The 56453-nt window shown below is 54.5% G+C and carries 58 protein-coding genes, 5 tRNA genes, 1 rRNA gene and 1 other annotated feature (1 of these 65 cut by a window edge); of the genes, 49 read left to right on the top strand and 15 right to left on the bottom strand.

All coding sequences use genetic code 11. From position 1 onward, the window contains the following. From flhA to fliE, 7 genes are all read right to left on the bottom strand, one after another. Window positions 1–353, bottom strand: partial view of a flagellar biosynthesis protein FlhA gene (gene flhA, locus E0E17_RS02905; protein WP_130835448.1) — the beginning only. The gene continues 1762 nt to the left of window position 1, outside the view; 353 of the gene's 2115 nt are visible here — the first part of the coding sequence; it begins with the start codon at window positions 351–353; its stop codon lies beyond the left edge, outside the window. Beyond that, complete coding sequence (gene flhB / locus E0E17_RS02900) at window positions 346–1497, bottom strand: flagellar biosynthesis protein FlhB (protein WP_130835447.1); 1152 nt, start codon at window positions 1495–1497, stop codon at window positions 346–348. Before flhB ends, flhA begins: the two co-directional genes overlap by 8 nt. Before the next feature lie 118 nt (window positions 1498–1615). After that, window positions 1616–2257 (bottom strand): protein phosphatase CheZ, encoded by a 642-nt coding sequence (gene cheZ, locus E0E17_RS02895; RefSeq protein ID WP_130831345.1) that lies wholly within the window; start codon window positions 2255–2257, stop codon window positions 1616–1618. Window positions 2258–2261: 4 nt separating this feature from the next. After that, window positions 2262–2651 carry a chemotaxis response regulator CheY gene (gene cheY, locus E0E17_RS02890; RefSeq protein ID WP_130831343.1) on the bottom strand — a complete coding sequence of 130 codons (390 nt, stop codon included), beginning with the start codon at window positions 2649–2651 and terminating at the stop codon, window positions 2262–2264. 72 nt (window positions 2652–2723) lie between these two features. Beyond that, entirely contained in the window at window positions 2724–3770 is a 1047-nt protein-coding gene (locus E0E17_RS02885) for a protein-glutamate methylesterase/protein-glutamine glutaminase (protein ID WP_130831341.1), read from the bottom strand. Next, a complete protein-coding gene (locus E0E17_RS02880; RefSeq protein WP_130831339.1) occupies window positions 3767–4630 on the bottom strand; it encodes a CheR family methyltransferase in 864 nt (287 codons plus the stop codon). The genes E0E17_RS02885 and E0E17_RS02880 overlap by 4 nt, the downstream gene beginning before the upstream one ends. A gap of 44 nt (window positions 4631–4674) precedes the next feature. Then, window positions 4675–5010: a flagellar hook-basal body complex protein FliE gene (fliE, locus tag E0E17_RS02875; RefSeq protein ID WP_130831337.1), complete on the bottom strand. Its 336-nt coding sequence runs from the start codon at window positions 5008–5010 to the stop codon at window positions 4675–4677. A gap of 291 nt (window positions 5011–5301) precedes the next feature. Between fliE and fliF the strand changes: the two genes are divergently transcribed. The 22 genes from fliF to rpoS all read left to right on the top strand — a co-directional run bounded on the left by fliF (window position 5302) and on the right by rpoS (window position 22958). Further along, window positions 5302–6978: a flagellar basal-body MS-ring/collar protein FliF gene (gene fliF / locus E0E17_RS02870; RefSeq protein WP_130831335.1), complete on the top strand. Its 1677-nt coding sequence runs from the start codon at window positions 5302–5304 to the stop codon at window positions 6976–6978. Window positions 6979–6986: 8 nt separating this feature from the next. Beyond that, window positions 6987–7973, top strand: a complete 987-nt coding sequence (gene fliG / locus E0E17_RS02865) for a flagellar motor switch protein FliG (RefSeq protein ID WP_130831333.1) — start codon at window positions 6987–6989, stop codon at window positions 7971–7973. Continuing rightward, a complete protein-coding gene (locus E0E17_RS02860) occupies window positions 7960–8676 on the top strand; it encodes a flagellar assembly protein FliH (protein ID WP_237680753.1) in 717 nt (238 codons plus the stop codon). The genes fliG and E0E17_RS02860 overlap by 14 nt, the downstream gene beginning before the upstream one ends. After that, window positions 8673–10046 (top strand): flagellar protein export ATPase FliI, encoded by a 1374-nt coding sequence (gene fliI / locus E0E17_RS02855; RefSeq protein WP_130831331.1) that lies wholly within the window; start codon window positions 8673–8675, stop codon window positions 10044–10046. The genes E0E17_RS02860 and fliI overlap by 4 nt, the downstream gene beginning before the upstream one ends. Before the next feature lie 14 nt (window positions 10047–10060). Beyond that, window positions 10061–10507: a flagellar export protein FliJ gene (gene fliJ, locus E0E17_RS02850; protein WP_130831328.1), complete on the top strand. Its 447-nt coding sequence runs from the start codon at window positions 10061–10063 to the stop codon at window positions 10505–10507. Then, the gene (locus E0E17_RS02845; protein ID WP_130831326.1) at window positions 10504–11694 is read left to right on the top strand and encodes a flagellar hook-length control protein FliK; all 1191 of its coding nucleotides are present in this window, start codon (window positions 10504–10506) and stop codon (window positions 11692–11694) included. Before fliJ ends, E0E17_RS02845 begins: the two co-directional genes overlap by 4 nt. Window positions 11695–11814: 120 nt before the next feature. Next, on the top strand, window positions 11815–12369 hold the full coding sequence (fliL, locus tag E0E17_RS02840; protein ID WP_237680752.1) for a flagellar basal body-associated protein FliL: 555 nt from the start codon (window positions 11815–11817) through the stop codon (window positions 12367–12369). A gap of 5 nt (window positions 12370–12374) precedes the next feature. Further along, on the top strand, window positions 12375–13373 hold the full coding sequence (gene fliM, locus E0E17_RS02835; protein WP_130831324.1) for a flagellar motor switch protein FliM: 999 nt from the start codon (window positions 12375–12377) through the stop codon (window positions 13371–13373). A gap of 7 nt (window positions 13374–13380) precedes the next feature. Beyond that, on the top strand, window positions 13381–13785 hold the full coding sequence (gene fliN / locus E0E17_RS02830) for a flagellar motor switch protein FliN (RefSeq protein WP_130831322.1): 405 nt from the start codon (window positions 13381–13383) through the stop codon (window positions 13783–13785). Then, a complete protein-coding gene (gene fliO / locus E0E17_RS02825) occupies window positions 13785–14189 on the top strand; it encodes a flagellar biosynthetic protein FliO (protein WP_130831320.1) in 405 nt (134 codons plus the stop codon). The genes fliN and fliO overlap by 1 nt, the downstream gene beginning before the upstream one ends. Beyond that, window positions 14186–14956 carry a flagellar type III secretion system pore protein FliP gene (gene fliP, locus E0E17_RS02820; RefSeq protein WP_130831318.1) on the top strand — a complete coding sequence of 257 codons (771 nt, stop codon included), beginning with the start codon at window positions 14186–14188 and terminating at the stop codon, window positions 14954–14956. The genes fliO and fliP overlap by 4 nt, the downstream gene beginning before the upstream one ends. An 11-nt stretch (window positions 14957–14967) precedes the next feature. Then, a complete protein-coding gene (fliQ, locus tag E0E17_RS02815; protein WP_130831316.1) occupies window positions 14968–15246 on the top strand; it encodes a flagellar biosynthesis protein FliQ in 279 nt (92 codons plus the stop codon). After that, entirely contained in the window at window positions 15243–16031 is a 789-nt protein-coding gene (fliR, locus tag E0E17_RS02810; RefSeq protein WP_130831314.1) for a flagellar biosynthetic protein FliR, read from the top strand. Before fliQ ends, fliR begins: the two co-directional genes overlap by 4 nt. 126 nt (window positions 16032–16157) lie before the next feature. Next, a complete protein-coding gene (locus tag E0E17_RS02805) occupies window positions 16158–16478 on the top strand; it encodes a DUF3561 family protein (protein WP_130831311.1) in 321 nt (106 codons plus the stop codon). A gap of 248 nt (window positions 16479–16726) precedes the next feature. Further along, on the top strand, window positions 16727–17044 hold the full coding sequence (gene ftsB / locus E0E17_RS02800; RefSeq protein ID WP_130835444.1) for a cell division protein FtsB: 318 nt from the start codon (window positions 16727–16729) through the stop codon (window positions 17042–17044). Window positions 17045–17047: 3 nt separating this feature from the next. Next, on the top strand, window positions 17048–17764 hold the full coding sequence (gene ispD / locus E0E17_RS02795) for a 2-C-methyl-D-erythritol 4-phosphate cytidylyltransferase (protein ID WP_130831309.1): 717 nt from the start codon (window positions 17048–17050) through the stop codon (window positions 17762–17764). Beyond that, a complete protein-coding gene (gene ispF / locus E0E17_RS02790) occupies window positions 17764–18246 on the top strand; it encodes a 2-C-methyl-D-erythritol 2,4-cyclodiphosphate synthase (RefSeq protein WP_130831307.1) in 483 nt (160 codons plus the stop codon). Before ispD ends, ispF begins: the two co-directional genes overlap by 1 nt. 5 nt (window positions 18247–18251) lie before the next feature. Further along, window positions 18252–19295 (top strand): tRNA pseudouridine(13) synthase TruD, encoded by a 1044-nt coding sequence (gene truD / locus E0E17_RS02785; RefSeq protein ID WP_130831305.1) that lies wholly within the window; start codon window positions 18252–18254, stop codon window positions 19293–19295. Further along, window positions 19276–20037, top strand: coding sequence for a 5'/3'-nucleotidase SurE (gene surE, locus E0E17_RS02780; protein WP_130831303.1), 762 nt, complete (start codon window positions 19276–19278; stop codon window positions 20035–20037). Before truD ends, surE begins: the two co-directional genes overlap by 20 nt. Next, on the top strand, window positions 20031–20657 hold the full coding sequence (locus E0E17_RS02775; RefSeq protein WP_130831301.1) for a protein-L-isoaspartate(D-aspartate) O-methyltransferase: 627 nt from the start codon (window positions 20031–20033) through the stop codon (window positions 20655–20657). Before surE ends, E0E17_RS02775 begins: the two co-directional genes overlap by 7 nt. Before the next feature lie 172 nt (window positions 20658–20829). After that, the gene (gene nlpD / locus E0E17_RS02770; protein ID WP_130831299.1) at window positions 20830–21915 is read left to right on the top strand and encodes a murein hydrolase activator NlpD; all 1086 of its coding nucleotides are present in this window, start codon (window positions 20830–20832) and stop codon (window positions 21913–21915) included. A 50-nt stretch (window positions 21916–21965) separates the two neighbouring features. Then, window positions 21966–22958: an RNA polymerase sigma factor RpoS gene (gene rpoS, locus E0E17_RS02765; protein WP_130831297.1), complete on the top strand. Its 993-nt coding sequence runs from the start codon at window positions 21966–21968 to the stop codon at window positions 22956–22958. A 269-nt stretch (window positions 22959–23227) separates the two neighbouring features. Here rpoS and mutS read toward each other — a convergent pair whose 3' ends face one another. After that, window positions 23228–25771 (bottom strand): DNA mismatch repair protein MutS, encoded by a 2544-nt coding sequence (gene mutS, locus E0E17_RS02760; RefSeq protein WP_130831294.1) that lies wholly within the window; start codon window positions 25769–25771, stop codon window positions 23228–23230. 387 nt (window positions 25772–26158) lie between these two features. Between mutS and mltB the strand changes: the two genes are divergently transcribed. The 16 genes from mltB (at window position 26159) to luxS (ending at window position 38030) form a co-directional block, all read left to right on the top strand. Next, entirely contained in the window at window positions 26159–27241 is a 1083-nt protein-coding gene (gene mltB / locus E0E17_RS02755; RefSeq protein ID WP_130831292.1) for a lytic murein transglycosylase B, read from the top strand. Between the two features lie 80 nt (window positions 27242–27321). Further along, window positions 27322–27660 carry a zinc ribbon domain-containing protein YjdM gene (locus tag E0E17_RS02750; protein WP_130831289.1) on the top strand — a complete coding sequence of 113 codons (339 nt, stop codon included), beginning with the start codon at window positions 27322–27324 and terminating at the stop codon, window positions 27658–27660. 495 nt (window positions 27661–28155) lie between these two features. Then, window positions 28156–28650, top strand: a complete 495-nt coding sequence (gene pncC, locus E0E17_RS02745; RefSeq protein WP_130831287.1) for a nicotinamide-nucleotide amidase — start codon at window positions 28156–28158, stop codon at window positions 28648–28650. A gap of 95 nt (window positions 28651–28745) precedes the next feature. After that, window positions 28746–29819: a recombinase RecA gene (recA, locus tag E0E17_RS02740; protein WP_130831285.1), complete on the top strand. Its 1074-nt coding sequence runs from the start codon at window positions 28746–28748 to the stop codon at window positions 29817–29819. Window positions 29820–29932: 113 nt separating this feature from the next. Next, the gene (locus E0E17_RS02735; RefSeq protein WP_207302036.1) at window positions 29933–30448 is read left to right on the top strand and encodes a regulatory protein RecX; all 516 of its coding nucleotides are present in this window, start codon (window positions 29933–29935) and stop codon (window positions 30446–30448) included. A gap of 137 nt (window positions 30449–30585) precedes the next feature. Beyond that, window positions 30586–33216: an alanine--tRNA ligase gene (gene alaS, locus E0E17_RS02730; RefSeq protein ID WP_130831283.1), complete on the top strand. Its 2631-nt coding sequence runs from the start codon at window positions 30586–30588 to the stop codon at window positions 33214–33216. A 241-nt stretch (window positions 33217–33457) separates the two neighbouring features. After that, a complete protein-coding gene (gene csrA / locus E0E17_RS02725) occupies window positions 33458–33643 on the top strand; it encodes a carbon storage regulator CsrA (protein WP_004155916.1) in 186 nt (61 codons plus the stop codon). Between the two features lie 275 nt (window positions 33644–33918). Continuing rightward, window positions 33919–34011: transfer RNA gene (locus E0E17_RS02720), tRNA-Ser, on the top strand. A gap of 9 nt (window positions 34012–34020) precedes the next feature. Continuing rightward, window positions 34021–34097, top strand: a tRNA-Arg gene (locus E0E17_RS02715). Between the two features lie 84 nt (window positions 34098–34181). Beyond that, window positions 34182–34258, top strand: a tRNA-Arg gene (locus E0E17_RS02710). 57 nt (window positions 34259–34315) lie between these two features. Beyond that, window positions 34316–34392, top strand: a tRNA-Arg gene (locus E0E17_RS02705). A gap of 57 nt (window positions 34393–34449) precedes the next feature. Next, window positions 34450–34526, top strand: a tRNA-Arg gene (locus E0E17_RS02700). 212 nt (window positions 34527–34738) lie between these two features. Then, window positions 34739–35305 (top strand): fructose-1-phosphate/6-phosphogluconate phosphatase, encoded by a 567-nt coding sequence (gene yqaB / locus E0E17_RS02695; RefSeq protein WP_130831281.1) that lies wholly within the window; start codon window positions 34739–34741, stop codon window positions 35303–35305. Continuing rightward, the gene (locus E0E17_RS02690) at window positions 35302–35730 is read left to right on the top strand and encodes a YqaA family protein (RefSeq protein WP_130831279.1); all 429 of its coding nucleotides are present in this window, start codon (window positions 35302–35304) and stop codon (window positions 35728–35730) included. The genes yqaB and E0E17_RS02690 overlap by 4 nt, the downstream gene beginning before the upstream one ends. A 31-nt stretch (window positions 35731–35761) precedes the next feature. Next, window positions 35762–37366, top strand: a complete 1605-nt coding sequence (gene gshA, locus E0E17_RS02685; RefSeq protein WP_130831277.1) for a glutamate--cysteine ligase — start codon at window positions 35762–35764, stop codon at window positions 37364–37366. Between the two features lie 148 nt (window positions 37367–37514). Continuing rightward, window positions 37515–38030, top strand: coding sequence for an S-ribosylhomocysteine lyase (gene luxS / locus E0E17_RS02680; protein ID WP_130831275.1), 516 nt, complete (start codon window positions 37515–37517; stop codon window positions 38028–38030). 68 nt (window positions 38031–38098) lie between these two features. Here the strand turns inward: luxS and E0E17_RS02675 are convergent, their stop codons facing one another. Further along, window positions 38099–39385 (bottom strand): HlyC/CorC family transporter, encoded by a 1287-nt coding sequence (locus E0E17_RS02675; RefSeq protein WP_130831273.1) that lies wholly within the window; start codon window positions 39383–39385, stop codon window positions 38099–38101. A gap of 15 nt (window positions 39386–39400) precedes the next feature. Next, a complete protein-coding gene (locus E0E17_RS02670) occupies window positions 39401–40201 on the bottom strand; it encodes a cytochrome C assembly family protein (RefSeq protein ID WP_130831271.1) in 801 nt (266 codons plus the stop codon). A 164-nt stretch (window positions 40202–40365) separates the two neighbouring features. Between E0E17_RS02670 and ffh the strand changes: the two genes are divergently transcribed. From ffh to rplS, 5 genes are all read left to right on the top strand, one after another. Then, window positions 40366–41727: a signal recognition particle protein gene (gene ffh / locus E0E17_RS02665; protein ID WP_130831269.1), complete on the top strand. Its 1362-nt coding sequence runs from the start codon at window positions 40366–40368 to the stop codon at window positions 41725–41727. A 144-nt stretch (window positions 41728–41871) separates the two neighbouring features. Beyond that, window positions 41872–42120, top strand: coding sequence for a 30S ribosomal protein S16 (rpsP, locus tag E0E17_RS02660; RefSeq protein WP_130831267.1), 249 nt, complete (start codon window positions 41872–41874; stop codon window positions 42118–42120). 18 nt (window positions 42121–42138) lie between these two features. Next, window positions 42139–42687, top strand: a complete 549-nt coding sequence (rimM, locus tag E0E17_RS02655) for a ribosome maturation factor RimM (RefSeq protein WP_130831265.1) — start codon at window positions 42139–42141, stop codon at window positions 42685–42687. 35 nt (window positions 42688–42722) lie between these two features. Further along, on the top strand, window positions 42723–43487 hold the full coding sequence (gene trmD, locus E0E17_RS02650) for a tRNA (guanosine(37)-N1)-methyltransferase TrmD (RefSeq protein WP_207302035.1): 765 nt from the start codon (window positions 42723–42725) through the stop codon (window positions 43485–43487). Window positions 43488–43528: 41 nt separating this feature from the next. Then, the gene (gene rplS, locus E0E17_RS02645) at window positions 43529–43876 is read left to right on the top strand and encodes a 50S ribosomal protein L19 (protein WP_130831261.1); all 348 of its coding nucleotides are present in this window, start codon (window positions 43529–43531) and stop codon (window positions 43874–43876) included. Window positions 43877–44085: 209 nt separating this feature from the next. Here rplS and E0E17_RS02640 read toward each other — a convergent pair whose 3' ends face one another. Beyond that, window positions 44086–44634 (bottom strand): GNAT family N-acetyltransferase, encoded by a 549-nt coding sequence (locus tag E0E17_RS02640; RefSeq protein WP_130831259.1) that lies wholly within the window; start codon window positions 44632–44634, stop codon window positions 44086–44088. A gap of 292 nt (window positions 44635–44926) precedes the next feature. On the opposite strand from E0E17_RS02640, the gene E0E17_RS02635 reads away from it, so the two are divergent. Both E0E17_RS02635 and tyrA read left to right on the top strand, forming a co-directional pair. Then, window positions 44927–46006, top strand: a complete 1080-nt coding sequence (locus E0E17_RS02635; RefSeq protein WP_130831257.1) for a 3-deoxy-7-phosphoheptulonate synthase — start codon at window positions 44927–44929, stop codon at window positions 46004–46006. 6 nt (window positions 46007–46012) lie between these two features. Further along, window positions 46013–47134 carry a bifunctional chorismate mutase/prephenate dehydrogenase gene (gene tyrA / locus E0E17_RS02630; RefSeq protein WP_130831255.1) on the top strand — a complete coding sequence of 374 codons (1122 nt, stop codon included), beginning with the start codon at window positions 46013–46015 and terminating at the stop codon, window positions 47132–47134. Between the two features lie 36 nt (window positions 47135–47170). Here the strand turns inward: tyrA and pheA are convergent, their stop codons facing one another. From pheA to bamD, 4 genes are all read right to left on the bottom strand, one after another. Further along, window positions 47171–48331, bottom strand: a complete 1161-nt coding sequence (gene pheA, locus E0E17_RS02625; protein ID WP_130831254.1) for a bifunctional chorismate mutase/prephenate dehydratase — start codon at window positions 48329–48331, stop codon at window positions 47171–47173. A gap of 22 nt (window positions 48332–48353) precedes the next feature. Continuing rightward, window positions 48354–48477 (bottom strand) — a sequence feature (Phe leader region). After that, window positions 48429–48476: a pheA operon leader peptide PheL gene (pheL, locus tag E0E17_RS02620; protein WP_121497579.1), complete on the bottom strand. Its 48-nt coding sequence runs from the start codon at window positions 48474–48476 to the stop codon at window positions 48429–48431. It overlaps the preceding feature by 48 nt. Window positions 48478–48574: 97 nt before the next feature. Further along, complete coding sequence (raiA, locus tag E0E17_RS02615) at window positions 48575–48901, bottom strand: ribosome-associated translation inhibitor RaiA (protein WP_130835442.1); 327 nt, start codon at window positions 48899–48901, stop codon at window positions 48575–48577. Between the two features lie 262 nt (window positions 48902–49163). Further along, a complete protein-coding gene (gene bamD, locus E0E17_RS02610) occupies window positions 49164–49898 on the bottom strand; it encodes an outer membrane protein assembly factor BamD (protein ID WP_130831253.1) in 735 nt (244 codons plus the stop codon). A 130-nt stretch (window positions 49899–50028) separates the two neighbouring features. Here bamD and rluD point away from each other — a divergent pair, with 130 nt between their 5' ends. The 4 genes from rluD (at window position 50029) to E0E17_RS02585 (ending at window position 56445) form a co-directional block, all read left to right on the top strand. Beyond that, window positions 50029–51009 carry a 23S rRNA pseudouridine(1911/1915/1917) synthase RluD gene (gene rluD / locus E0E17_RS02605; protein ID WP_130831251.1) on the top strand — a complete coding sequence of 327 codons (981 nt, stop codon included), beginning with the start codon at window positions 50029–50031 and terminating at the stop codon, window positions 51007–51009. Beyond that, on the top strand, window positions 51006–51737 hold the full coding sequence (gene yfiH / locus E0E17_RS02600; protein WP_130831249.1) for a purine nucleoside phosphorylase YfiH: 732 nt from the start codon (window positions 51006–51008) through the stop codon (window positions 51735–51737). The genes rluD and yfiH overlap by 4 nt, the downstream gene beginning before the upstream one ends. 127 nt (window positions 51738–51864) lie before the next feature. Next, a complete protein-coding gene (gene clpB, locus E0E17_RS02595) occupies window positions 51865–54438 on the top strand; it encodes an ATP-dependent chaperone ClpB (protein ID WP_130831247.1) in 2574 nt (857 codons plus the stop codon). A gap of 465 nt (window positions 54439–54903) precedes the next feature. After that, window positions 54904–56445, top strand: a 16S ribosomal RNA gene (locus E0E17_RS02585). The last annotated feature ends 8 nt before the right edge of the window (window positions 56446–56453 follow it).

Genomic DNA, 56453 nt, shown 5'->3' with positions numbered 1-56453 from the left:
ACCAGAAAGTGACCAAAGGCTTCCACGACACGGCCTGCTGCGCTGGCACCGTTGTGGCCGTGCAGCAGAATAATACGGGTGGAGGCGACGTTCAGCGCCAGCCTCAGCAGGGTAGAAAAGAGCAGCACGGTGGGAAAGGCGGCAAATTCCAGCGTATTCTGCGTGAACATCGCCACCAGCAATATCATCAGTGCCAGCACAATATTGAAGGTGAACAGCATATCGAGCACGAAAGCGGGCAGCGGCAGCACCATCATGGCCAGAATAAGCATGATCAGCACCGGGCCGGCAAGAATCTGCCACGGCGTCTCTTTCAGACCGGACAGACGTAGTCGGGTGGCAAGGTTAGCCATCAATTTCACTCTCATGTTTAAAATCCAGTGCCGCAGGCACCGGCAGGTTTTCAGGTTTTTTCGGCTGCAGGCCGCCAGCTTTGCGCCAGCGTTCCAGGCTGTAAACCCAGGCCAGGACTTCAGCCACGGCGCTGTAGAGCGCGGCGGGGATCGGATCGCCAATCTCGCCATGACGGTAAAGAGCGCGTGCCAGCGGCGGCGCTTCCAGCATCGGAATGTTATGTTTTGCAGCCTCTTCCCGAATGCGTAACGCCACTGCGCCCGCACCTTTCGCCAGCAGAACCGGCGCGGCCATGTCACCCTCCCTGTAGCGCAGGGCGACGGCATAGTGGGTAGGGTTATTGACGATCACATCCGCGTCAGGGACATCCGCCATCATGCGTCCCCGGGCCATGGCGCGCTGCATCTGCCTGATGCGTCCTTTCAGCTGCGGATTCCCTTCCTGTTCTTTAAATTCATCGCGTATCTCCTGACGAGTCATGCGCAGTTTTTTGTTGTGACTGTGTAGTTGAGAAAGAATGTCATATGCCGCCATCGGTATAACCGCGAGCGCAGCCAGCAGGGTACAGTGCAGAATCAGCGTGCAGGCCTCCCGTATCGCCATTCCTGAAGCAACGGTCGGAAGCTGCATCACTGACGCCCGGTGCGCATGCAGATAGAGCGCACAACTGGTTCCCGCAAAAATCACCTTCAGGACGCTTTTCAGCAGCTCCGTGAGCAGTTGCGCAGAGTAGATGCGCTTAAAACCTGCCAGCGGTGAGAGGCGGGAGAGATCGCACTTCAGCGCTTTACTGCTCAGATAAAAACCGCCCAGCAGCATGGGCGCGGTCAGCCCCACCAGAAACAGCCCGAACAGAAAAGGCAGTAACGAAGCAGCCGCGGCGCTGAACTGCGTCGAGAGTTGCCGGATCATGCTGCCAGCGTCCTGCAACAGCAGGTTGTCGAACATCAGGCCGTGCTGTAAAAGCCGGGCAAGCTGATGCGCCACCTGTGCGCCTGTGGTCCACATCAGCGACCAGCCTGTCAGCAACATCAGGACGGAGGTCAGCTCGCGTGAGCGCGGAATTTGCCCTTCCTGCCGCGCTTTTTCGCGTCGGTACGGGGTAGGGGATTCGGTTTTTTCGGCATCATTCTCTGAGGACATCATGTTGCTTCATTTCTTCCGGTGCTGCGGCCGGTCTGCGCTGTAACCTTTGCTGCTGGCTGTACGTCTGGATATAACCGCGCCTGCAGCGGCCCGGCGCGCAACCCACTGCGCTTCATCAAAAGCCCAGACTTTCCAGCAGGTCATCTACCTGGCTTTGGCTGGCGACCACGCCCGCTTGCTCCTGCCTGATCGGCGGGCCGTTTTTCAGGCTCTCTTCTTTCCCGCTGACCCTGTTTTGCATCTCCGGCAGGTTTTCAATCAGCACCTGAATCAGCTCCTTTTCAATGTCCTCAACCAGCTCCATCATCTTTTTGATCACCTGGCCGGTAAGATCCTGAAAATCCTGCGCCATCATGATCTCCCGTAGCTGCTGGTTGGTCAGCCGGGTCAGTTCGGGCACATCGCTGAGAAAGGCACGGGTATCGATCACCAGCTGACGGGCAACCGGCATTTCCACCGGTTCGACAAACCACGCATCCCAGCGCTGTTTAAGCGGCAGGGCGCGCTGACAGAGCTGATCCTGCAGCGGACGCGCCGTTTCCACACAGGAGAGTGTCCGGTCGGCCGCCTGGGCGGTTTTTCCCACCACATAATTCAGCCGATCGCGGGCATCAGGTATCGCTTCGGCAACATCAATAATGGCGCGATCCAGACCGAGGTTAGACATGCTGTCGCGCAGCAGTCGGGTCAGACAGCCGATACGGGAAAAAACCTCGCGCAGATTCTTTTCAGGCTGGGCCGGAGGCGTTGTTTCCATCTGCTCACCCTCCCAACTTTTCGAAGATTTTGCCGAGCTTCTCTTCCAGCGTGGCGGCAGTAAAAGGCTTCACCACATAACCGCTGGCGCCCGCCTGCGCGGCGGCGATAATGTTCTCTTTTTTCGCTTCTGCGGTGACCATCAGCACCGGCAGGCGACTGAGCCGGGTATCCTGGCGAATTTCCGACAACAACTGCAGGCCATCCATATTCGGCATGTTCCAGTCGCTGATAACGAAATCAAAATGACTGGTACGCAGCTTGCTCAGGGCATCCAGGCCATCTTCAGCCTCTTCCACATTATTAAAACCTAAATCTTTCAGCAAATTGCGTACGATACGACGCATGGTGGCGAAATCGTCAACAACCAGAAAATGCAAATTTTTATCAGCCATAGCCATCATTTTTCCTGCGAAAACTCACTGGCCGCCAGCGCGGCCAAAACAGGCTGTCCGGTATACCCGGCATCAGCGGAGAGGTATCTGACCGGGGATAGCGCGCAACATGCGCTCGCTAATCTGGTCAAGATCGACAACATCGCATGCTGCGCCCAGCGCAATGGCCTCGCGCGGCATGCCATAAACCACACAGCTCTTTTCACTTTGCGCCAGCGTCCAGGCACCCGCCTGACGCATCTCGGCCAGCCCCTGCGCGCCATCATTGCCCATACCAGTGAGGATCACGCCAACGGCTTGCTTACCGGCAACCCGGGCCACCGACTGAAACAACCGGTCTACCGACGGACGATGACGATTCACGGGTGGCGCGTCGCTGAGGGTGATGCGATAGCCGGTGGCGGCCTGGGCCAGCATCATGTGCAACCCGCCGGGTGCGATATAGGCATGACCCGGCAGCACCGGCTCGCCATCCACGGCTTCGCGCACACGGATCTGGCACAGCCTGTCCAGCCGTCCGGCAAAAGAGCGGGTAAAGCCCGGTGGCATATGTTGCGCGATCAGCAGCGCCGGACTGGTTTGTGGCAGCGGCAACAATATCTGGCGCAAGGCTTCGGTCCCGCCGGTGGAGGAGCCCAGGGCGATAACGTTTTTGCTGCCCGCCTGGCGGCTGAACAGGGGGGCGGGCGGCGGCAGTTGTCGAGTCTGGTGTTGCAGCTTACTCTGCGCGGCGATGCGGATTTTCTCTGCGATCGCGTCAGCGAAGGGGTCGAGACCAGCGGAAAAGTTCAGCTGCGGCTTGGGGACAAAATCCACCGCGCCCAGCTCCAGCGCGCACAGGGTGACGTCAGAGTTGCGCCGGGTAAGAGATGAAACCATGATCACCGGCATCGGACGCAGGCGCATCAGGCGTTCAAGAAAATCCAGTCCATCCATATGCGGCATTTCGACATCGAGCGTTAATACATCCGGGTTGTGCTGCTTGATCAGATCGCGGGCAGCAAGCGGATCGGGCGCTACGGCCACCATGGACATATCGGGCTGGCAGTTAACGATATCGCTCATGATTTTGCGCATCAGGGCGGAATCATCCACGCTGAGCACCTTGATTTTTTTCATGATGTTACCTGTTTCAGTTCATAGACGGACTGGCCGCGCAGACGAAACGGAATATCCAGATTGCTGAAATTTTCTGAATGGCCAACAAACAGCAGGCCGCCCGGTTTGAGCATTCTGGCAAAACGCAACAACAACTGGTGCTGCGTCTTTTGATCAAAATAGATCATGACATTGCGGCAAAATATGGCATCAAAGGGGGAAGGAATATCCCAGCGTCTCTCCAGCAGATTTAATTGCTGAAAACAGATCGTAGTGCGCAGCTGCTTTTTGACTTTTACCCGATCCTGGTGCGGCGCTTTGCCGCGCATAAACCAGTTCTTTTTTTGTCTCTGCGACAGATTTTCAATATCCGCCAGACGATAGACGCCGTTCATCGCCGTGGCTAAAACCTCGGTATTAATATCGGTAGCCCAGACGCGCGGGCCCGCTATATTCTGGCCCAGAGTTTCTGCCAGCGTCATGGCAATAGAATACGCCTCCTCTCCGCTGGATGCGGCGGTACACCAGACGTTATAACCGCTCTGCCGGGCGCGGGCATGCCCGGCCAGAATGGGGAAGTGGTGTGCCTCCCGGAAAAAAGAGGTTAAATTGGTGGTAAGCGCATTAATAAAACGCTGCCACTCTTCGCCTGTGGGATGCTTCTCCAGCAGGGAAATATAATCACTAAAACAGCTCATATTCAGATCGAGCAAACGACGCGCCAGCCGGTTATAAACCATGTTGCGTTTTTGTGGCGTCACCACAATGCCGGCACGTTGATAAATCAACTCGCTGATTTTTTGCAATTCCTGTCCGGATAGCGCCTGCCGGACGTGTAAGTTTGCGCTGCGTTGCTCCGGGCTTTTTTTCAGGTTAAACATGATGTTCCGGTCTGGACACAGAAAGTATTATTTTTTCGCTGATGTTACACCGCCATATTCATGATTTCCTGATAGGCGTTAACCATTTTATTACGCACCTGAATGCCAAGGTTTAATGCAATACCCGATTTTTGTAATGAGACCATAACATCATTCAGCCCGACGCCAGGCTTACCGGTCAGATAATCCTGTGACAGGGTTCTGGCCTCGGTCTGCATTTTGTTAACACTGTCAATGCTGTTTAATAAAATATCGGCAAAGGAAGCGTGACTCTCTGGCGCCAGGGGCGAATCAATGGCGGATAAAGGCGTCAGGGTGGCGCTTTCTTGTGCCTGGCGATTAATTTGCGCCAGCACAGCGTTCATCATCTGAACCGACATATCTTTTCTCTGCTTAAATTTGGCTGTAAAAGGAAATAACCGTAAGTTCTGGATTTATTTCCGGCGAGTTTACGGAATGAATTATACCCTAACCCTGGTTTGCAGCATGGCGAAATAAGCTGACAGAAGTTTCAGCTTATCAGACATTAAAATTTCCGTGTTCTGACCGATAATGCGCGCCCTGCGAAATTTCAGCAAAGATCTGTCCGGCTTGTTATTACAGCTTATCAGTTAACGAAAAAGAGCTATGGCGTTCACATTGCATTATTTATTTTTTAACAGGATTGCGGCATGACGGCCAGACAAGAAGAGAGCGCATTAAAGAATAGATTTAATGCCATGGCGGCATTAGAACGTATTCGTGCTAATCCCAAAATAACACTGCTTATTTCCGCTGCGGCGGTGATATCTGTGCTGATAGCGTTGCTACTCTGGACCAGAACGCCTGACTACCGCGTGCTGTACAGCACTATCAGCGATCAGGATGGCGGCGCTATTGTGGCGCAGCTGCAGCAGATGCAGGTGCCTTATCGTTTTGAACAGGGCGGGGCCATTATGGTTCCGAAAGATAAGGTCTATGAGGCGCGGTTAGCCCTGGCCCGCCAGGGGCTGCCAAAAGGCGGGGCGGTAGGGTTTGAACTGCTTGATCAGGAAAAATTTGGCATCAGCCAGTTCAGCGAGCAGATCAACTATCAGCGCGGACTGGAGGGGGAGCTTTCCCGCACCATTGAAACCCTGGGACCGGTGCAGCGCGCACGGGTGCATCTGGCTATGCCTAAGCCGTCGCTGTTTGTTCATGAACAACAACCGCCTTCCGCGTCGGTGACGCTGAATTTACATCCGGGACGTACGCTGGATGCCGGTCAGGTGAATGCCGTCGCTTATCTGGTTTCCAGCGCCGTTGCCGGACTGGCGGCCGACAAGGTCACGATTCTCGATCAAAGCGGCCATCTGCTGTCACAAAATCAGAGCCAGGCACTACAGACCGCCCAGTTAACCTATACCCGTAACCTTGAAGATGAGTATCAGCGGCGTATTCAGGCGATTCTGGCACCGGTCCTGGGGGTCGGTAATGTGCGTGCTCAGGTCACCGCGCAACTGGATTTCACCCTGAGTGAACAAACGGCAGAGCAATACCAGCCCAATACCGCCCCCGACAAAATGGCCATCCGCAGTCGTCAGACTAACCTCTCTGAGCAGGGTGGCAGGAAGGGTGCGGAGGGGATTCCGGGTGCGTTAACCAACCAGCCGCCGGTGCCAGCCACGGCACCGATTGAAAAGCCTGCCCCGGCGCAAAACACGGGCGCAGAGAAAAAGGCGGAAAAATCCACGTCGGGGAGCGCCTCCGGCAGCCTGCAGTCTTACAGCAGCGAGCAAGGGGAAACCACCAATTATGAACTCGACCGTACCCTGACACATATCAAACACAGCAGCGGGACGATTCAACGTCTTTCTGTAGCAGTGGTGGTGAATTATCAGGACGGAAAAGAGGGTAAAGCAACGCCGTTAAGCAAAACGCAACTGACGCAGATCGAAACCCTGGTGAAAGAGGCGATCGGCTACTCCGCCAGCCGGGGCGACTCCGTGAATGTCGTGAACACCGCCTTTGTCAGCGACGAGCATGATGCGGCACTCCCCCCGTTCTGGAAGCAGCCTGCGTTTATTAACCTGCTGATTTCTGCAACGCGCTATCTGCTGATTGCCCTGACTGGCTGGGTGCTGTGGCGCAAGCTGGTGCAGCCCGCCTGGTTCCGCCAGCAGGAATTTGTCCGTCAGCGTCTTGAGCTGGAGAAAGCGGCACATCAGGCGGCGCTGGATGCGAAAAAAGAGCGGCAGGAAAAACAGAGCCGGGCCAGAGCCCAGCAGCGCATTGATACCGAAGTGGGCGCGCAGCAGCTGCGTGATATCGCCGAACATGAGCCGCAACTGATTGCGCTGGTGATTCGTCAGTGGATGAATAAGGAGTAGAACGCACCATGAATGCCTCTGAAAGAAGTGCGATATTAATGCTCACCCTGGGCGAAGAGCGTGCCGCCGAGGTTTTCCGCCACCTCAACGCTCATGAAGTGACGCAAATCAGCAGCTCCATGGTCAGCATGAGCAGCTTTACCCATGAGCAACTCGCAGAGGTGCTGGGAGATTTCCAGCGCGACTCCGAAGAGTATGCGGCGCTGAGCGTCAATACCAATGAATACCTGCGTAAGGTGCTGGTAAAAGCGCTTGGCGAAGAGCGCGCGAACAGCCTGCTGGAAGATCTGCTGGAGTCGCACAACAACGCCAATGGAATTGAAACCCTTAACTTTATGGATCCGCTCGCCGTGTTCGACCTTATCCGTGACGAGCATCCACAGATTATCGCGACCATTCTGGTCCACCTGAAGCGCGCTCAGGCGGCAGATGTGCTGGCACGGTTCGACGACCGCGAGCGCAACGACATTATGCTGCGTATCGCCACTTTTGGCGGCGTCCAGCCCGCCGCGCTGCAGGAGCTGACGGAAGTGCTGGATAGCCTGCTGCGCGGGCAGAATCTCAAGCGCAGCAAAATGGGGGGGGTGCGCCCGGCGGCGGAAATTCTCAATCTGATGAAATCGCAGCAGGAAGAGGCCGCCATTGAAGCGGTGCGCGCTTTTGACCAGGAGCTGGCGCAGAAAATTATCGATGAGATGTTCCTGTTCGAGAACCTGGTGGAGGTTGAGGATCGCAGCATCCAGCGCATTCTGCAGGAAGTTGAACATGAGTCGCTGATCGTTGCCCTGAAGGGCGCGGCGCAGCCGTTACGCGACAAGTTCTTCCGCAATATGTCCAAACGTCAGGCGGATATTATGGCGGAAGATCTGATGTCTCGCGGGCCGGTACGCTTGTCGCAGGTGGAGGCGGAGCAGAAAAACATCCTGCTGGTGGTGCGGCGTTTAGCCGAAACGGGCGAGATCGTGATTGGAGGCGGCGAAGATGTCTATGTCTGAGCCTGAGCTGCACGCCGCCTGGCGGCCCTGGCAACCGGCAGATCTGCTGGTGGAGTATGACGATTTCAGCACAGAGATCGATGCCGACGTCACCAGCGCGGCGTCTGTCGAAGAGCAGTTGCAGCTGGAACTTAAACGGCGGCGCGAACAGGCAGAGAAGCAGGGCTTTGCGCAGGGACATGCCCGGGGCGTAGAAGAGGGCAAACAGCAGGGCTATCTGGCGGGCGTGGCGCAGGGACGACAGGAGAGGGCTGAACAGGCGCTGGCCGAAGCGCGCGCGCAGCACCAGCAGCAGGCCGATCGCCTGACCTGCCTGATCGATGAATTTCAGGAAGCCTTAGCCCAGCTGAACAGTGTTGTTCCTGCCCGTCTGGTGCAGCTTTCCCTGACGGCGGCCCGGGCCATCGTCGGGAAAAGCGTACGCTGCGACCCTGCGCAACTGCTGGAAAACATCCAGCAGTTGCTGAAACAGGAGACCCTGTTAAACGGTCAGCTGCAGCTGCGCGTCAGCGCCAGTCAGCTGGCGACTGTACAGCATGCGTGCGGCGCGCTGCTGGCGAGCCGGGGCTGGACGCTGCTCGCGGATGATGCCATCGCTCCTGGCGGTTGCCGCATCACCTCCGATGAGGGCGAGCTGGACGCCACCCTGGAGAGCACCTGGCAGGCTTTATGCGATCTCAGTCGTGAGGAGTCCGGCGCATGACCTCGCTTCTGACCACCTGGCTTAACCAGCTGGATAAGCGTGAACAGCAGCTCAGCGCGCTCGCTCCTTTTCGCCAGTATGGCCGGTTGATCCGCGCCACCGGGCTGGTGATGGAAGCAGTGGGATTAAAACTCGCTATTGGAACGGTCTGTATCGTCGAGCGGGAGAGTGACGCGGGCATGGTTAACGTTGAAGCTGAAGTGGTGGGTTTTAACGGTCAGGTACTGTTTTTAATGCCGCTGGGCAACATGGAGGGGATGTTACCCGGTGCGCGCGTATATGTTGCCGGGTCGCAGGGCGCGGCACAGGGCAAGCAGCTGCCGCTGGGACCTGGTTTGCTGGGACGAGTGCTGGATGCCAGCGCGCGACCGCTGGATGGTTTGCCCGCCCCCGGCGATACGCGTCCGGGCTCGCTGTTCACTCCGCCATTTAATCCCTTGCTGCGCAACCCGATCCGGCAGGTACTGGATGTGGGCGTGACCGCCATCAACGGTCTGCTTACCGTGGGGCGCGGTCAGCGCATGGGGCTGTTCGCCGGTTCTGGCGTCGGGAAAAGTGTATTGCTGGGCATGATGGCGCGCTATACCAAAGCGGATGTGATTGTGGTTGGCCTGATCGGCGAACGTGGCCGGGAGGTGAAAGATTTTATCGACAACATTCTTGGTGAAGAGGGACGCCGTCGTGCGGTAGTGATCGCCGCCCCCGCTGACGTCTCGCCAGTGCTGCGCATGCAGGGCGCCGATTACGCCACGCGCATCGCCGAGGATTTCCGCGACCGTGGCCTGGATGTGTTGCTGATCATGGATTCCCTGACGCGCTACGCCATGGCACAGCGTGAAATCGCGCTGGCGATTGGCGAACCGCCGGCGACGAAAGGCTATCCGCCCTCGGTCTTTGCCCGTTTACCGGCGCTGGTAGAACGTGCCGGTAACGGCATCAGTGGAGGCGGCTCGGTGACGGCGTTTTATACCGTACTGACCGAAGGCGACGATCAGCAGGATCCTATTGCCGATTCCGCCCGCGCCATTCTGGATGGGCATGTGGTGCTGTCGCGTCGGCTGGCGGAAGCGGGCCACTATCCCGCTATCGATATTGAGGCGTCCATTAGCCGCGCCATGACTGAACTGATTGACGGCGCACACTACCGGAAAGTGCAGTTGTTTAAACAGCTGCTCTCGGCTTATCAACGTAACCGCGATCTGATCAGCGTCGGCGCTTATGCCGCCGGCAGCGATCCTCTGCTGGACCAGGCGATCTCCTTCTATCCCCGGCTGGAAAGCTACCTGCGGCAGGGGATCCACGATTGTGTTTCATACGAAGAGGCGAGCGAGAAACTCGTGGCGCTCTTCCCCGAGGCGAGTGAACACTAAAGGAGCGCTTTCAGATGTCTGCCACCTCTCCGCTCGATATTTTGCGCGATCTGGCGCAGCGGTCGCTGGATGATGCGGCCACCAGGCTGGGAAAAATGCGCCAGGCGCACCGGGAAGCTGTCAGTCAGCATGATACGTTGCTGAAGTATCAGGCGGAATATCGTGACTATTTACAGCGTGCAGCCAGTGGGGAAGGGATATCGGTGATCAACCTGATGAACTATGGGGCATTTATTCATGCGCTGGGCAACGCTGTCGAACAGCATCGTTCCCATGTCGCCGCCTGTCAGGCTGCCGTTGATCGGGCGCTGAGCGCATGGCGGCAGGATAAACAACGGTTTAATGCGTTCTGTTCGTTAAAAATGCGTGCCGATGCCGCCCTGATGCTGCAGCAGAATCGGCAGGAGCAAAAAATGATGGATGAATATGCCCAACGTGCCAGTTTGAGAAAAGAAAAATGATGATTAAAGCGCTTGCTGACCTCCCGCTGCCGGAGGCTAACCTGAAACAGCCTGATGCCGCCGCGAGTAAAGACTTTGCAGCCACGCTGAAAGCGAAAATCCTGCCTGTAGCCGCTCACCTTAGGGGAAAAGGGAAAACATCGGCTGATCAGGAAACGCCAGCGGACGCCGGTGTTAACACGCAACTGCCACAGGCGACACTGGCAACGCTGATAGCGCCAGCCATGCCGGCGGTTCCGCAGGACACCGATTCTCCGCCTCAGCCGCAGACGGCGTCTGAGAATCATCAACAGAGCGTGACGCCAGCGCTTATGCCTCAGCCGCTGGCAACGGCAGCCGGGGCCACAGCGCATGGTGACGCGCTGACTGCCGGGCTGGCCTCCCACCCGCTGCAAATATTAAGGGGCGACGCAGCGGATACGACCCCGGAGGCAGTGACTCGGCGGGATGCCTTTTTCCTGCCAACGAACCCGACGCACCCTCAGGAGAAATTGCCCGCCGCTGGTCGCAGCCAGCCGGAGCGACTGACGGACATCACTGCCGCCAGGCCTGAGAAGCAGATTGAAGCGCACGCCGTGCCACCTGCTCATGCGGAGGTGCCAGAGCATGCCGATAAGGGGCTGCAGCCAGCGTTGGTGCGGGAAACACTGGCAGGCCCGGCGCTGCCACCAGCACCATCTCACAGCCCGATCGGCGTCTTACCGGCAAACGCAGCGACGGGCGTGCTGGAGCTGCCAGCAGGGACGCCAGCATGGCAGCATGCCCTGGGACAACAACTTATGCTGTTTACACGCAATGGTATTCATAATGCTGAGCTGCGTTTGCAGCCGGAAGAGCTGGGTTCGCTGCAGATTCATCTGCGGCTGCATAGCGATCAGGCCCAGATTCATTTCGTGACTGCCAGTCAGCAGGTAAAAGCCGCGCTGGAAGCGGCGTTGCCTCATCTGCGCAGCTTGCTGGACGAATCGGGTATTCATCTGGGTCAGAGCAGCGTGGGAGCAGATAGCGCAGCCTGGGATGCGTTCTCGTCATCACCGCAGGGGTTCGATTCATCATCCGGCCAGGGCTCCGCTTTCAGTAGCAGTACCGAACAGGGCGGTGAGGCTGTTGAGATTACGGAACCTGTTAACGAGGCGCAGCCGCAGCAGAGGATGACACGGTTTAGCGGGGTAAATACTTTTGTCTGAGTCACCCGGCAATTAACGGGGCGGGTTGTTTTTATTTATTCACCAAGATAGTCGCAGTAATTTCGGCTTATCAACAAATTGTTTCCCGGGGCGGCTGTATTAATATAGGTGGCTCAGGTAATGGCGCGCTTTAATCACGGGATTTATTTATCAGGATTTAATCATTTCATGTCAACAGATAATGAGAAAGTGCAGGCTGGTGCGAAAAAACGGCCGCTGTTGGTTGTGCTGTTTTTATTTTTTGCGCTTCTTGCAGGCGCGGCGGTGGGCTATTTCGGCTATCAGCTAAAAGAAAGTTCAGCAAATCTACCAGAGAGTAAAGAAAAAGAGAATAAATCGACAGAAACCGCAGCGGCAGAACCGATCTATTTTCCGCTGGAAACTTTTACCGTCAGCCTGCAGCCCGCTGAGCATGACGATGACCGGGTCCTCTATATTGGCATTACGCTGCGACTTAAAAATCAGGCGTCCCGAACGTTAATTGAAAAATACCTGCCAGAAATACGCAGCCGCCTGCTGAGAGTATTCAGCCAGCAGAATGCCAGCGAGCTTGCAGGCGATGAGGGCAAGGCGCTACTGGTGGAACGTATTAAAACCGAAGTGAGTAAGCCTCTCTATCCTGACCAGAAAGCTGATGTTACTGATGTCTTATTTAACGCCTTCATTTTACGGTAATCGATATGTCTGACAGTATATTATCTCAGGATGAAATTGATCGTTTACTGAATGGCAGTCACAGCGCTGGCAGTGACAGTGCTGCCACAGGCCAGGTGACAGAGGAGGCGATTAAGCCTTACGACCCGAATACGCAGCGTCGTGTCGTACGTGAACGCCTGCACTCGCTGGAAATTATTAACGAACGTTTTGCGCGTCAGTTTCGTATCGGGTTGTTTAATCTGTTACGCCGCAGTCCCGATGTCAGCGTGGGTAATATTAAAATCCAGCCGTACCATGAATTCGCCCGTAATTTGCCGGTGCCGACCAACCTTAATCTGGTGCATATGCACCCCCTGCGCGGTACAGCGCTTTTTGTCTTTTCGCCAAACCTGGTATTTATGTCAGTCGATAACCTGTTTGGCGGCGACGGGCGCTTTCCGACCAAAGTGGAAGGGCGGGAATTTACCCCCACGGAACAGCGCGTGATTAAACGCATGCTGAATATGGCGCTGGAAGCTTATGAATATGCATGGAGTTCGATTTTTAATTTAACCACCGAATATGTCCGGGCGGAAATACAGGTGAAATTTACCAATATTACCTCCTCGCCAAACGATATCGTGGTGACTACGCCTTTTTATATTGAGATCGGTGCACACAGCGGGGAATTCGATATCTGTATCCCGTTCAGCATGATTGAGCCGTTACGTGAGTTGCTGACCAATGCGCCCAGAGAGAATACCCGCCAGGAAGATATTCTCTGGCGTAAAAAACTGGCGCTTCAGGTCAGAGAAACCGAACTGGAGCTGGTTGCGCAGTTTGCCGAAACTTCTCTGCGCCTGTCGCAGATTCTGCAACTGCGTAAAGGGGACGTTATTCCGCTGGAGAAAACAGAAACTATCGAAGCCAGAGTGGGCGGCGTACCGGTGTTAACCGGCAAATATGGTGCCGTGAATAATCAGTATGCCCTGAAAGTAGAGGGCCTGATCCGTTCAGCCTTAATCTCTTTGCAACAGGAGTAACTTCCCAATGAGTGATACCAAACCGTCGTCCGCCAGCGAGACCTCTTCTCTGGACGAGCTCTGGGGCGAAGCCATGAGCGAGCAGCAACAGATCGGCGAGCAGACGCAGGCCACAACCGCGATGCGTGAAAACAGTCAGCCGCCGCTCTCGCAGGATTTCAGCCTGATTCTTGATATTCCCGTGAAAATTACCGTAGAGCTGGGACGGACCAAAATGACCATTAAAGAGTTGTTGCGTCTGAGCCAGGGCTCGGTGGTGGCGCTGGATGGTCTGGCGGGAGAGCCGCTCGATATTTTAGTGAACGACTTCCTGATTGCGCAGGGGGAAGTGGTGGTGGTCTCCGATAAATTCGGTGTGCGCATTACCGATATTATTACCCCCTCTGAACGCATGCAGCGTCTGAGCAGATAATGAAAAGTTCAATCCATGCCGCTGTGCCGGTGACCTCTGCGCCAGACAGCAGCTCCGGTTCGTTGCTGCTTACTCTGGGAGGCGCGCTGGCGCTGGTTTTACTCTTTGCCTTCCTCTTTATAAAAGCCGCCCGCTACCTGGGGTTTGCTGCGCCAAAAGGAAACAATCCGAAGTTGCTCTCGGTGATCACCAGCGTGGCGCTGGGACAGAAAGAGCGGGTGATAATTGTTGAGGCGGATCACCGCTGGCTGGTGCTGGGCGTGACCCCGCAGCAGGTAACGCTGCTGACGCAACTTGATAAGCGTGATATCGCCGCACAAACGCCTGACCGGGCCCCCGCACAGGACTTTACGGCGCAGCTGCAGTCGCTGCTGAAAGCGGTTAAGCCGGGGGCGACATCATGAGCAAGGTACGACAATCGCCGCGCCCCCGCTGGCTGCCGCTGCTGAGACTGGCGACCATCGTGGCGCTGGCTTTCCCGGCGCAATCGCTCTGGGCTGCCAGCGGCGACATTGTGCTGGGTCATGGCAGCAGCGGTGAAAACTGGACGTTGCCGGTACAAACGCTGGTGTTGCTCACCTCGCTGACGCTGCTGCCCGCCGCGTTGTTAATGATGACCAGCTTTACCCGCATCATTATTGTGCTGGGACTGCTGCGTAACGCCCTGGGCACCGCCTCGTCCCCACCGAATCAGGTGTTGCTGGGACTGGCACTGTTTCTGACCTGGTTCATTATGGCACCGGTATTTAACCAGATTTACGATGAGGCGTACCTGCCGCTGTCGCAGGATAAAATCAGCATGGAAACGGCAATCGCCACCGGCATCAAACCGCTGCACGCCTTTATGCTGAAGCAGACGCGTGAAGCCGATCTGGCGCTCTTTACGCGTCTGGCGCAACGAGAAAACTTTGCCACGCATGAAGAGGTGCCGCTGCGTATTCTGCTGCCCGCCTTTGTCACCAGTGAACTGAAAAGCGGCTTTCAGATCGGATTTACCCTGTTTATTCCTTTCCTGATTATTGATCTGGTGGTGGCCAGCGTGCTGATGGCGCTGGGCATGATGATGGTGCCGCCCGCATCGATTTCGCTGCCCGTTAAGCTGATGCTGTTTGTGCTGGTGGATGGTTGGCAGCTGCTGATGGGATCGCTGGCGCAAAGCTTTTTCTTCTGACGGAGCACAGCATGACCCCCGAAAGCGTAATGTCACTGGGTTTTCAGGCAATGAAAGTCGGCTTACTGGTCGCGGGCCCGTTATTGCTGGCGGCGCTGGTCAGCGGCTTGCTGGTCAGCCTGCTGCAGGCCTGTACGCAAATCAACGAAATGACCTTGTCATTTATTCCCAAAATCGTCGTGCTGGTTGTGGTGCTGATCGCGCTGGGGCCCTGGATGTTAGCGCTGCTGCGCGATTATATGCATAACCTGTTCGCCACGCTGCCGGAGCTTGTCAGGTCAGCCACATGACATTCGCACTTGCCGATCTGTATACCGTAATTGGTCACTATTTCTGGCCCGGACTCAGGATGCTGGCGCTGTTCACTGCCGCGCCGCTTTTCCATGAGAAGCAGGCGGGCAAAAAAACAAAAATTGCGCTGGCGGCGCTAATCACGTTTCTGGTGGCTCCGCAGCTGCCAGCCAGCCAGGTGGCGCTTTTCTCGCTGGAAGGGGCCTGGCTGGGAGCAAAACAGCTGATTATCGGCATCGGTATAGGCCTGGCGATGCAGTTTGCCTTTGCCGCGGTGCGCATGGCAGGGGAGCTTATGGGCTTGCAGATGGGACTCTCTTTCGCCAGCTTTTTCGATCCCGGCGCCGGGCAAAGCGCGCCTGTTCTCTCCCGCCTGTTCAATACGCTGGCGCTACTGCTTTTTCTGACCTTTAACGGTCATTTATGGCTTATTGCTCTGCTGGTGCACAGCTTTGAGATTTTACCCGTCAACAGCGCACCGCTTGCGCGCGATGGCTTGCTTGCACTGGTGCAAAGCGCAGGCATTATCTTCAGCGCCGGTTTACAGCTGGGAATGCCGGTGATTACACTGCTGCTGGCAATAAACCTGACGCTGGGGTTACTGAATCGCCTGACGCCACAGCTCTCGATCTTTGTGATTGGCTTCCCGCTGACCCTGACCACCGGCATGCTGGCGCTTTCATGGTTGATGTCTCCGCTGGCCCCGTTTTTTACGCAGCTTGCCGGTCAGTTTTTCGCGCAGATCGACGGGTTGCTGATGATGTTCGCGACGCCCACAGACTGAACAATTGGTAACAAAATCAGCCGCGGGAAAGGCAGGTTCTGCCGTGGCGTCACGATATTATCATCACTCCCGATAGCCACGACGCGTCGCCTGCTACCACATGGTATCAGTGCTGACAGGATCCTTATGCATAATGTTACGCCCATGCCGTCTCGCAATGATGATAATAATCAGGAATCCGATCCCGGCTGGTTTCTCGCCGGAAGTATCGGTTTTATCGCCTGGTGGCTGGCGCTGGCGTTACCCTTCCTGCTTTATGGCCCCAACACGCTGTTTTTCCTGCTGTATACCTGGCCTTTTTTTCTGGCGCTGCTGCCCCTGTGCGTTCTTACCGGTATTGCGCTTGGCAGCTTGCTGCGTGGCCACCTGTTCCTGATGCTGCTGCTTACCATCGCGGTAGCAATTCTGCTGTTCTGGCTGCTGTTTATGCTGCTGATTAGCTGGTAAGGGCGGATAAGCCGCACCAGGGACAGTTCTGAAAATACCCACGACCTGGTGTCTGAATTTGTCGCTGAGTTACTAAACTTTGCGGTCGTCGGGACGGCATGGCCCTTATTTTATCGCCGCAGATCGGTAAAACCGGCTTATCCGGCGAGAGTTTGCACAGTGAGAGACTAATCCGGCGCTATTTTATTGGCAGAGTGGAGTCAGATGGAAAGTTATGGGATGATTGGGCCGATTTTCAGGGGGCGGGGATGGGAAAACTGACGTTACTGCTACTGGTACTGCTCGGCTGGCTTCAGTATTCGTTGTGGCTGGGTAAGAACGGTATTCATGATTATACGCGCGTCAGCGATGACGTGATGGTACAACAGGCGAATAACGCTAAGCTTAAAGCGCGTAATGACCAGCTGTTCGCTGAAATCGACGATCTTAACGGCGGTTCTGAAGCTATTGAAGAACGTGCACGTAACGAGCTGGGTATGGTGAAACCCGGTGAGACCTTCTATCGCCTGGTGCCAGACCAGAACAAACGTAACGCGCAACAAGCTGCGCAAAACCAACAACGATAAAACATGAACAAGCTGGCTTCCCTTGCGGATGTGATTGCCGTCGTGCCTGCTGCCGGTATCGGCAGCCGCATGCAGTCAACCTGTCCCAAACAGTATCTGACTATTGGTCAGCACACCCTCCTTGAGCACAGCATTGCACGCCTGCTGGCCAGTCCGGCAGTAAAGCAGGTGATCGTCGCTCTGAGTCCTGATGATGTTCAATTTGCGACGCTGCCGCTGGCGCAGGATATGCGCATTGTGCGCGTCACAGGCGGTGAAACGCGTGCCGAATCGGTGCTGGCTGGCCTGCAGGCGGCGCAAGGTGCCGCCTGGGTGTTGGTGCATGATGCGGCGCGTCCCTGTCTGCATCCGGACGACCTGAGCCGCCTGCTGGCGGTACGCAGCACCAGCAAAGTGGGAGCTATTCTGGCGGCGCCGGTGCGTGACACCATGAAACGTGGTGAGCCGGGCAAGGCCACTATCGCCCATACGGTTGAGCGCGACGATCTCTGGCACGCGCTTACCCCCCAGTTTTTTCCGCATGAACTGCTGTTCGCCTGTCTGACGCGGGCGCTGAATGAAGGCGCCACCATTACCGATGAAGCCTCGGCTCTGGAGTATTGCGGCTACCATCCCGAGCTGATCAGCGGGCGCAGTGATAACATTAAAGTGACCAGGCCAGAAGATCTGGCGTTGGCCGCATTCTATCTTACCCAGACTCAGCTAAAGGAGAGCGCATAATGCGTATCGGTCACGGTTTCGATGTTCACGCCTTTGGTGGCGAAGGCCCGTTAGTGATTGGTGGCGTGCGTATTCCTTTCGAACAAGGGTTTATTGCCCATTCCGATGGCGATGTGGCACTACACGCTCTGACGGATGCGCTGCTGGGCGCGGCGGCAATGGGCGATATCGGCAAGCTTTTTCCCGATACCGATCCCGCGTTTAAAGGCGCTGACAGCCGCGGCTTGCTGCGCGAGGCATGGCGACGTATTCAGCAAAAAGGCTACCGTATCGGCAATGTGGACATCACTATTATTGCCCAGGCACCGAAAATGTTGCCACACGTGCCGCAGATGCGCGTCAACATTGCCGAAGATCTTGGCTGCCATATGGACGACGTGAATGTCAAAGCGACCACCACTGAAAAACTGGGCTTTACCGGACGTGGTGAAGGCATCGCCTGTGAAGCGGTTGCGCTGCTGCTGCTGAAGACTGAGGGATGAACCGGGTGCAAGAGTTAGCTTATCTGCATGGTAAACCCGGCGCGACCGGCGTGATTAAAGCCAGTCCGGAAGATTTTAGCGTTATTGAAGATCTGGGATACGCCCCCGACGGGGAGGGCGAGCAACTGCTGGTGCGTATCCGGAAACGCGGCTGTAACACGCGTTTCGTGGCGGAGGCGCTGGCAAAGTTTCTGCGCGTCCCTGTACGGGATCTCAGCTATGCCGGGATGAAGGATCGCCATGCGGTCACGGAACAAACTCTCTGCTTTCGCCTGCCGGGCAAAGAGATGCCCGATCTGAGCCAGTTTCAGCTTGAGGGCGTAGACATCCTCGCAGTGGTGCGTCACAAGCGCAAGCTGCGCACCGGCGCCCTGGCCGGTAACGCTTTTCGTCTTATCATTCGCAACATTACTCAGCCGCAGGAGGTAGAGCAGCGTCTGGAACATATCCGTCAGTCAGGGGTACCCAACTACTTTGGCGAGCAACGTTTCGGACGTAACGGCCATAACCTGACGATGGCGCGACAATGGGCGTGTAATGAGATTCAGATTCGCGATCGCAACAAACGCAGCCTGATTCTGTCAGCGGCGCGCAGCGCGCTGTTCAACCAGCTGACCAGCGAGCGCCTCCGCCAGCAAGGGAGCCTCACGGTAGTAATGGCGGGTGATGCCCTGCAGCTGACCGGTCGCGGTAGCTGGTTTGTCGCCCAGCCGGAAGAGCTGGAGACGCTGCAGCAGCGGGTGCTGAACAATGAGCTACGGATTACCGCGCCATTGCCGGGACGCGGCGAGAGTGGGGCGCAGCTGGCGGCGCTGGCGCTTGAGCAGCAGAGCCTGGCAGGTGCGACAGAATTGGTTACACTGCTTGAGCGCGAGCGCGTTGATGCAGCGCGCCGCGCCATGCTGGTGGTGCCACGCGACATGACGTGGTGCTGGCTGAATGATGCCATGCTGGAGACGCAATTCTGGCTGCCGGCGGGCAGTTTTGCCACCAGCGTGATAAGAGAACTTCTGCAACAAGAAGGTGACGATGCGGATATTGCTGAGTAACGATGACGGCATTCATGCGCCAGGTATCCAGACGCTGGCGAAAGCGCTGCGCGAGTTTGCCGAGGTGCAGGTCGTAGCGCCCGATCGTAACCGCAGCGGAGCGTCTAATTCATTAACCCTGGAAACGCCGCTGCGTACCTTTACCCATGAAAATGGGGATATCGCTGTACAAATGGGGACGCCCACCGACTGCGTTTATCTTGGCGTTAACGCGCTGATGCGACCCAGGCCTGATATTGTGGTCTCCGGCATCAACGCCGGTCCCAATCTGGGCGATGATGTGATCTACTCCGGCACCGTAGCTGCCGCCATGGAAGGACGTCACCTGGGGCTGCCCGCGTTAGCAGTCTCGTTAAATGGGCATCAGCATTACGATACGGCCGCAGCGGTGACCTGTGCAATTTTACGCGCGCTGGCACGCGAACCTTTGCGTACCGGGCGTATTATTAATATCAATGTCCCCGATTTGCCGCTTGTGGAGATCAAAGGTATTCGCGTCACGCGCTGCGGCAGTCGTCACCCCGCGGATCAGGTGATCCCGCAGCAGGATCCGCGTGGCCATACCCTTTACTGGATTGGCCCACCGGGAGAAAAACTGGATGCGGGCCCGGACACAGATTTTGCCGCGGTAGATGAAGGTTATGTCTCGGTGACTGCGCTGCATGTCGATTTAACCGCGCATAGCGCGCAGGATGTGGTCGCTGACTGGTTAACAAAAGCAGAGGTTAATCTTGCATGGTGAACAGACGCATTGAAACGTTGCTGTCACAACTGCGTAAGCAGGGTATTGATGACGAACGCCTGTTAAAGGCGATCGCTGATGTGCCGCGTGAGCGTTTCATTGACGAGGCGTTTGAACATAAAGCCTGGGATAACGTCGCATTGCCGATAGGGTCCGGGCAGACCATCTCACAACCTTATATCGTGGCGCGGATGACAGCGCTGCTGGAGCTGCAGCCAGCTTCACGCGTGCTGGAGATTGGCACGGGGTCAGGCTACCAGACGGCGATCCTCGCTCATCTGGTCGATCATGTCTATTCCGTCGAACGGATAAAAGGGCTGCAGTGGCAGGCAAAACGTCGCCTCAAACAGCTCGATCTGCATAATGTTTCTACACGTCATGGTGATGGCTGGCAGGGATGGCCCGCACGCGGCCCCTTTGATGCCATTATTGTCACTGCTGCGCCACCAGAAATTCCGATTGCGCTGATGGCGCAACTGGATAACCACGGCATTATGGTGCTGCCAGTGGGAGAAGATCATCAGGTATTGAAACGTATCCGGCGCCACAATGAAGAGTTTATTGAAGAGACGATTGAGCCTGTCCGCTTTGTGCCGCTGGTACAGGGCGACCTCGCCTGAGGCGCAGGAAACATCGTATTTCTACACAACTGTTTCATAGCACGGCACTGTTGATATTGTTACTATCCTCTCTCTTCAACGCGAAAAACAACGCTTTGACGCGCTGCGCAGCCTGTTGCGTAGCCGTTTGCAGAAACAGAGATACACACAGGTTTGCCATCACGGGGGAGCAATGAGCACGGGAAGCACACTTTTTCAATTACGTCGTCTGGCGGCGCTTTCACTGGTAGGTTTCTGGCTGGCAGGATGTAGTTCCAGCGATAATACTCAGGCACCCATTAGCCGGGTTGGAGATAACTCAGGGATGAATGGCGCTTCAGGCGGGATGTCTGCCTCCTCTGGCCGGGGGGGAATGATTAGCAATTCCGTACCATCTGCACGTCCATCCAGCGGAATGTTAAGTAATGATAATAATGTTACCACGCAAAATGGCCGTATTGTGTACAATCGCAGCTATGAGAATATTCCGAAAGGTAGCTACAGTGGAGACACTTATACCGTCAAACGTGGCGATACCTTGTTCTACATTGCATGGATTACTGGCAACGACTTCCGCGACCTCGCTCAACGCAACAACATCCCCGCCCCGTATGGCTTAAGCGTGGGTCAGACCCTGCAAATAAGCAACGGTTCGGGCCAGCCAATTACGGGTGGAAATGCCATTACCGTGGCCGATGCAACGCAGAGCGGCGTGCCTGTAACGCCGGGATCTGCGCAAATTAAATCTGCCCCTGTTGCACAGCAACCTGTTATTACGTATTCTGAAGATTCAGGAAATTCGACCGGTAGCAAACTCTTACCGTCGAAAGGAGCAAATGTTGCAACGACAACAGCTCCGGTTACCGCACCACCTACGGTCAGCAGTACAACGAGCAGTTCGACACCGGTCGGCAGCTGGCGTTGGCCTACTGACGGTAAGATTATCGATAACTTCTCTGCTGCAGAAGGTGGCAACAAAGGTATCGATATCTCCGGAACGCGCGGACAGCCTGTGGTCGCCACTGCTTCAGGAAGGGTGGTATACGCAGGTAACGCACTTCGGGGTTACGGTAATCTCATCATCATTAAACACAATGATGATTACCTGAGCGCCTACGCCCATAACGATACAATGCTGGTCCGGGAACAACAGGAAGTTAAGGCGGGGCAAAAAATAGCTGCCATGGGTAGCACCGGAACCAGTTCAGTTAGATTGCATTTTGAAATTCGTTACAAGGGGAAATCCGTAAACCCGTTGCGTTATTTACCGCAGCGATAAACCGGCAGAACTTTGCTGTTCTGCCCTGGGATCACGGGTAGGAGCCGCTTATGAGCCAGAATACGCTGAAAGTTAACGAGTTACACGAAGACGCGGAATTCGACGAGAACGGAGCTGAGGTTTTTGATGAGAAGGCTCTTGTTGAAAACGAACCTGGTGATAACGACGTAGCGGAAGAAGAGTTGTTGTCACAGGGTGCGACGCAACGCGTGTTGGATGCGACGCAACTCTACCTTGGAGAGATTGGCTATTCGCCACTGTTAACGGCAGAGGAAGAAGTGTTCTTCGCTCGCCGTGCTCTGCGAGGCTACATTCCTTCTCGTCGCCGCATGATTGAAAGTAACTTACGACTGGTGGTTAAGATTGCCCGCCGCTATAGCAATCGTGGTCTTGCATTGCTGGACCTGATTGAAGAGGGGAATCTGGGCTTGATTCGTGCGGTTGAGAAGTTTGATCCGGAGCGTGGATTCCGTTTCTCAACGTACGCCACATGGTGGATTCGTCAGACCATTGAACGGGCAATCATGAACCAAACCCGTACAATTCGTCTGCCCATTCACATTGTTAAAGAGTTGAATGTTTATCTGCGCACCGCACGTGAGCTTTCTCACAAGCTTGATCACGAGCCGAGTGCAGAAGAAATCGCTGAGCAGTTGGATAAGCCTGTTGATGATGTCAGCCGTATGCTGCGTCTCAACGAACGTATCACATCAGTGGATACACCTTTAGGCGGTGATTCCGAGAAAGCGCTGCTGGATATCCTGGCCGATGAGAAGGATAACGGTCCGGAAGATACCACGCAGGATGACGATATGAAGCAGAGTATCGTTAAGTGGTTGTTCGAACTGAACGCCAAGCAGCGTGAAGTACTGGCGCGTCGTTTCGGCCTGTTAGGTTATGAAGCGGCGACCCTTGAAGATGTAGGCCGTGAAATCGGTCTGACACGTGAACGTGTGCGTCAGATTCAGGTTGAAGGTTTGCGCCGTCTGCGTGAAATTTTGCAGGCGCAAGGCTTGAACATTGAAGCACTGTTTCGTGAATAACTACTAAGTGCGCAAAATGCGACAAATAAAAAGGTGGCTAACAGCCACCTTTTTTCTTGCCTGTATAAAATTGCGTGCTGCCTGCTGCCTGCCCGGGCTGCGGAGCCGGTTGCACTACTGCTTTTTACTGGCTGGCGCATTCAATGAACTGACCGGCGTTAAACAGAAGCCGCAAACTTTCAGTTAACTGCCGAAAACGCTGCTATTTGCCTGCAGCCGACTTCTGTTTGAAGGCGGGGGTAAGGGCCACAGTTACGTTCCCGGCAGCTTTATACCAGCGATTTCAGTCGATAGATCCACTCCAGCGCCTGACGTGGCGACAGCGTATCGGGATCGAGTGCCTCCAGCGCCTCCACGGCTGGCGAACTCTCCTCCACCAGCAGCGGCAACTGGGAGCCATCCACAGTGGAAACCGCGGCGTTACCTGAAATGGACTCCAGCTCGCGCAGTTTTTGCCGTGCCCGCTTGATCACCTCTTTTGGCACGCCGGCCAGGGCGGCGACTGCCAGACCATAACTTTTGCTGGCGGCACCTTCCTGTACGCTGTGCATGAAAGCGATGGTATCGCCATGCTCAACCGCATCAAGATGCACGTTCACGACGCCTTCCATTTTTTCCGGCAGGGTGGTCAGCTCAAAATAGTGCGTCGCAAACAGCGTCATGGCTTTAATGCGATTCGCCAGGCTTTCGGCGCAGGCCCATGCCAGTGACAAGCCATCATAGGTTGAGGTACCGCGCCCAATTTCATCCATCAGCACCAGGCTCTGCTCCGTGGCGTTGTGGAGAATATTGGCGGTTTCTGTCATCTCCACCATAAAGGTAGAGCGACCTGAAGCGAGGTCATCTGCCGCCCCGACGCGGGTAAAAATACGATCCAGCGGACCGATAACGGTTTCTTCCGCCGGGACAAAGCTGCCGATCCAGGCCATCAGTGCGATCAGTGCGGCCTGGCGCATGTAGGTACTTTTACCACCCATATTGGGACCGGTAATAATCAGCATGCGACGTTGAGGCGAGAGGGCGAGGGGATTGGCGATAAAGGGTTCTTTCAGCACCTGCTCTACAACAGGATGACGACCGCCAGTGATTTTAATGCCCGGTTTATCCTGCAGCTCTGGACAGCAGTAATTCAGTGTCCAGGCACGTTCCGCCAGATTGCTCAGCACATCCAGCTCAGCCAGCGCAGCGGCACTGAGTTGCAACGCCTCCAGATGGGGTAACAGTTGATCGAGCAGTTCCTCATACAGGCTCTTTTCCAGCGCCAGCGCTTTGCCTTTCGAAGTCAGAACCTTATCTTCATACTCTTTCAGTTCCGGAATAATATAGCGCTCAGCATTTTTCAGCGTCTGACGTCTGACATAATGCATCGGCACCTGATGGCTTTGACCCCGGCTGACCTGAATATAATAGCCGTGAACGGCATTGAAACCGACTTTTAGCGTATCCAGCCCGAGCCGTTCGCGTTCACGTATTTCCAGCTTATCGAGATAGTCGCTGGCACCGTCTGCCAGCGCGCGCCACTCGTCCAGTTCGGCATGGTAGCCGGGCGCAATAACGCCGCCGTCACGCACCAGCACCGGCGGGCTTTCAATAATTGCCCGTTCCAGTAATTCACGCAGCTCGTTAAACTCGCCCATTTGCGTGCGTAACTGCTGGAGTTGTGGAGCCTGAACCTCAGCTAACAGCTGATTGAGTTCAGGTAACTGCTGGAAGGCATAGCGCATACGCGCCAGGTCGCGTGGACGCGCCGTACGCAACGCCAGGCGCGCCAGAATACGTTCCAGATCGCCTACCTGACGCAGCACCGGCTGCAGCGTTTCGCACAGATCCTGCAGTTCTTTGATCGATTCCTGGCGCCGCCGGACGGTGGTGATATCGCGTAACGGCACATGCAGCCAGCGTTTCAGCATACGGCTGCCCATCGGCGTGACCGTTTTGTCGAGCACGGCCGCAAGAGTATTGTCGCTGCCGCCCGCCAGGTTTTGCGTAATCTCCAGGTTACGTCGCGTTGCGGCATCCATGATTACGCTGTCCTGCTGACGCTCCATACAGACAGAGCGGATATGCGGCAGAGAGGTGCGCTGGGTATCTTTGACATATTGCAGCAGGCAACCGGCGGCGCGCAGCGCCAGATGCGCCTGTTCTACGGCAAAGCCGCTCAGATCGCGCGTACCAAATTGCAAGTTCAACTGCTGGCGTGCCGTATCGATCTCAAATTCCCAGAGCGGACGACGACGCAATCCCCGACGATTTTCAATCAGGGCCATGGCCTGGAAATCTTCCGGATAAAGCAGCTCGGCCGGGCTGGTGCGCTGTAACTCTGCCGCCATGGTTTCCATATCGGCAGGTTCGCTGAGACGAAAGCGTCCGGAGCTGATGTCCAGGGTCGCGTAGCCATAACCGCGCGGACTCTGGAAAATCGCTGCCAGCAGGTTGTCCTGTCGTTCCTGCAGCAAGGCTTCATCACTGATGGTGCCAGGCGTAACAATGCGCACCACTTTGCGTTCCACCGGCCCTTTACTTAACGCGGGATCGCCAATCTGCTCGCAAATGGCGACCGACTCGCCCTGCTGAACCAGCTTCGCCAGATAGCTCTCTACGGCGTGGTAAGGCACACCCGCCATGGGAATAGGTTCGCCTGCTGAAGCACCGCGTTTGGTCAGGGAAATGTCCAGCAATTGAGAAGCGCGTTTGGCGTCGTCAAAGAACAGCTCATAAAAATCCCCCATGCGATAGAACAGCAGGATGTCGGGATGTTCCGCCTTCAGACGCAGGTATTGCTGCATCATCGGCGTATGGGCGCTGAAATCCATTTGCTCTGATCCTTTTATCTCGATTTCACTCAACGTTGACTCTTCCTGTTAACCCGATGTAATGGCGTTGCCGTTAATGCGATTTTGCACCGCTCTCGCTGCCTGTGGCAGAAGCGGTAAAAAGGGGATGTTACCACTATTGCCGCCAGCGCTTCACCCGCCTTGCTCAGTGCGCTGTTTTACCGGGAGCGACCATAGCAAAGGGAAAAGGGACAGAAAACCGATTTTTTGTCACAAGATTGAAAGGGTCGAGCTGCCTCGCAAAGTGTGGTTGTAACGACATGCAAGCGCGCCAGACTGACGTTTTTTTAAGATTTTGCCCTGTATGTCGCTGCGCTGAACGATTAACATGACGGCACTTGGTTTCACCTGGCTTATGGATATCCGATGCGTTTCAAGGTCACCCTTTTGTCACTTTTCGCGCTGCTGGCCGCCTGCAGCAGTAAACCCGACACCTCTGCGCAAGCGACCACACCTTCTGCCCCGAAAGGGGGATTTTTACTGTCACCCGATCATAACGTTCAGCCGATGTTTGGTGATTTTGCCGGCAACCCGGCGGCAGAACAGTTTATTGATCAAATGGTTGAAAAGCATGGTTTTGACCGGCAGCAGCTGCATGCCATTCTTGGGCAGGCGAAGCGGCTGGATTATGTTCTGCGTCTGATGGATCGGCAGGCACCCAGCTACACGCCGCCTGCCGGGCCTAATGGCGCCTGGATCCGCTACCGCAAGCAATTCATCACGCCTGACAACGTGCAAAACGGTGTCGCGTTCTGGAATCAGTATCAGGACGCTTTGCTGCGCGCGCAGCAGGTCTATGGCGTGCCGCCGGAAATTATTGTCGGCATTATTGGCGTGGAAACCCGCTGGGGCAGGGTTATGGGTAAAACGCGCATTCTGGATGCGCTGGCGACCCTCTCCTTTAACTACCCACGGCGCGCAGCCTATTTCAGCAGCGAGCTGGAGACATTTTTGCTGATGGCCCGCAATGAGCAGGACGATCCACTGGCGCTACGGGGATCTTTTGCCGGTGCGATGGGGTATGGTCAGTTCATGCCTTCTTCTTATCAGCAGTACGCCGTTGATTTCAATGGTGACGGCCATATCAACCTCTGGGATCCGGTCGATGCCATTGGCAGCGTGGCGCATTACTTCCAGGCGCATGGCTGGCAGCCAGGTCAGGGAGTCGCAGTGCCTGCCAGCGGACAGGCACCTTACCTGGAGAATGGCTTTAAAACCCGTTACAGCCCCCAGACGCTGACTGCCGCGGGCCTGGCCCCCCAGGAAACGCTGGGGAATCAGCAGGAGGTCAGCCTGCTACGGCTTGATCTGGGTAGCAGCTACCAGTACTGGTATGGCTTGCCAAACTTCTATGTGATCACACGCTATAACCACAGCACGCATTACGCCATGGCAGTCTGGCAACTGGGCGAGGCGGTAGGGAAGGCGCGGCAGGGCGGGCTACTTTAACGCTACCCTTATAAAGTATATGGATATAAGATGGCGCCGTTTGTGGTGCCATCTTTTTTTGCTGCCGATGAGGAGTTTTTATGCAGCCTTTACCCGCCTGTCCCCTTTGCCAGTCGGAATACACCTGGCAGGATAACGATAACCTGAATTGTCCTGAGTGCGGTCATATCTGGTCGCTAACCGTTACTCCTCCTCTGGAGGATCTGCCGGAAGTCCGTGATGCGAACGGCAATCTGCTGAGCGATGGCGACAGCGTCACAGTCATCAAAGATTTAAAGGTGAAAGGCAGTTCCTCGATCCTGAAGATCGGCACCCGGGTGAAAGGGATCCGCCTGGTGGAGGGGGATCACAATATCGATTGCAAGATCGAGGGCTTTGGGCCGATGAAGCTTAAGTCGGCGTTTGTGAAAAAAAGCTGATTACCACGGGCATGAGGTGTTGTGCTGCTTCCTGCCCATTATCGCTCACCCGCACAATCAGCGTTTTCTCGCTGCCGCCCGCCGCACGTTATCTGGCAAGCAGCGACAGCGAAACCGCTGAGCCCGCGCCAACACAGACCTTTTCCATCCCTGCGTCAGACAGTACGGTGGCAAAGTCGCTATCTGATGCGCGACCGACTATCATCTTTTACAGGATTTACAGGCCGTGCTGGCCCGTTTTTGCGTTAATGGGGAGCCGTCACCGTCAGTGGTAAAGGGGCACTCTGGCCGTATGATCACCGCTTTATGCTGACGCAGAGCCGGGGCAATGAGCCGCACTTTCTGACCGCTTTTTGGCAAGACAATAAAAAGGGGGAGAGCAGTGGCTGGATCCGGCTCGCAATTGCGCAGCGCAAAGCAGGTGCAGCATTGAAAAACTTAACCTGATGCCCCATTCCCTGCTAACGTTAACCCCGCAAATTCGGGAGAACGGCCATGACTGATAATGAATTACAGCAGTTGAGTGCGCTTATTGGCGCGCAGCTGAAAGCGCAAGGTGCGACGGTAACCACGGCGGAATCCTGCACCGGTGGCTGGATAGCTAAAGCGTTTACCGATATCAGTGGCAGTTCCGCCTGGTTTGAGCGTGGCTTTGTGACCTACAGTAATCAGGCCAAACAGGAGATGATTGGGGTACAGGCAGCCACGCTTGAAAACTATGGTGCCGTGAGCCAACAAACGGTGCGTGAGATGGCTGACGGGGCGAGAAAGGCCGCGCGCGCCGATTATGCCATTGCCGTCAGCGGCATTGCCGGGCCCGATGGCGGTACGGCAGAAAAACCGGTGGGCTGCGTATGGTTTGCTTTTGCCGCACCGCAGGGAAAAACAGAGGCGTTTCAACAGCATTTTGTCGGGGACCGCGATGCCGTCAGGCGGCAAGCGGTAGCCTGGGCGTTGCAGACGCTATATGATGAATTTCTCAAAAATTAAGCTTGATACTGTATGGCTATACAGTATAATTAGCGGCAACAGAAAGAGAGCAAGCATACGTGATGCGTGCTTCCCCGGCATGATTAGGAGTTAAAATGGCGATTGACGAAAACAAACAGAAGGCTTTAGCTGCCGCGCTGGGCCAGATTGAAAAACAATTTGGCAAAGGCTCCATCATGCGTCTGGGTGAAGATCGCTCGATGGATGTGGAGACTATCTCTACCGGTTCGCTTTCGCTGGACATCGCGCTGGGCGCGGGTGGCCTGCCGATGGGCCGTATTGTCGAAATTTACGGTCCGGAGTCTTCCGGTAAAACCACCCTGACGCTGCAGGTGATTGCTGCCGCACAGCGCAAGGGTAAAACCTGTGCCTTTATCGATGCTGAGCATGCGCTGGATCCGGTTTATGCGAAAAAACTGGGCGTAGATATCGATAATCTGCTCTGTTCACAGCCGGATACCGGTGAGCAGGCACTGGAAATCTGTGACGCGCTGGCGCGTTCTGGTGCAGTTGACGTGATCATCGTTGACTCCGTCGCGGCGCTGACGCCGAAAGCGGAAATCGAAGGTGAAATCGGCGACTCCCACATGGGTCTGGCCGCACGTATGATGAGCCAGGCAATGCGTAAGCTGGCGGGTAACCTGAAGCAGTCCAACACGCTGCTGATCTTCATCAACCAGATTCGTATGAAAATCGGTGTGATGTTCGGTAACCCGGAAACCACCACCGGTGGTAATGCGCTGAAATTCTACGCTTCTGTTCGTCTCGATATTCGCCGTATTGGCGCCATTAAAGAAGGCGACAACGTGGTAGGTAGCGAAACGCGCGTGAAGGTAGTGAAAAACAAAATTGCGGCTCCCTTCAAGCAGGCTGAGTTCCAGATCATGTATGGCGAAGGCATTAACGTCTACGGCGAGTTGGTTGACCTGGGCGTGAAGCATAAGCTGATTGAAAAAGCGGGTGCCTGGTATAGCTACAACGGTGACAAAATCGGTCAGGGTAAAGCGAATGCCAGCAATTTCCTGAAAGAGAATCCGGCAATCTCTAATGAGATTGAGCAGAAGCTGCGTGACATGCTGTTGAACAGCACTGGCGCTGAAAATAGCGCTGCAGATTTCTCCGCAGATGACTACGAAAAAGCGGAAAGCGAAACCAACGAAGACTTCTGATACACCAGCGGGAGTGGAGAAATCCACTCCCGTTTTCTTTTATTCCGCATCAGCCTTTTCCTCCTCCTCCAGCCCGGCCATAATCCCCTCTCAGCAGCAATAAGGTACATACTATGTCGGAGCAGCCTGAAGCCCCCGAAGTCGTCTCTTTTTCCCGCCTGCTCGATCGCGCTATGCGCATCCTGACGCAGCGCGATCATGGTCGTGAAGAGCTGAAGCGCAAGCTGCAGCAGTCAGCACAGCGTGCTGCCTGGATGAAACAAAAAAAACCTGAAATCATCACCGATGAGCAGATGGAAAAAGTGCTTAACTGGTGTCAGGAAAATGGCTGGCTGAATGACGATCGCTTTACCGAACGTTTTATTCAAAGTCGCAGCCGGAAAGGCTATGGGCCACAGCGCATCCGCATGGAGCTGACACAAAAAGGCATTGGCCGCGAAGAGATCGATCTGGCGCTGGAGGCGGCAGAGATTGACTGGGCCGCCTGTGCCGCCGCGCTGGCAGAGCGCAAATTTGGGTTACCCTTACCCACGGAGTGGAAAGAAAAAGCGAAAGTGCAGCGTTATTTACAGGCGAAAGGCTTTCTTATGGAAGATATTCAGTCTGTTTTCAGAAATTTTAACGACTGAATTGCGATGGGGATTTTACTTCCCACTGAAGAAAATTTATCTTATCCCCACTTTTTGTTCCTCAGTCGCAGGCTGGCCGCGCGGACGGTGGTCGCCAGGCGAGACGGAACGTTCGTTAGCGTGATTCCAGGATAAATATGAGCAAGAGCACTGCTGAGATCCGTCAAGCGTTTCTCGACTTTTTTCATAGCAAGGGACATCAGGTTGTAGCCAGCAGCTCCCTCGTACCGAATAATGATCCGACGCTGCTGTTTACTAACGCCGGAATGAACCAGTTCAAAGATGTTTTCCTTGGACAGGACAAGCGTAACTACAGCCGCGCTACCACATCGCAGCGCTGCGTACGCGCTGGCGGTAAACACAACGATCTGGAAAATGTGGGTTATACCGCCCGCCATCACACTTTTTTTGAAATGCTGGGCAACTTCAGCTTCGGCGACTATTTCAAACAGGAAGCCATTGCCTTTGCCTGGGAACTTCTGACCAGTGAGCAGTGGTTCAATCTGCCGAAAGAGCGTCTGTGGGTGACCGTTTATGAAACGGATGACGAAGCCTATGACATCTGGGCCAGTGAGATTGGCATCCCGCGCGAGCGCATTATCCGCATCGGCGATAACAAAGGCAGTGCGTACGCATCAGATAACTTCTGGCAGATGGGGGATACCGGTCCCTGCGGCCCCTGCAGCGAAATTTTTTACGATCATGGCGATCATATCTGGGGTGGCCCTCCGGGCAGCCCGGAGGAAGATGGCGATCGCTATATCGAAATCTGGAACATTGTGTTCATGCAGTTTAACCGCCAGGCGGATGGCACCATGCTGCCGCTGCCGAAGCCTTCGGTGGATACCGGTATGGGGCTGGAGCGTATCTCCGCTGTACTGCAGCACGTGAACTCCAACTATGAAATCGATCTTTTCCAGAAACTGATTGAAGCGGTTGCCAGGGTGACCGGTGCCAGCGATCTGAGCAATAAATCGCTGCGCGTAATTGCCGACCATATTCGTTCCTGCGCCTTCCTGATCGCTGACGGCGTGATCCCCTCGAATGAAAACCGTGGCTACGTCTTGCGCCGCATCATTCGTCGTGCGGTGCGTCACGGCAACATGCTGGGAGCGAAAGAGGCCTTCTTCTATAAACTGGTGGCCCCGCTGATTGAAGTCATGGGTTCGGCAGGCGAAGAGCTGAAACGCCAGCAGAGCCAGGTAGAGAATGTGCTGAAAACGGAAGAAGAGCAGTTTGCGAAAACGCTGGAACGCGGCCTGACCCTGCTCGATGAAGAGCTGGCAAAACTGCAGGGCGATACGCTGGACGGTGAAACCGTATTCCGTCTGTACGATACCTTTGGCTTCCCGGCCGATCTGACCGCTGACGTATGTCGTGAACGTAACCTGAAAATTGACGAAGCGGGCTTTGAAGCGGCGATGGAACAACAGCGCCAGCGCGCGCGCGAGGCGAGCGGTTTTGGTGCGGACTATAACAATGTTATCCGTATCGACTCAGCCTCCCGTTTCCAGGGTTATGATCATCTGGAACTCACCTCGACGGTGAAAGCGATCTTTGTTAACGGCCAGGCGGTTGATGCGCTGTCTGCTGGCGAAGAGGGCGTTGTGGTGCTGGATGAGACGCCATTCTACGGCGAGTCAGGCGGCCAGGTGGGCGATACCGGCGTGCTGACAGGGAAAAATGCTGAATTTGCAGTACAGGATACACAAAAATATGGTCAGGCTATTGGTCATATCGGTAAGCTGAACCACGGTCAACTGCACACCGGCGATCGGCTGGATGCTCAGGTGGATAAAGCGCGTCGCGCGCGCATCCGCCTTAACCACTCTGCAACGCACTTATTGCATGCGGCGTTGCGTCAGGTGCTGGGTGAGCATGTGGCACAAAAAGGATCGCTGGTTAACGATAAATATCTGCGCTTCGACTTCTCGCATTTTGAGGCGATGAAGCCGCAGGAGATCCGTCAGGTTGAGGATATCGTTAACGCCCAGATCCGCCGCAATCTGGCGGTAGAAACGGACATCATGGATCTGGATGCCGCGAAAGCCAAAGGCGCGATGGCGCTGTTTGGTGAGAAGTATGATCAGCGCGTACGCGTGCTGACCATGGGCGACTTTTCTGTCGAACTGTGTGGCGGTACTCATGCCAGCCGCACCGGCGATATCGGGCTGTTCCGTATTTTGTCCGAATCCGGTACGGCAGCAGGTATTCGTCGTATTGAGGCGGTAACGGGTGAGGGCGCGCTGACTCAGGTGCATACCCAGAGTACCCAGCTGCAGGAGATTGCGCAGCTGGTGAAAGCCAACAGCAGTAACCTGAATGAAAAAGTACGCGGACTGGTTGATCATGTCCGTGCGCTGGAGAAAGAACTGCAGCAGCTGCGCGATCAGCAGGCTGCACAAGAGAGTGCGTCACTGAGCAGCAAAGCGACCGATGTACAGGGCGTGAAGCTGCTGGTGACTGAACTGAGCAATACCGAACCGAAGATGCTACGCACCATGGTCGACGATTTGAAAAACCAGCTGGGTTCAGCGGTAATCGTTCTGGCTACGGTAGCGGAAGGAAAGGTCTCACTGATCGCGGGCGTCACAAAAGACCTCACCGATCGCGTAAAAGCGGGTGAGTTAGTGGGCGATTTGGCCCGTCAGGTGGGTGGTAAAGGCGGCGGACGCCCCGATATGGCCCAGGCTGGTGGCACCGATGCACAGGCGTTAGCCGGTGCGCTCTCTGGCGTGGAAGCCTGGGTCAGTGCAAGACTGAAATAGAACAAAGCATCGCTAAAAGCGCCAGGATCTTACGTCCTGGTGCTTTTTATGAAGAAGTGCATCAGGTAATGACAAAGTCAGGCTGAGGTAGTGTATTTCGGCTAAACTAACTATCAGCAGAATGTATTGGCGCGATGAAGCACATTGGTGTATTTGTCATAGTCAACGTTTAGCGTTATATGATGGATAATGCCGGGAGCCCGAACAGGCCCGACTCTATTAATCTTTCAAGGAGCAAAGAATGCTTATTCTAACTCGTCGAGTTGGTGAAACCCTCATGATAGGCGATGAGGTGACTGTAACGGTGCTGGGAGTTAAAGGTAACCAGGTTCGCATTGGTGTTAATGCGCCTAAAGAAGTTTCGGTGCATCGCGAAGAGATCTATCAGCGCATTCAGGCCGAAAAAACTCAGCAAACGAGTTACTAACGGATCCAGCGTCTCGCTGGCGGGCGAGGCGCTACCGCTTAACTCACTCTTTTCTTGCTTTCCCCTTACTCCCTTTTTCTCCTTTTCAGCAGATATTCTTTGTTGATTATTCACTCTTTTTGTTTTCAAAATATGCGAATTGCGTGTCATTTGTGCAAATGAACTTCTGGTGGGAAAAATTGTTTGACTTATAAGTCCGGGAAAGTAATATGTGCGCCACGCAGTGCCGATGAGCGGAAACAAAGTTCAGACGCACAGTTCGTAAGAACGCGTAAGGTGAGGTGGCCGAGAGGCTGAAGGCGCTCCCCTGCTAAGGGAGTATGCGGTCAAAAGCTGCATCCGGGGTTCGAATCCCCGCCTCACCGCCATTTACTGATGCATCCGTAGCTCAGCTGGATAGAGTACTCGGCTACGAACCGAGCGGTCGGAGGTTCGAATCCTCCCGGATGCACCATCGGTAAAAAGAAGTTCAGAGTGAACGAGCAGTTCCTTTCATGGTGAGTTGTCAGCACCCTGCGTTGTACAAGAATTTATTAATGCATCCGTAGCTCAGCTGGATAGAGTACTCGGCTACGAACCGAGCGGTCGGAGGTTCGAATCCTCCCGGATGCACCATTCTTCGTATTCGTCCCAGGTTGGTTTGATTTAATCCATACAAAGCGATTTCTCAATGCATCCGTAGCTCAGCTGGATAGAGTACTCGGCTACGAACCGAGCGGTCGGAGGTTCGAATCCTCCCGGATGCACCATTCTCTCCCCCTGTTTTCTGGCGTAACTCACGCTGCAATTAAAAAAGATTCCTTAATGCATCCGTAGCTCAGCTGGATAGAGTACTCGGCTACGAACCGAGCGGTCGGAGGTTCGAATCCTCCCGGATGCACCATCCCTGACATTTCCCCCTGATTGTTTCACCTGCCGTTAACCGGCAAAAAGTGACGATATTTCCGGCAGTTAACCCCGGCTTTCCACTCTCACCTTTTTCTGAAAAAGAAAATTGCTAATGCTTTCAAAGCATTTGCTGTTCATCAGTACCGGCGACAACCTGGGCGCATTACGCTAAAGTAAAGGCTTCTTTGCTGGATGTCCGGAGTGACAATGTACGATCAATATGACGCCCTGATTTTCGATATGGACGGCACTATTCTGGATACTGAGCCGACACATCGAAAAGCCTGGCATCAGGTGCTGGCACGTTATGGAATGACGCTGGACGAAGCGCAGATCATCGGTTTTAACGGGGCCCCCGCCTGGCGACTGGCGCAATTTATTATTGAGCAGAACCAGTCGGCTCACGACCCTCATCGCCTGGCCGCAGAAAAGACGGCAGCGGTAAAAGCGATGCTGCTGGAAGATGTCCGTCCCTTGCCGCTATTAGAGGTGGTAAAAGCGTATCACGGTCGTCGCCCGATGGCGGTGGGGACCGGCAGTGAACACAGCATGGTGGAGGCCTTGCTGCAGCATCTGGGGGTCCGTGAGTTGTTTACGGCTATCGTCGGCGCCGATGATGTGACCCGACATAAACCCGAACCCGACACTTTTTTGCGTTGTGCCGCTTTGCTGGGTGTGGCGCCAGAACGTTGCGTGGTATTTGAAGACGCTGATTTTGGCCTGCAGGCGGCGAAAGCGGCCGGTATGGACGTGGTTGATGTGCGTCTGCTGTGAGTGAGGTTCTGACTTACGGTTCTTTGTTTGGCAGCAGCTTTCTCAGCGCAACCCTGCTTCCGGGAAGTTCTGAGGCGTTGCTGATAGCTATGCTGATCGCCAATAAGGGATCAGTTTATGGGTTGCTGTTGGCCGCATCAGTGGGAAACACGCTGGGCGGTCTGACCAACATTCTTCTTGGTCGCTTGCTGCCGCTGAAACGGCAGGGGCGATGGCATGACACAGCAATGACGTGGTTGCACCGATTAGGCCCAGCAGCACTGTTATTTAGCTGGCTGCCGGTGATTGGCGATCTGCTCTGCGTACTGGCAGGTTGGTTGCGCTTTGCCTGGCTTCCGGCGTTGTTGTTTCTCGCTATCGGTAAAACACTGCGTTACATCGTTATCGCGACCGCCACATTACAGGGCATGCAATGGTGGCATTGATTCGCACAGATTCGAGGCTACGGTTAACATTATGCTGAACAAAAATAAAATATTCTCACAGCGGGAGGTTAATGTGATCCCGGACGTATCTAAAGCGCTCTCCTGGCTGGAAGCGCATCCTGACGCGCTCAAAGGCATCTGTCGCGGTATTGAACGCGAAACGTTGCGCGTAAAACCGGACGGCCATCTGGCAACCAGCGGCCATCCTGAATCCCTGGGTTCAGCGCTTAAGCACGACTGGATTACTACCGACTTTGCCGAAACCCTGCTCGAATTCATCACGCCGGTCGATCAGGATATCGATCACTTGCTGCTTTTCCTGCGCGATATCCATCGCCATGTAGCCCGCGAGCTGGGCGAAGAGCGGATGTGGCCTTTCAGTATGCCCTGTATTATTGATGATGCTGATGAAATTCAGCTGGCGCAATATGGCAGTTCCAATATCGGCCGCATGAAGACGCTTTATCGCCAGGGCCTGAAAAATCGTTATGGTGCGCTGATGCAGACCATCTCCGGCGTACACTACAACTTTTCACTGCCGCTCTCCTTCTGGCAAGAGTGGGCGGATGTCAAAGATAAAGAGAGCGGTAAAGAGACCATTTCTGCAGGCTATCTGCGCCTGATCCGCAACTATTATCGCTTTGGCTGGGTGATCCCTTATTTGTTTGGCGCATCGCCGGCCATCAATGACAGCTTCCTGCAGGGGCGTGAAGTTAAGTTACCGTTTGAAACGGATGGTAAGGGCATGTTGTGGCTGCCGTATGCGACTTCGCTGCGCCTGAGCGACCTTGGCTATACCAATAAGTCGCAAAGCGGGCTTGGTATTACCTTTAACTCCCTGGAAGAGTATGTGCGCGCGCTGAAGGCGGCAATTAAAACGCCGTCAGAGGAGTATGCGGCGCTGGGCACCAAAGATGTGGCGGGTAACTGGATCCAGCTCAACACCAATGTGCTGCAGATTGAAAATGAACTCTATGCGCCGATTCGGCCAAAACGCGTCACGCGTTCAGGCGAAGCGCCATCAGATGCGCTGCTGCGCGGCGGTATTGAATATATTGAAGTGCGCTCGCTGGATATTAACCCCTTCTCCGCCACCGGCGTCGATGCGGATCAGGTGCGTTTCCTTGACCTGTTCCTGATCTGGTGTACCCTGGCGGATGCGCCGGAAATGAGCGCCGAAGAGCTGCTGTGCAGCCGGAAAAACTGGAACCGCGTCGTGCTGGAAGGTCGTAAGCCAGGGCAGGTGATTGCCGTGGGGTGTGAGGAAGCACAGCATTCGCTGGTGGAAGTGGGTAAAACCTTGTTTGCCGATCTGCGCCGCGTTGCCGAAGTGCTCGACAGCAATCAGGGTAGCACGCAATATCAACAGGTTTGTGATCAACTGGTAGCATCCTTCGACGATCCTGAGCTAACCTACTCTGCACGCATCCTGCAGGCCATCAAAGACAACGGATTAAACGGTACCGGTATTGCTCTGGCAGAACAGTATCGCCACCTGTTAAACGAAGAGCCGCTGGAAGTGTTAACGGAAGAGGATTTTGCCCGTCAGGCCCGGGAATCACTGGCTGCGCAGAAAAGTCTGGAAGAGAGCGACACGCTGGACTTTGAAGCCTATCTGGCCAGCCGGGAAGGGTAAAAAAGAAAAAGGCCACGTCAATGTGGCCAAATTAACATCTCTGTTGTCAGGGATGATGATAACAAATGCGCGTCTTTCATATATTCAGACGCTGGGCGAACAGAAAAGTTTCATCATTTTTGAAAAAATATCGAGTCGAGGTGACAATATGCCATTGTTGGATAGCTTTACCGTTGATCATACACGCATGGCCGCGCCGGCAGTACGCGTCGCGAAGACCATGAACACTCCTCATGGCGATACCATCACCGTTTTTGATTTACGTTTTTGCGCGCCGAACAAAGAAGTGATGCCTGAGCGTGGCATCCATACGCTGGAGCATCTGTTTGCCGGTTTTATGCGCAACCACCTGAACGGTGAAGGTGTGGAAATTATCGACATTTCGCCCATGGGGTGTCGTACCGGTTTTTATATGAGCCTGATTGGTACACCAGATGAGCAACGTGTTGCCGACGCGTGGAAAGCGGCCATGGGCGATGTCCTGAAAGTATCCGACCAGCGTCAGATCCCGGAGCTGAACGAATATCAGTGCGGGACTTATGAAATGCATTCCCTGGATGAAGCGCAGGATATCGCACGTCACATCCTGTCACACGACGTACGGGTAAACTACAACGATGAACTGGCATTACCGCCAGAAAAGCTGCAGGAACTGCATATCTAGTCGCAGGCGGCGGCCTGACTGACAAATAAGGCGACCACAGGGTCGCCTTTATTTTTTGCCGGAGGGGGTCAGGATCCGACTGAGGCTTTGAGCGGGATATGCGGCGTAATTCTGACCTGCTTCACCATATTGTCCTGGACATCGAGAATATCCACGCTGTAGTTGCCGATCTGAATGCGGGTATCAATTTTCGGGATCTCCTGCAGCACTTCCATCAGCATGCCGTTAATGGTGCGCGCTTCTTCTTCCGGCAGCGTCCAGTTAAAGGCTTTATTGATTTCACGCACGTTGGCGCCGCCCTCAATCAACACAGAGCCGTCATTCTGCGGCAGCACCTCTTCTGCCAGCGACGGAGACATTGAAGTGGTAAAGTCACCCACGATCTCTTCCAGGATATCCTCAATGGTGACCAGCCCTTTGATATCGCCATACTCATCGACCACCACGCCGACTTTTTTCTTGTTGCGCTGAAATTTCACCAGCTGCACATTGAGCGGCGTCCCTTCCGGCACGTAGTAGATCTCATCGGCAGCGCGCAGCAGGGTTTCTTTGTTGAAATCATTTTTCTCTGTCATCATGCGCCAGGCTTCGCGCACGCGCAGCATACCCACAGTATCATCCAGCGAATCACGGAACAGCACGATACGACCGTGAGGGGAGTGGCTGAGCTGACGCAGGATCGATTTCCATTCATCGTTGATGTTAATGCCCACAATCTCATTACGCGGCACCATGATGTCATCCACGTTCACCTTCTCCAGGTCCAGCACGGAAAGCAACATATCCTGATTGCGACGCGATATCAGATTGCGGGATTCATAGACGATGGTACGCAGCTCTTCTTTGCTTAAAGCAGGATTCACCGAGCTGTCGGCTTTGATGCCTATCATGCGCATCAGCAGGCGCGTAATAGTATTCAGCAGCCAGACCAGGGGCAACATCACGTATTGCAACGGAACCAGTAAGAAACTACTGGGATAGGCCACTCTTTCCGGATACAGCGCCGCGATGGTTTTCGGGAGTACCTCGGCAAACACCAGGATCACAAACGTCAGTACGCCCGTCGCGATAGCCACGCCAGCGTTCCCGTACAGACGCATGCCGACAATGGTGGCCAGCGAGGAGGCGAGAATATTTACCAGGTTATTGCCAATCAACACCAGACTAATCAGGCGGTCGGGGCGGCGTAACAGTTTTTCGACCCGGCGCGCGCTGCGATTGCCGCTTTTGGCCTGATGACGCAACTTGTAGCGGTTAAGGGTCATCATGCCGGTTTCTGAACCGGAGAAATAAGCAGAAACCAGGACCATAATGACCAGGATGACGATCAGTGTGGTGGTTGAAACATGTTCCAACGCAGAACTTCCTTTTTAATGAGAGGGGTTGATAAGCAGATGCTGCAGCACGCGGCTGCCAAAGTAGGCCATGGTCAGCAGCAACGCGCCACCGCAGTTAAACCACACCACGCGTCGTCCGCGCCAGCCCTGGCGGTAATGACCCCAGAGCAACACCAGGTAGACAATCCAGGCTGCGATCGACAGCACCGCTTTATCCATATTTTCGGCACTGAACAGATTCTGCATATAGAACAGGCCGGTAAAGAGCACCAGCGTCAGCAGCACCACGCCGACCTGGGTGATATGAAACATTTTGCGTTCAATACTCAGCAGCGGCGGCATATCCTGGGTAAACACCAGCTTTTTGTTTTTCAGCTGATAATCAATCCAGGCCAGCTGTAAGGCATAGAGCGCGGCGATAATCAGCGTGGCGTATGCAAACAGCGACAGGCCAATATGAATCATCATGCCTGGCGTAGTTTCCAGGTGAGTAATAAAAGCGTTCGGCACAAAGGTGGCAAAAGCCAGGTTGATCAGGGCAAAACTATACACGATCGGCAACAGCAGCCAGCCGCGATTGCGTGACGCCACTATGGTCATGATGGCACAAATCAGCAGGCTTACCAGTGAGCCGATATTCAACAAACTGAGGTTCTGCCCGCTATCGATGGCGAAGATACGTTGTTGCAGTGCAACGGCATGAGATGCCAGCGCTACACAGGCGGAAAGCACAGCTAACCGCCGCCAGCCACTGTTACGTTTCAACAGACTGGGAATAATTACCGCCAGGCTCAGGGAGTAGGCAAACAGGGCCACTATCGCAAAAACAGACATAAATCGTGTCAGGTATCGGTCAGATAAGGGAAAAGCAGTATAGCGCCAGCGCGGTGTTGCTCCAAACGATCTCACGGGCAATTGCAGAGATCCACAACACTTCGTGTTATAATCCGCAGCATTGTGTCGCACGGGCGGCCTCTCTTTTTTCTGAGTGAGAGACAATGTTTGATAATTTAACCGATCGTTTGTCGCAAACCCTGCGTAATATCAGCGGCCGCGGAAGGCTGACCGAAGATAACATCAAGGATACGCTGCGCGAAGTCCGCATGGCCTTACTGGAAGCGGACGTAGCGCTGCCGGTAGTGCGCGAGTTTATCAATCGCGTGAAAGAGCGCGCGGTAGGGCAGGATGTCAATAAAAGCCTGACGCCCGGCCAGGAGTTCATCAAAATCGTCCGCAACGAACTGGTTGAGGCGATGGGCGCAGAAAATAATGCGCTGAACCTGGCTGCCCAGCCGCCAGCGGTAGTGCTGATGGCGGGCCTGCAGGGTGCGGGTAAAACCACCAGCGTCGGTAAGCTGGGTAAGTTCCTGCGCGAAAAGCACAAGAAAAAAGTGCTGGTGGTATCGGCTGACGTCTATCGCCCGGCGGCGATTCGCCAGCTGGAAACCCTGGCGCAGCAGGTAGGCGTCGATTTCTGTCCTTCGGATGTCAGCCAGAAACCGGTCGACATTGTGACAAATGCGCTGAAAGAGGCAAAGTTACAATTTTACGATGTGCTGCTGGTGGATACCGCCGGTCGTCTGCATGTCGATGAAGCGATGATGGATGAAATCAAACAGGTCCATGCTGCCATTAATCCGGTAGAAACCCTGTTTGTGGTAGACGCCATGACCGGCCAGGATGCGGCCAATACGGCAAAAGCCTTTAACGAAGCCTTGCCGCTGACCGGTGTTATCCTGACCAAGGTAGATGGTGATGCGCGTGGTGGTGCCGCGCTCTCGATTCGTCACATCACCGGCAAGCCGATTAAGTTTATGGGCGTCGGTGAGAAAACCGAGGCGCTGGAGCCTTTCTACCCCGATCGCATCGCTTCCCGTATCCTCGGCATGGGCGACGTTCTGTCGCTGATTGAAGATATTGAAAGCAAAGTTGACCGCGAGCAGGCAGAGAAGCTGGCGAAGAAGTTAAAAACCGGTGACGGCTTTGACCTGAATGACTTCCTTGAGCAGCTGAAGCAGATGCGCAACATGGGCGGTATGGCCAGCCTGATGGGCAAGCTACCCGGTATGGGACAGCTGCCGGATAACGTGAAGTCGCAGATGGATGACAAGGTGCTGGTGCGTATGGAAGCCATCATCAACTCCATGACGCGCAAAGAGCGTGAGAAGCCGGAAATCATTAAAGGTTCGCGCAAGCGCCGCATCGCCGCCGGTTCGGGCATGCAGGTGCAGGACGTTAACCGCCTGTTGAAGCAGTTCGACGACATGCAGCGCATGATGAAGAAGATGAAGAAGGGCGGCATGGCGAAGATGATGCGCAATATGAAAGGCATGATGCCACCCGGATTCCCGGGGCGTTAAGCCGATATACAATAAAAGCCCGAAAGGTTGCGCTCTCAGGTTGCTTTTTGCGCCAAAATGAGTAAAATTTTCGGGCTTTTTATATGACACCCGGGCCCCGTTCCTCGATGGGGCCCGGTTGTTTTATTAACTGAAGAGGATGTTATGGTAACAATTCGTTTGGCACGTCACGGCGCGAAAAAGCGTCCGTTTTATCAGGTTGTTGTTACAGACAGCCGCAATGCGCGTAATGGTCGTTTCATTGAGCGCGTAGGTTTCTTCAACCCGCTCGCATCTGGTCAGGCTGAAGGTCTGCGTCTGGACCTGGACCGTATTGAGCACTGGGTTGGCCAGGGCGCAACGCTTTCTGATCGCGTTAACGCGCTGATCAAAGAAGCTAAAAAAGCAGCTTAATCTGTCACGGTGGTGAGCATGAGCAGACAACTTGCCGCACAGCCTCCCGTAAAGCCTGTGGTTCTGGGCAAAATGGGGGCCGCTTACGGCATTCGGGGCTGGCTCAAAGTGTTTTCCTCCACCGAAAATGCCGATAGCATTTTTGACTATCAGCCCTGGTTCATCCAGCACGCCGGTCGCTGGCGGCAGGTCGAACTGGAAGGCTGGAAGCACCACAATCAGGATCTGATCATCAAGGTGAAAGGCGTTGACGATCGGGATGCGGCGGCCCAATTGACCAATTGCGAAATTGTGGTGGATTCGACGCAGCTGCCTGGGCTGGAAGAGGGCGATTACTACTGGAAAGACCTGATTGGTTGCAAGGTAGTGAACCTCGACGGCTATGAGATGGGGAAAGTCATTGATTTGATGGAAACCGGCTCGAACGACGTGTTAGTCGTTAAGGCAAACCTGAAGGATGCATTCGGTGTGCAGGAGCGGTTAATTCCGTTTCTTGATGAACAGGTTATCAAGAAAGTCGATCTCAATGCGGCCTTGATTGAAGTCGATTGGGATCCTGGTTTTTGATCTCCGGACAAGACGGTAACGCAACGGCGAACGCAATGTGGATTGGTGTTATTAGCCTTTTTCCAGAGATGTTTCGCGCAATTACCGATTACGGGGTAACCGGCCGGGCAGTAAAAAACGGCCTGCTCAGCATTCAGAGCTGGAGTCCTCGTGACTTCACGCATGATCGGCACCGTACCGTAGACGATCGACCTTACGGCGGCGGACCGGGAATGCTGATGATGGTACAACCCTTACGGGACGCCATCCACGCAGCGAAAGCGGCGGCAGGAGAAGGCGCGAAGGTGATTTATCTTTCACCTCAGGGACGCAAACTTGACCAACAGGGCGTTTGCGAACTGGCGACCAGCCAGAAGCTGATTCTGGTGTGTGGACGTTATGAAGGGATCGATGAGCGCTTAATCAAAACCGAAATTGACGAAGAGTGGTCAATCGGTGATTACGTGCTCAGCGGTGGGGAACTGCCAGCCATGACGCTGATTGACTCTGTCGCCCGGTTTATTCCCGGCGTACTGGGGAAACAGGCGTCAGCCGAAGAGGATTCGTTCTCGGATGGTTTGCTGGATTGTCCACACTACACCCGACCTGAAGTGTTAGAGGGTATGGAAGTTCCGGCAGTACTCCTGTCAGGAAACCATGCTGATATTCGCCGCTGGCGCCTGAAACAGTCGCTGGGCCGTACCTGGCTGAGAAGACCTGAACTTCTGGAAAACCTGGCTCTGACTGAAGAGCAAGCAAGGTTGCTGAGCGAGTTCCAGCGTGAACATCAACAGCAACAAAACGATGATGCGGAAGAGTAATCTTCCTTAAATATCAGTTTACCCAGGATAAGAGATTTATTATGAGCAACATTATCAAGCAACTTGAACAAGAACAGATGAAACAGGACGTACCTTCCTTCCGTCCGGGTGATACCGTGGAAGTGAAAGTATGGGTCGTTGAAGGTTCTAAAAAACGTCTGCAGGCATTCGAGGGCGTGGTTATCGCTATTCGTAACCGCGGTCTGCACTCTGCATTCACTGTTCGCAAAATTTCTAACGGCGAAGGTGTTGAGCGTGTCTTCCAGACTCACTCACCGGTAATCGACAGCATTACCGTTAAACGTCGTGGTGCCGTGCGTAAAGCCAAACTGTACTACCTGCGTGAGCGTACTGGTAAGGCTGCTCGTATCAAAGAGCGTCTTAACTAAGGTATCGCTAACGCGACATCTGAAAGTTAATCGATCAGGGGGTTGGCGCGAGCCAGCCCCCTTTTTTTATTGCCAGCTTAAAACCACGTTCTGCGGGCGTAGTCATCAATAAGATTTGGCTCTGCCTTATTGAATCTTACGGAACAGGCAGAGACTGCTTTTTAAGGTTTTTGGTACACCCCCGGGGGTGCAAACAACGCCGCCAGGGCTTAATCCGTGCAGCAAGGGCGCTGGTCACGATGAAGATGATAAATCGCCGTATTCACCGGGCCACTGGCAAGAATAATCATTCCGTAACGACAGCCAATAAACCGGGCGCCGCTGCGTTCAGCGACGGCACGGCTGGCCCGATTCTCTTCTGCCGCCAGAATTTCAATGACGTCGACGTCCGGACGCTGAAACCCCAGCTTAACCAGCTGCGCGACCGCCTGAGTGGCAATACCCTGACGTTGCGCGTCGCTGCGAACCCAATAGCCGATAGCGCTAACATCCGCCCGGTTACGCGCAAAGCGAATCCCGGCACCGCCCAACAGGCGCTGTTGCTGATCCACAATGGCAAACTCTTCCGCCGTGCCCGCGTTACGCTGCCATTCGGTAAAACGGATCCAGCTTTCCGCTTCTTCCTCACGATAATCCTGATGCGCCCAGACCATCCACGGAAGCAGCGTATCCAGAGATGCATTGACCGCCTGGGTGAAAGCGGGGATGTCATCCAGTGTGTAGGGCCGTAACTGAATAAACGTTTTTTCTGTCGGCATGTTCTGACCTGCGGGAAAAAGAGTTGAAGATCAGAGTAACAAGTTTCCTGCTGGCAATAAAATCACAATAACGTAAAGTTAATTTTACACTTCAAAGTGATCGATAGAATTAAAAAATTATATACAAATTATTGATTATTAACTATTTATTGATTTTATCTCTCCCTGAATTTTATATGTGGTAATAAAGGTGTACATTTGCGGATTGCAGGCTTTACGCTTTATGGTAAAGTATGTTGCAACCTCACTGAGGATCTGACGAACGCATATACGAGTAAACAGGATCGCCATCATGCAAAAAGACGCGCTGAATAATGTCCATATCGCCGAAGAACAAATCTTAATTACCCCGGAAGAGCTGAAAGCGAAATTCCCGCTCTCTGCACAGCAGGAAGCGCAGATTGCCGCTTCCCGCCGGACGATTTCTGACATTATCGCCGGACGCGATCCGCGTCTGCTGGTGGTCTGCGGTCCCTGTTCGATTCACGATACGGAAGCGGCTCTTGATTATGCGCGTCGTCTGAAAACACTTTCTGAGCAGGTACAGGATCGGCTCTATATCGTAATGCGCGTCTATTTTGAAAAACCCCGTACCACCGTGGGCTGGAAAGGGCTGATTAACGATCCGTACATGGACAACTCGTTTGATCTGGAAGCGGGGCTGCATATTGCTCGTGAGCTGCTGGTCAGTCTGGTGGAAATGGGACTGCCGTTAGCCACTGAAGCGCTGGATCCCAACAGCCCGCAATATCTGGGCGATCTCTTTAGCTGGTCCGCGATCGGCGCGCGTACCACTGAATCTCAGACCCACCGTGAAATGGCCTCCGGGCTGTCGATGCCGGTGGGCTTTAAAAACGGCACCGATGGTAGTCTCGGCACTGCCATCAATGCCATGCGTGCCGCCGCGATGCCGCACCGTTTTATGGGTATCAATCAGGCAGGACAGGTTTGCCTGCTACAAACGCAGGGGAATCCTCACGGACATGTGATACTGCGCGGTGGCAAAGCGCCTAACTACGGACCGGAAGATGTGGCGCAGTGTGAAAAAGAGATGCTGAAAGCGGGACTGCGCCCGGCCTTAATGATAGATTGCAGCCATGGCAATTCTAATAAAGACTACCGTCGTCAGCCCGGCGTGGCCGAATCGGCTATCGCCCAGATCAAAGATGGCAATCGCTCTATTATTGGTCTGATGCTGGAAAGCCACCTCCACGAGGGCAACCAGTCTTCAGAACAACCGCGTAGCGAAATGGCTTATGGCGTTTCCGTGACCGATGCCTGCATTAACTGGGATACCACGGAAAGCTTGCTGCGTGAGATTCATCAGGATCTGCAGGGAGTACTGTCGGCGCGTCTGTCACACGAGGTGTAAGAAACAATGGTGGCTGAACTGACCGCGCTACGCGATCAAATTGATAATGTTGATAAGGCGCTGCTTGATCTGCTGGCGCAGCGCCTTGCCCTGGTGGCTGAAGTCGGTGAAGTAAAAAGTCGCTACGGTCTGCCGATTTATGTGCCGGAGCGCGAAGCATCCATGCTGGCGTCACGACGTAAAGAGGCGGAAGCGCTGGGCGTTCCCCCCGATTTAATCGAGGACGTGCTGCGGCGCGTGATGCGTGAATCCTACTCCAGCGAAAACGACAAAGGCTTTAAAACTCTCTGTCCGACCATGCGTCCGATCGTGATCGTTGGCGGGAAAGGGCAGATGGGACGCCTGTTTGAAAAAATGCTCACCCTTTCCGGCTATCAGGTCAGTATTCTGGATAAAGATGACTGGCCTCATGCGGCGTCGCTGTTAAGTGATGCGGGTATGGTGATCATCAGCGTGCCTATTCATCTCACCGAGCAAGTGATTGCTCAGCTGCCTCCGTTGCCAGCGGATTGTATTCTGGTGGATCTCGCCTCGGTGAAGAGCCGTCCATTACAGGCGATGCTGGCTGCGCATCCGGGACCGGTGCTGGGACTACACCCGATGTTTGGGCCTGACAGCGGTAGCCTGGCTAAACAAGTGGTGGTCTGGTGTGACGGACGTCAGCCTGAAGCCTACCAATGGTTTCTGGAGCAGATTCAGGTCTGGGGCGCGCGCTTGCATCGTATCAGCGCGGTAGAGCATGATCAGAATATGGCCTTTATTCAGGCGCTACGCCATTTCGCCACTTTTGCTTATGGTCTGCATCTGGCAGAAGAGAACGTCAATCTGGAACAGCTGTTAGCCCTTTCATCGCCGATTTACCGGCTTGAGCTGGCTATGGTCGGACGACTGTTTGCTCAGGATCCTCAGCTTTATGCAGATATCATTATGTCATCCGGGAATAATCTGGCACTGATCAAGCGCTACTATCAGCGGTTTGGTGAGGCGATTACACTGCTGGAGCAGGGGGACAAACAGGCCTTTATCGACAGCTTCCGGCGCGTCGAACACTGGTTTGGTGATTACGCCAAACGTTTCCTGCTGGAGAGCCGCAGCTTGCTGCGTTCGGCAAACGACAGCCGACCCTGAAAAAAAAGGCATCCTGCGGGATGCCTTTTTGTTTGCTCAGCGCGGTTCCACCGGCACGACATTTTCGCTCGGATAACAGCCCAGCACTTTCAGTGAGCGCGTCAACTCACTCAGCTCCTGCAGCGCCTGCTGCATACTCTCTGAACGCAGATTACCCTGAACATCAATGTAGAACATCTCTTCCCACGGATTGCCGTTGATAGGACGCGACTCCAGCTTGCTCATAATCAGATTATGTTTACGCAGCACCAGCAGCGCCTCAACCAGAGCGCCCGCCTGCTGACCGGTGGCCAGAATCAGCGTGGTTTTGGCCGGAACCTGATCGGAGACATTGACCGGCTTACGCGCAAGAATAATGAAACGGGTAATGTTCTGCTGTTGATTGGCAAGGTTGCGCTCCAGCACCTGAAGCTGATAAAGCTCACCGCCGGCCTCGCTGCCGAGGGCCGCGGCTTTCGGGGAATTGAGCGCCGCGACAGTTTCCATTGCCGCTGCGGTACTTTCGGTATATTCGATTTTCCAGTGCGGGAAGCGGTTAATAAACTGGCTGCACTGCTGGAAAGGCTGGGGATGGCTGTAAACCGTTTCGATCTGTTGCAGGTCCGTATTGCTGGCGACCAGTACGCAATGTTCGATGGGAATGGTCATCTCGCCAATCACTGAAAGACGGGTATGCTGCAGTAAGTCATACACCTCATTAATCGAGCCGGAACTGGTATTCTCAATCGGCAGCACGGCGTAATCTGCCTGACCAGATTCTACCTGCTGAATAATGTCCTGAAATTTCTGGCAGCCGCACTCAATCATATTGTCGAAGTGGCGCGCCGCATATTTGCGTGCCGCCAGGTGGGAATAGGAGCCTTTCGGGCCGAGAAAGGCGATACGTGCTGCCTGTGCATGGGTGTGATTAAGATCTTTTTGCAGCAGCGCCTGCTGCGTCAGAACGGAGTCTTCGATAATCAGCTGAAAGAGACGGGTAATGTAGTGCGCATCAAGCTTATGCTTCTGGCCAAGCGTAATCAGATTCTCCAGCAGCGCCCGCTCGCGCTCCACGTCACGAATAGGGCGGTGCGTGGCCATTTTCGCTTCAGCGACGTTAATCGCCAGTGCGCGGCGCTCTGCTAACAGCGTCAGTAACTTCTCATCGACAGCACTGATTTTATCACGCAGCGCCAGTAATGGATTATCGGGATTCATAAGGCTCACCTGTAAACGGTCCAATAAAAAAGCCTCCCGGTGGGAGGCTTTGTTGTTCGTCTTCGCATTTCTTTTCACATGACGAATCGCCTCCCGTTCAGGGGAAGGTAAAAAAGAATGCGAAGAAAAACGGCAGAAGTTTCATGTTAATGTCCGGTGAAAGCGTGATTTGAGAGTAACCGTACTGATTTCATCCTGTCAATAAAAAACGCGCCCGCAGGCGCGTTATCTCTGAGGCTGACGTCAGTCTGCCGGCGTGAAATCTTTGACGCTGGCAGTAGCGCGGCGCGCTTCACCCTTGTGCTGCACTTTATTCAGCTGGCGCTCCAGCTTGGTAATAAGTTCATTGATGGCGCTGTACATATCTTCATGTTTGGCGCTGGCGAAAAGTGTGCCGTTCGGGGTGTTAATCGTTGCGTCAGCCACAAATTCTTTAGGCTCACGGGAAAGGACAATATGGGGATTTATCAGATGGGTTTGCCATTTCTCCAGCTTAGCGAGACGGTCTTCGACATGATTACGAATAGCGGTAGTGATTTCCATTTGCTTACTGGTAATGTTCAGAATCATCATTCATACCTCTCTGTCATTTCCGTCTTGGTAGAACCAGCATAACGTGCAATTCAGTAAAAGTTGTGATCAAGATCATGAAAAAGGGTCGGTTTTTGTCAAGAGCGATGCTTTGTGAGAGAAATGCAAAAAGTGACAGGAATCACTGGAAATCTGCGGCAGGACAGGGCAAGGTTGATAAGTTAACTCAGCGTGGTTTCTCACCTGACTGAATTCTGGCAAAAAAATGGCAGTCACTGACTGCCATTTTTGCGCTTCTGGTTCAGGCTGCTTTATTCGCCGCAATAATCTTCGCGACTTTATCCGCTTCGCCCGTTAACTGCAGCTGACGGTAGGCATTTTCCATCAGCGGCAGCGCATCGCGGGTGGCCTGGGTATCCGGATAATCGCGTAGCATGCCTTCCACACGGTTAACAACCGCGACATAGGCACCGCGTCTGGTATAGAATTCCGCCACGGAAAGTTCATACTTCGCCAGGCGATCCTTCAGATAGACCAGACGCTTCTGCGCATCGGCAGCATACTGACTGTTCGGATAGCTGCGCAGCAGCTGAGAGAAATCGCGGAAAGCATCGCGGGCATGCGTCGGATCGCGATCGGAACGATCAATACCGAAAAAGCCCTGCAGTGCGGAGTCATCCAGCGCCATATCCGTCAGACCTTTCATGTAAATGACATAGTCAATGTTCGGATGGGTTGGATTAAGACGCATGAAACGTGCAATCGCCGCCTGAGCCAACGGCAGATCAGCATTTTTGTAATACGCGTAGATTAAATCCAGTTGTACCTGCTGGGAGTAAGGGCCGAACGGGTAGCGGTTATCCAGCGCTTCCAGTTGCTTAATTGCGGCTTTAAAGTTACCGTCCTGCAGCTTTTGCTGAGCATTGGCATAAATTTCAGAAGGCGGGCTGTCCGGCACGGTATCCTGGGAGCCGGAGCAACCCAGCAAGGCCAGGCTCAGTGTGGCGACAGCCACCAGATGTTTCATACGCGTCATGACGAAATGATTATCCTCAAAATGTTATGGCGGAAGCTGTCCGTATAGCTCCCGGTAATGACCAGGTACGATAGCACATTATATTAAACGGCATCGCCGTGAAAACCCAACGTTAACGAAGAAGCTGTCTATGGCACAACAAGTTCAACTCACCGCAACAGTATCCGAAGCACAACTCGGGCAACGCTTAGATCAAATTTTGGCGGAATTGTTCCCCGATTATTCACGTTCCCGCATAAAAGAGTGGATCCTTGCGCGCCGCGTCAGCGTCAACGGCATCATTATCGATAAACCGAAAGAGAAAATGCTCGGCGGTGAGCAGGTGGCGATTAACGCCGAAATCGAAGAAGAACAACGCTGGGAAGCGCAAAATATCGTGCTGGATATCGTTTATGAAGATGACGATATTCTGGTGATCAACAAGCCGCGCGATCTGGTGGTGCATCCCGGTGCCGGCAATCCTGACGGTACTGTGCTGAACGCACTGCTTTATCACTATCCCGCCATTGCTGATGTGCCGCGCGCGGGCATCGTGCATCGTCTCGATAAAGATACCACCGGTCTGATGGTGGTGGCGAAAACCGTCCCGGCGCAAACCCATCTGGTGGAGTCGCTGCAACTGCGTGAAATCACCCGTGAATATGAAGCGGTGGCGATCGGCACGATGACGGCAGGCGGCACGGTAGAGGAGCCTATCGCGCGTCACTCTACCAAACGTACCCATATGGCCGTGCATCCGATGGGCAAACCTGCAGTAACCCATTACCGCATCATGGAGCACTTCCGTGCTCATACGCGCCTGCGTTTGCGTCTGGAAACGGGGCGTACGCACCAGATTCGCGTACATATGGCGCATATTAACCATCCGCTGGTGGGCGATCCGCTCTACGGTGGCCGCCCGCGTCCGCCAAAAGGCGCTTCCGACGATTTTATCGCGACGCTGCGTGCGTTTGATCGTCAGGCGCTGCATGCCACCATGCTGCGACTCTATCATCCCATTACCGGTATTGAAATGGAGTGGCATGCGCCGCTGCCGCAGGATATGGTCGATTTGATCGACGCGTTAAAAGCGGATACTCAGGAATTCCGCGATCAGCTGGACTGGATGTGAGTGTGTTGATTACGCCGCAGTGGCCTGCACCGGCGACTGTGCGGGCCTTTTCGACCACCCGGAGCGGTGGAGTGAGTCAGGCCTCCTGGGCCTCGCTGAATGTTGGTGCGCATGTCGGGGATGATCCCGCTGCGGTGGCGGCCAATCGACAGCGTCTGGTGGAGATGGCGCAGCTACCGGCGATGCCGCACTGGCTTGAGCAGGTGCACGGTGTTGACGTCGCCAGGCTCAGCGCTTCTCAGCACGCATCTTTACGTGCTGACAGCGCGATCACCAGTGAACGCGGAGTCGTCTGTGCCGTGATGACGGCCGACTGTTTGCCGGTGCTGTTCTGCTCCGCGGATGGGACGGAAGTGGCTGCGGCGCATGCTGGCTGGCGCGGCCTGTGTGCCGGGGTGCTGGAGCAGACGATCGCGCAGTTTCATTGTCCGCCTGCGGACATTTATGCCTGGCTAGGGCCGGCCATCGGGCCAGACGCTTTTGAAGTTGGCGCAGAAGTGCGTGACGCTTTTCTGGCGCGGGATCCCCGGGCGGCGCAGGCATTTCGTGCTGCAGGTAAAAAATATTACGCTGATATCTGGCAACTGGCGCGCCAGCGCTTACAGGCCACCGGGCTTCATTCCATCAGCGTTGCGCCGCGTTGTACTTACACGGAAAGTGATGATTTTTTCTCCTTCCGACGTGATGGTACTACCGGGCGTATGGTAAGTTTGATCTGGCTCATATAATCTTAGCTCCCAAGACGATCCAGGCAGTGCGTTTTTTGTTCTCTCTGTCAGGTCAGGAACCTTGAAAATTTGAGGGATGACCTCATTTTAATCTCCAGTAGCACCTTGACCTGTTATGGGAGGAATCATGCGTCTGGATCGTCTTACTAATAAATTCCAGCTTGCCCTTGCCGACGCTCAGTCTCTCGCGCTGGGACACGACAACCAATTTATCGAACCCTTGCATCTGATGAGCTCGCTACTCAATCAGGAAGGGGGAACGGTACGTCCATTATTATCTTCTGTCGGTATTGATGTAGCTGCCTTACGCAGCGGCCTTGAGCAGGCAATCAATCGACTTCCGCAGGTTGAAGGCACCGCAGGGGACGTTCAGCCCTCTGCCGATTTGGTACGAGTGCTTAACCTGTGCGATAAACTGGCGCAAAAGCGCGGCGACAACTTTATATCATCCGAACTTTTTGTGCTGGCGGCTCTGGATTCACGCGGTTCGCTGGCGGACTTGTTGAAATCCGCTGGCGCAACCAGCGAAAAAGTGACCAGAGCTATTGAGCAAATGCGTGGGGGAGAGAACGTGAACGATCAGGGGGCTGAAGATCAGCGCCAGGCCTTAAAAAAATTCACTATCGATCTCACTGAACGCGCTGAACAGGGCAAACTCGACCCGGTCATTGGGCGTGATGAAGAGATCCGTCGCACTATTCAGGTACTGCAGCGTCGCACCAAAAACAACCCGGTCCTGATCGGTGAGCCCGGGGTAGGTAAAACTGCTATTGTGGAAGGACTGGCGCAGCGCATTATCAATGGCGAAGTGCCGGAGGGGCTGAAAGGCCGCCGCGTGCTGGCGCTGGACATGGGCGCACTGGTGGCGGGCGCGAAATATCGTGGTGAGTTTGAAGAGCGTCTGAAAGGCGTACTGAACGATCTGTCAAAGCAGGAAGGTAACGTTATCCTGTTTATCGATGAGCTCCATACCATGGTCGGAGCCGGTAAAGCGGATGGCGCCATGGATGCGGGTAATATGTTGAAACCCGCGCTGGCGCGTGGCGAGCTGCATTGTGTTGGGGCGACCACCCTGGATGAGTATCGTCAGTACATTGAAAAAGATGCGGCGCTGGAACGTCGTTTCCAGAAAGTGTTTGTTGCCGAGCCGAGCGTGGAAGATACCATTGCGATTCTGCGTGGGTTAAAAGAGCGTTATGAGCTGCATCATCATGTGCAGATCACGGACCCGGCTATTGTCGCCGCTGCCACTCTGTCGCATCGCTATATTGCCGATCGTCAGTTGCCCGATAAGGCTATCGACCTGATCGATGAGGCCGCTTCCAGTATCCGTTTGCAAATCGACTCGAAACCCGAGCCGCTGGACCGCCTTGAGCGTCGCATTATTCAGTTAAAACTGGAGCAGCAGGCACTGAAAAAAGAGTCTGATGATGCCAGCATTAAACGTCTGGATATGCTGGAAAGCGAACTGGAGCAGAAAGAGCGCGAATACGCTGAGCTGGAAGAAGAGTGGAAAGCTGAGAAAGCGTCACTTTCCGGCACGCAGAATATCAAAGCTGAGCTGGAGCAGGCGCGCCTCTCTCTTGAACAGGCGCGGCGTGTGGGCGATCTGGCCAAAATGTCAGAACTTCAATACGGCGAAATTCCGGCGCTGGAAAAACAGCTGGCGGCAGCAACACAGTCTGAAGGCAAGACCATGAAGCTGCTGCGTAACCGGGTAACAGATGTTGAGATTGCCGATGTGCTGGCGCGCTGGACCGGTATTCCGGTCTCCCGCATGATGGAAGGGGAGCGGGATAAACTACTGCGTATGGAACAGGAGCTGCACAGCCGGGTGATCGGACAGGATGAAGCGGTAGAAGCGGTCTCAAATGCGATTCGCCGTAGCCGCGCTGGTCTCGCCGACCCCAATCGTCCTATCGGTTCGTTCCTGTTCCTGGGACCGACCGGGGTAGGGAAAACCGAGCTGTGTAAGTCGCTGGCTAATTTCCTGTTTGACAGCGATGACGCTATGGTGCGTATCGATATGTCTGAGTTTATGGAAAAACATTCGGTTTCGCGCCTGGTGGGGGCACCGCCGGGATATGTCGGCTATGAGGAAGGAGGCTATCTGACGGAAGCAGTACGCCGTCGCCCTTATTCCGTGATCCTGCTGGATGAGGTAGAAAAAGCGCATCCTGATGTGTTCAATATTCTGCTGCAGGTGCTGGATGATGGCCGTCTGACCGATGGTCAGGGACGTACAGTGGATTTCCGCAACAGCGTGGTTATCATGACCTCTAACCTGGGATCGGATCTGATTCAGGAACGCTTTGGTGACCTGGACTATCCAGCCATGAAGGACATGGTGATGAGCGTGGTAGGTCGTCATTTCCGTCCAGAGTTTGTTAACCGTATCGATGAAGTGGTGGTGTTCCATCCGTTAGGAGAGAAACATATCGCTTCTATTGCCAAAATTCAGCTGCAGCGGCTTTACAACCGTCTCGAGGAGCGCGGCTTTGCACTTCATATTTCAGACGAGGCGCTGCAGTTGCTGGCTAAAAACGGCTACGATCCGGTATATGGTGCGCGTCCACTGAAACGAGCGATACAGCAGCAGATTGAAAACCCGCTGGCTCAGCAGATGCTTTCCGGCGTACTGGTCCCGGGTAAAGCGATTGAAATGGATGTAAAAGACGGGGCCATTGTGGCGCATCAGTAATTTTCTCCAGCGATAACGGGCCTGCGGGCCCGTTTTTTTGCTCTGTCTGGTACGTTTTTGCTGGTTATTGCGTCGTTTTGCTTGTAAAATGAGCATTCACGCAGAAAGTTAAAAATAGCGCTTGTCAGACAGAATTAACTGCCTATAATGCGCCTCCACTGACACGGAACAACGGCATACAGGCCGCCGGGTCAGCAGGTTCAGCCCGCTGAACCGCCGGAGAAAAATCCTGAAAAAAGGGTTGACTCTGAAGGAGGAAAGCGTAATATACGCCACCTCGCGACAGACGGCTGAGCCGCGTCGCACCGCTCTTTAACAATTTATCAGACAATCTGTGTGGGCACTCGCAGGATTGATATCGGAGCCTCCGGGCTTAAAAAATATCAAGTCTCAAGAGTGAACACGTAATTCATTACGACGTTTTTCCTTGAGCATCGCTTCACGAGTTGAAGCAAATCAAGCTTTTAATTGAAGAGTTTGATCATGGCTCAGATTGAACGCTGGCGGCAGGCCTAACACATGCAAGTCGAACGGCAGCACAGGAAAGCTTGCTTTCCGGGTGGCGAGTGGCGGACGGGTGAGTAATGTCTGGGGATCTGCCCGATGGAGGGGGATAACCACTGGAAACGGTGGCTAATACCGCATAATGTCGCAAGACCAAAGTGGGGGACCTTCGGGCCTCACACCATCGGATGAACCCAGATGGGATTAGCTAGCAGGCAGGGTAACGGCCTACCTGGGCGACGATCCCTAGCTGGTCTGAGAGGATGACCAGCCACACTGGAACTGAGACACGGTCCAGACTCCTACGGGAGGCAGCAGTGGGGAATATTGCACAATGGGCGCAAGCCTGATGCAGCCATGCCGCGTGTATGAAGAAGGCCTTCGGGTTGTAAAGTACTTTCAGCGGGGAGGAAGGGATGAGGCTTAATACGCTTCGTCATTGACGTTACCCGCAGAAGAAGCACCGGCTAACTCCGTGCCAGCAGCCGCGGTAATACGGAGGGTGCAAGCGTTAATCGGAATTACTGGGCGTAAAGCGCACGCAGGCGGTCTGTTAAGTCAGATGTGAAATCCCCGGGCTCAACCCGGGAACTGCATTTGAAACTGGCAGGCTTGAGTCTCGTAGAGGGGGGTAGAATTCCAGGTGTAGCGGTGAAATGCGTAGAGATCTGGAGGAATACCGGTGGCGAAGGCGGCCCCCTGGACGAAGACTGACGCTCAGGTGCGAAAGCGTGGGGAGCAAACAGGATTAGATACCCTGGTAGTCCACGCCGTAAACGATGTCGACTTGGAGGTTGTGCCCTTGAGGCGTGGCTTCCGGAGCTAACGCGTTAAGTCGACCGCCTGGGGAGTACGGCCGCAAGGTTAAAACTCAAATGAATTGACGGGGGCCCGCACAAGCGGTGGAGCATGTGGTTTAATTCGATGCAACGCGAAGAACCTTACCTGGCCTTGACATCCACGGAATTCTGCAGAGATGCGGAAGTGCCTTCGGGAACCGTGAGACAGGTGCTGCATGGCTGTCGTCAGCTCGTGTTGTGAAATGTTGGGTTAAGTCCCGCAACGAGCGCAACCCTTATCCTTTGTTGCCAGCGATTCGGTCGGGAACTCAAAGGAGACTGCCGGTGATAAACCGGAGGAAGGTGGGGATGACGTCAAGTCATCATGGCCCTTACGGCCAGGGCTACACACGTGCTACAATGGCGCATACAAAGAGAAGCGACCTCGCGAGAGCAAGCGGACCTCATAAAGTGCGTCGTAGTCCGGATCGGAGTCTGCAACTCGACTCCGTGAAGTCGGAATCGCTAGTAATCGTGGATCAGAACGCCACGGTGAATACGTTCCCGGGCCTTGTACACACCGCCCGTCACACCATGGGAGTGGGTTGCAAAAGAAGTAGGTAGCTTAACCCTCGGGAGGGCGCTTACCACTTTGTGATTCATGACTGGGGTGAAGTCGTAACAAGGTAACCGTAGGGGAACCTGCGGTTGGATCACCTCCTTACCTGAACG

It is taken from the genome of [Erwinia] mediterraneensis (assembly GCF_900604315.1).
GTDB classification, from domain to species: domain Bacteria; phylum Pseudomonadota; class Gammaproteobacteria; order Enterobacterales; family Enterobacteriaceae; genus Pantoea; species Pantoea mediterraneensis_A.
Note: the sequence above shows the minus strand (reverse complement) of the source record. Positions and strands in the feature narration are given on the sequence as shown.

What these genes read in the sequence shown, in the direction of transcription:
- flhB (WP_130835447.1), bottom strand. Translation starts at nt 1,497, where the DNA reads ATGTCCTCAGAGAATGATGCCGAAAAAACCGAATCCCCTACCCCGTAC.
- cheZ (WP_130831345.1), bottom strand. Translation starts at nt 2,257, where the DNA reads ATGGAAACAACGCCTCCGGCCCAGCCTGAAAAGAATCTGCGCGAGGTT.
- cheY (WP_130831343.1), bottom strand. Translation starts at nt 2,651, where the DNA reads ATGGCTGATAAAAATTTGCATTTTCTGGTTGTTGACGATTTCGCCACC.
- E0E17_RS02885 (WP_130831341.1), bottom strand. Translation starts at nt 3,770, where the DNA reads ATGAAAAAAATCAAGGTGCTCAGCGTGGATGATTCCGCCCTGATGCGC.
- E0E17_RS02880 (WP_130831339.1), bottom strand. Translation starts at nt 4,630, where the DNA reads ATGTTTAACCTGAAAAAAAGCCCGGAGCAACGCAGCGCAAACTTACAC.
- fliE (WP_130831337.1), bottom strand. Translation starts at nt 5,010, where the DNA reads ATGTCGGTTCAGATGATGAACGCTGTGCTGGCGCAAATTAATCGCCAG.
- fliF (WP_130831335.1), top strand. Translation starts at nt 5,302, where the DNA reads ATGACGGCCAGACAAGAAGAGAGCGCATTAAAGAATAGATTTAATGCC.
- fliG (WP_130831333.1), top strand. Translation starts at nt 6,987, where the DNA reads ATGAATGCCTCTGAAAGAAGTGCGATATTAATGCTCACCCTGGGCGAA.
- E0E17_RS02860 (WP_237680753.1), top strand. Translation starts at nt 7,960, where the DNA reads ATGTCTATGTCTGAGCCTGAGCTGCACGCCGCCTGGCGGCCCTGGCAA.
- fliI (WP_130831331.1), top strand. Translation starts at nt 8,673, where the DNA reads ATGACCTCGCTTCTGACCACCTGGCTTAACCAGCTGGATAAGCGTGAA.
- fliJ (WP_130831328.1), top strand. Translation starts at nt 10,061, where the DNA reads ATGTCTGCCACCTCTCCGCTCGATATTTTGCGCGATCTGGCGCAGCGG.
- E0E17_RS02845 (WP_130831326.1), top strand. Translation starts at nt 10,504, where the DNA reads ATGATGATTAAAGCGCTTGCTGACCTCCCGCTGCCGGAGGCTAACCTG.
- fliL (WP_237680752.1), top strand. Translation starts at nt 11,815, where the DNA reads ATGGCGCGCTTTAATCACGGGATTTATTTATCAGGATTTAATCATTTC.
- fliM (WP_130831324.1), top strand. Translation starts at nt 12,375, where the DNA reads ATGTCTGACAGTATATTATCTCAGGATGAAATTGATCGTTTACTGAAT.
- fliN (WP_130831322.1), top strand. Translation starts at nt 13,381, where the DNA reads ATGAGTGATACCAAACCGTCGTCCGCCAGCGAGACCTCTTCTCTGGAC.
- fliO (WP_130831320.1), top strand. Translation starts at nt 13,785, where the DNA reads ATGAAAAGTTCAATCCATGCCGCTGTGCCGGTGACCTCTGCGCCAGAC.
- fliP (WP_130831318.1), top strand. Translation starts at nt 14,186, where the DNA reads ATGAGCAAGGTACGACAATCGCCGCGCCCCCGCTGGCTGCCGCTGCTG.
- fliQ (WP_130831316.1), top strand. Translation starts at nt 14,968, where the DNA reads ATGACCCCCGAAAGCGTAATGTCACTGGGTTTTCAGGCAATGAAAGTC.
- fliR (WP_130831314.1), top strand. Translation starts at nt 15,243, where the DNA reads ATGACATTCGCACTTGCCGATCTGTATACCGTAATTGGTCACTATTTC.
- E0E17_RS02805 (WP_130831311.1), top strand. Translation starts at nt 16,158, where the DNA reads ATGCATAATGTTACGCCCATGCCGTCTCGCAATGATGATAATAATCAG.
- ftsB (WP_130835444.1), top strand. Translation starts at nt 16,727, where the DNA reads ATGGGAAAACTGACGTTACTGCTACTGGTACTGCTCGGCTGGCTTCAG.
- ispD (WP_130831309.1), top strand. Translation starts at nt 17,048, where the DNA reads ATGAACAAGCTGGCTTCCCTTGCGGATGTGATTGCCGTCGTGCCTGCT.
- ispF (WP_130831307.1), top strand. Translation starts at nt 17,764, where the DNA reads ATGCGTATCGGTCACGGTTTCGATGTTCACGCCTTTGGTGGCGAAGGC.
- surE (WP_130831303.1), top strand. Translation starts at nt 19,276, where the DNA reads ATGCGGATATTGCTGAGTAACGATGACGGCATTCATGCGCCAGGTATC.
- E0E17_RS02775 (WP_130831301.1), top strand. Translation starts at nt 20,031, where the DNA reads ATGGTGAACAGACGCATTGAAACGTTGCTGTCACAACTGCGTAAGCAG.
- nlpD (WP_130831299.1), top strand. Translation starts at nt 20,830, where the DNA reads ATGAGCACGGGAAGCACACTTTTTCAATTACGTCGTCTGGCGGCGCTT.
- rpoS (WP_130831297.1), top strand. Translation starts at nt 21,966, where the DNA reads ATGAGCCAGAATACGCTGAAAGTTAACGAGTTACACGAAGACGCGGAA.
- mutS (WP_130831294.1), bottom strand. Translation starts at nt 25,771, where the DNA reads ATGGATTTCAGCGCCCATACGCCGATGATGCAGCAATACCTGCGTCTG.
- mltB (WP_130831292.1), top strand. Translation starts at nt 26,159, where the DNA reads ATGCGTTTCAAGGTCACCCTTTTGTCACTTTTCGCGCTGCTGGCCGCC.
- E0E17_RS02750 (WP_130831289.1), top strand. Translation starts at nt 27,322, where the DNA reads ATGCAGCCTTTACCCGCCTGTCCCCTTTGCCAGTCGGAATACACCTGG.
- pncC (WP_130831287.1), top strand. Translation starts at nt 28,156, where the DNA reads ATGACTGATAATGAATTACAGCAGTTGAGTGCGCTTATTGGCGCGCAG.
- recA (WP_130831285.1), top strand. Translation starts at nt 28,746, where the DNA reads ATGGCGATTGACGAAAACAAACAGAAGGCTTTAGCTGCCGCGCTGGGC.
- E0E17_RS02735 (WP_207302036.1), top strand. Translation starts at nt 29,933, where the DNA reads ATGTCGGAGCAGCCTGAAGCCCCCGAAGTCGTCTCTTTTTCCCGCCTG.
- alaS (WP_130831283.1), top strand. Translation starts at nt 30,586, where the DNA reads ATGAGCAAGAGCACTGCTGAGATCCGTCAAGCGTTTCTCGACTTTTTT.
- csrA (WP_004155916.1), top strand. Translation starts at nt 33,458, where the DNA reads ATGCTTATTCTAACTCGTCGAGTTGGTGAAACCCTCATGATAGGCGAT.
- yqaB (WP_130831281.1), top strand. Translation starts at nt 34,739, where the DNA reads ATGTACGATCAATATGACGCCCTGATTTTCGATATGGACGGCACTATT.
- gshA (WP_130831277.1), top strand. Translation starts at nt 35,762, where the DNA reads ATGCTGAACAAAAATAAAATATTCTCACAGCGGGAGGTTAATGTGATC.
- luxS (WP_130831275.1), top strand. Translation starts at nt 37,515, where the DNA reads ATGCCATTGTTGGATAGCTTTACCGTTGATCATACACGCATGGCCGCG.
- E0E17_RS02670 (WP_130831271.1), bottom strand. Translation starts at nt 40,201, where the DNA reads ATGTCTGTTTTTGCGATAGTGGCCCTGTTTGCCTACTCCCTGAGCCTG.
- ffh (WP_130831269.1), top strand. Translation starts at nt 40,366, where the DNA reads ATGTTTGATAATTTAACCGATCGTTTGTCGCAAACCCTGCGTAATATC.
- rpsP (WP_130831267.1), top strand. Translation starts at nt 41,872, where the DNA reads ATGGTAACAATTCGTTTGGCACGTCACGGCGCGAAAAAGCGTCCGTTT.
- rimM (WP_130831265.1), top strand. Translation starts at nt 42,139, where the DNA reads ATGAGCAGACAACTTGCCGCACAGCCTCCCGTAAAGCCTGTGGTTCTG.
- trmD (WP_207302035.1), top strand. Translation starts at nt 42,723, where the DNA reads ATGTGGATTGGTGTTATTAGCCTTTTTCCAGAGATGTTTCGCGCAATT.
- rplS (WP_130831261.1), top strand. Translation starts at nt 43,529, where the DNA reads ATGAGCAACATTATCAAGCAACTTGAACAAGAACAGATGAAACAGGAC.
- E0E17_RS02640 (WP_130831259.1), bottom strand. Translation starts at nt 44,634, where the DNA reads ATGCCGACAGAAAAAACGTTTATTCAGTTACGGCCCTACACACTGGAT.
- E0E17_RS02635 (WP_130831257.1), top strand. Translation starts at nt 44,927, where the DNA reads ATGCAAAAAGACGCGCTGAATAATGTCCATATCGCCGAAGAACAAATC.
- tyrA (WP_130831255.1), top strand. Translation starts at nt 46,013, where the DNA reads ATGGTGGCTGAACTGACCGCGCTACGCGATCAAATTGATAATGTTGAT.
- pheA (WP_130831254.1), bottom strand. Translation starts at nt 48,331, where the DNA reads ATGAATCCCGATAATCCATTACTGGCGCTGCGTGATAAAATCAGTGCT.
- raiA (WP_130835442.1), bottom strand. Translation starts at nt 48,901, where the DNA reads ATGATTCTGAACATTACCAGTAAGCAAATGGAAATCACTACCGCTATT.
- bamD (WP_130831253.1), bottom strand. Translation starts at nt 49,898, where the DNA reads ATGACGCGTATGAAACATCTGGTGGCTGTCGCCACACTGAGCCTGGCC.
- rluD (WP_130831251.1), top strand. Translation starts at nt 50,029, where the DNA reads ATGGCACAACAAGTTCAACTCACCGCAACAGTATCCGAAGCACAACTC.
- clpB (WP_130831247.1), top strand. Translation starts at nt 51,865, where the DNA reads ATGCGTCTGGATCGTCTTACTAATAAATTCCAGCTTGCCCTTGCCGAC.